Source organism: Nocardia sp. CDC519 (genome assembly GCF_059509835.1).
Window position 1 is genome coordinate 3,276,909 of the sequence record NZ_CM183377.1, and the last position, 55,470, is coordinate 3,332,378.

A 55,470-nucleotide genomic window follows, 5' to 3' on the forward strand; every position below is an offset into this window, starting at 1 on the left:
TTGGCGATCAGCACGATGAGCGGAAGGTGGATGATCAGCTCGACAGCGGCACCGGGGGCCCGGTTGCCGGTACTCGTGAGGCTGCCGTCGTCGCCTACTCGCACACCACGGAACAACGACACGGGGGGTGCGATATCGCGCGGCGTCAAGCCCTGCTTGGCTGCGGCCATGCGCAGGAGGCTCCGGCCGGTGTCCGAGGGCCCGCACAGCGCGTCATGGTGGCCGGAATCGTCGGTCGTGATGGTGGCGAGCACCCGGCCCTGATCCGAGAGCAGCGGATGACCGGGACCGAGGTAGGCCTGCCAGGGCACCTTCATCGTGTCGGCGACATTGAGTCGCTCCCAGGGCGCGCCGGCCCGCAAGAGTGACAGGTGGGCGCAGGCGGCACCGCCAGGGTCGGCCAGCCGCAGGCGGGCACCGCGGCCGAGCACGACGTTGGTGTAGCCGTCGGCCGGAATGCGCTGGGCGAAGGTGAGAGCCTCCAGGTCCAGGCCCGGCGGGAGGTCGGGTCCGGCGATTGTCGCTGTCGCCGCTTGCGCCCGGGCATGGGCTCGGGCGCCGGTGGTGGATGAGGTCGTCTGATTCATCTGTGCTCCTCGATACGGATGGCAGGCGGTTTCGGGGCTCGCGGCCCGATCGGCGGAACGGGCTCGCGGACAGCGGGTTCGGGTTCGAGCCGTTCGCGCGCCCAACGGCCGGGTGAGTTGGCGCGCGGTCCGGCCGCGCGATGGTCGCGGCCGCGGGTATCGCGTCAGCGGACGAGGCGGCGGCTGTCGGGTCAGCCGTCGCGCGTCGGCTCGGGTAGTCGGTTGCGGCGTCGGCTCGAGGTCAGCGGTTCGGCGTCGGGTCGGCAGCCAGTGGTTGAGGCATCGGCTCCGAGGCGGCGGTGCGGCCGACCACCATCCGGTAGACCAGCACACCGACCGCGAGCGTGCCGAGCACGAAGATCGGTGCGGCCCAGCGCATGACCGCCGACCCGCCGTCCGGCGTGTACACCTCGGCCCTCGGCCAGGCCAGATTCACGACCATCGCGATGCCCCAGAACACCGCGAGCACATTCACCGGAATCCCGAAGCGGCCCAGCGAGAACAGCCCGGCCCGGCTGCTCGCCTGCTCCGCGGCGGGCCAGCCCCGGAAACGGCGCACCAGCAACGGCACCGTCACCAGGAGATAGGCGAGATACAGCGTCACGATGCAGACGCTGGCCAGGGTCGCGAAGATGGCGGCATTGCCGAGATTCACCAGCAGCAGCGCGATGGCGAGCACGCCGAACACCACCGCGGGCAGCACGGGTGTGCCGAAGCGGGGGTGCACGACCGCGAGCGCGCGGGCGAAGGGCAGCTTCCCGTCCCGTGCCATCGAGAAGATCAACCGGGACCCGGCGGTCTGGATGGCCAGCGTGCACACCATGATCGCGATCGCGACACAACCGAGCAGCACCTTGCCCGCCGTGCTGTTCAACTTGGCCGTCAGCACATAGGCCAGGCCATCGGCGGACAGGGCGCCGTCGGACAGGCTCGGCGCGGCCATCAGCGCGCCGAGCAACATCAAACCGCCGCCGATCGCCGAGACCGTCAGCGCGGTCAGGATCATCCGTGGCGCGACCCGGCGCGGATCTTTGGTTTCCTCGGAAAGCTCACCGGCCGAATCCAATCCGATCATGACGTAGGCCGCCATCAGCCCGGCCACCAGGAACGCCGCCCAATAGGGGCCGGGCGCGGCGTGCTCGGTCTCGAACACGACGCCGGGGCCGCGTTCGGTATCGGCGAAGAACAGCGCGATGATCGCCAGCACGCCGACGATCTCGATGGTGACCCCGATCGAATTGATCCGCGCCATGAGATCGATGCCGATGACATTGATCAGCGTGGTCAGCGCCATCAATACGGCGCCGAGCAGCACCGCGTTCATCGCACCGGACGACGAGGTGAGTGCGGTCTCGGAGCCGATGATCTGGAATCCGCTCCAGATCGAGGGCAGCACCACCTGCAGCGCGATCGCCGCCGCTGCCGCGGTGACCACCCGCGCGATGATCATCAACCAGCCGGCGAACCAGCCGACGACCGCCCCGCCAAGCCGCCGCGACCACTGGTAGATGCACCCCGACAGCGGATACCGCGCCGCCAGTTCGGCGAAGTTCAACGCAACCATGAGCTGGCCGAGGAACACGATCGGCCAGGTCCAGAAGAACGCGGCCCCGCCGAATGAATAGCCGAAGCCGAAGAACTGGAAGATCGTGGTGAGGATCGAGACGAACGAGAAACCGGCCGCGAACGAGGCATAGCGCCCGAGCTTGCGGTGCAGGACCGGCTGATAGCCGAAATCGGCGAGATCGGCACTGTCGGAGCCGTGATCGGGCGGATCTGCGGGGCGGGTGTCGACTGTGGTGGCCATATGCGGAGGTCCTTCGGCGAGCGCCAATAACTATCAGCCGATAGTTTTGCGGCCGCGATCGCGCTTTCGGTGACCTGCGTGTATCGGTTGGAGGTCGCCCGGTAACTTCTGGGTTTCCTGCTTTTCTATCGAATGACAGAAATCTCACCGCCTGGTGCGGCGCATGGCGAGGCGGGCCGGGTGCCCGCGTGCGGGGCCCGTGATCGGCGCGATGCGAGAATGAGGGCGTGGTCAATCTCGGTCCAGGACGTCCGCGCGTCGAGCAACGCCTGCGCCGCGGCAGCACACCACGCGAGGAGATCCTCGACGCCGCTGCCGAGCTGTTCACCACCAACGGCTACGGCAGCACTTCGACCCGGGGAATCGCCGACGCCGTCGGCATCAGACAGGCCTCGCTGTACCACCATTTCGCCGCCAAGGACGACATCCTCGACGCGTTGCTCGCCGAAACCATCGCCGCGCCTTTGGCTTTGGCCGCGCGGCTGCGCGAGATCGATGACCGGGCGCCGGTACGGCTGTATGCCCTTGCCTGGTCGGACGTGGATCAACTCTGTGCGTCGCGGTGGAATCTCGGCGCGCTGTATCTGCTACCGGAGCTGCGCGGGGAGCGCTTCGCGTCGTTTCGGCTACGGCGTGACGAGCTTCGCACGCAGTACGAGCAGTTGGCCGCGGAGGTGGTGGCCGAGGCGGGGGCAGCCGGTGTGCCGGCCGCGATCACCTTGCCGTTCCGAATGGTCGAAACCGTGATCAGTATCCGATCCGATCATGGCGCGGCGCCTGCCACGGCGCGCTCGGACATCTCCGATGCGGTGCTGCGCGTCCTCGGCTGGCCGGGCCCGCTGGACCCGGTGCGGGCCGAAGCGGGTGCGCTCCTCGGGCGCATCGGCTGAAATTCAGGACTTGCCTTTGGCGGCGACCCAGTCCAGACCCCAGTTGTAGCGTGCGTCGACGACGCTGTTGGTCCAGCCCGGCCGTTCGACCGACGGTGGAACGAAGACGCCTTCGCGACGGACCAGCAACTCCCCGTCGACGTTCTCGATCAGCGCGAGAACCATCGACCGCGAATTATCTGTACAGCCATCGACTTGCATCTCGATCGGTGGCGCACCGGGCGGGTACAGCGTCGCGGTTGCTCGTACGCCTCGCAGGTCGGGGGCACCTTCGTAGAGCGTTGCGTACACCAGCAGGCGTTTGAAGTCGGCGACGTGGTCGAGATTGATGTCGAGATTCTCGCCGTTGACCGCACTACCGGTTCGATCGTCCTTGTCGAGTCGCACGTACGGCTCGGTGTCGAGCGCTCCGAAACTACCGAGCGCCTGGATGATCCCTTTGTTGCCGTTGCCGAGCTCCCACAGGCAGCGGAGATCGAGGTCGATGGCTTTGCCGCGGCGCTTGCCGAACAGGCCCCCACCCCCCGTCGACCAGTTGAGATTCACCCGCATCGTGCCCGCGCTGACGCCGCCCTTGGTCAGGGACACCGACGGCGCTTCCTTGGTCAGGGACAGCTTGGTCATACCGATCGGCGCCGATCCCGCCGGCGCGCGATGCTGCGGCGCCGGCGGGAATGGCTGGGGTGCCGACTGCTGGTAGTGCGGTCCCGGCGCGAACTGCGGCGGCGCCGGCTGCTGGTACTGCGGCTGTGCGGCGAACTGCGGTCGGTGCGGTGCGGGGTTCGGCGGAATCCCTTGGGGCTGCTGGAACTGCGGTGGTTGCGGCGCGGCACTCGGTGCAGGCACCTGCGACGCCGTCGGCTGTGGTGGCGTCGGCGGCGGGTTCGGCTGGACAGGCGCCGGGTCCTCATCGACGGAGATGCCGAAATCGGTAGCGAGCCCGGCGAGCCCGGTGTCGTAGCCCTGCCCGACCGCGCGGAATTTCCACGCGCCCTGCCTGCGGTAGAGCTCGCCGAGCACGAAGGCGGTTTCGCTGGTGGCGCCGGTGCTGTCGAAGCGCGCGAGCTCGGCGCCGTTCGCGGGATCGAGCAGGCGTACATACAGGCCGTGGAGCTGGGCGAAGGTGCCGCCGTCGGCGGAGGCGGCGATGACGATGGTGTCGATCTGGGGTTCGACCTGAGCCAACCGCACGGCGAGCAGATCGATGACCTGCGCCCCCTGCTGCTTCCCCTCGTGCCGCACCGCACCCGACGGATGCGCGGGCTGGTTGTAGAACACGAAATCGTTGTCTGAGCGGACCTTACCCTCGGCGAGCAGCAGGGCGGACGCGTCCGCGTCGGGGACGCCCGGCCCGGATCGCCATCCCACTTCGACACGAACCGCGGCCAGGGGAACAGCGACGTTGGCGCCCTTCGTCATCGACACGACTGCCAACGTATCCGAGGACGGTGCACCCGGCCACCCGGCGCGAATCCGGCCGGGCCGACTCGCCGCTCAGTGCGTCGGTGGCGCGATATTCCAGTGCTCGTGCAGCGCTCCCGCGATCTCCGGCAAGACCATCACCGGAATCTTCTTGCGGCGCAGCATGTTCCGGATCTGATCCACCTGCTCGCGTTTACGCATGTCATAAGCGCTCGACACCGGCCCGCTCACCGGCGGGATCGACAACAACACGAGTTCGCCGTGCTCTTCGTCGCCGCCGACCAGGTCCAGCGCCAGCGACCAGCGGGCGCGCTCGTCGAGGGTGAACCGGCCCGCGACCACCCGGTCCCAGTCGATGCTGGTCTCGGCCCACGGGGTGCGGCGGTAGATGGCGCCTTCGGTGAGCACGACGGCGTCACGGGTGAACAGGGCCACCAGCACCGCAACGCCGGCGATCGCACCGGCGAGCAGCCCGGTGAACACGCGGTTCATCCCGAACGCGGCGATGGTGGCCAGGCACAGCGCGACCGTGACGGCGATGCCGAGCACGCCGTAGATCATCGCGCGCCTGGTGGGCACCACGCCCGCGTGCACCAACGTCATCTCGTCTCCGTCCGCTACCGCAACTGGCTGGTCAGGACCATACTGCCGCGGCGCGGACGTCGCCACCAGAGGACGGCTCAGGCCTGCAGCGCGACGGCCGCCTCGGCGGTGTAGACGAGGAAGGTCAGGCTCTGCTGGAAGTACAGCTGCACCGATTCCGCGTCGTGGCTCAGGTAGCCGATCGAGAGATCCTGGCCGATCTGGAGGTCGAAATCGCCGCCGCGGGTGGTGAGCACGAACGCGCCGTCGATGGCGGGCGCCCAGATGATCTCGCCCTCCGGGATGAGGCGCTCGATGTGGGTGCGGATCGGGTGCCCGTGGTCGGAGGTCTCGCTGACGGCGGTGTAGAGGTCGGCGCTCAGCAGCACCGAGTAGGGGCCGTCCACACCGGCCAGGCGCAGCTCGCTCAGCGCCTGCGCGACGGCCTCTGGTACCAGCCGCGGATCGCTGGGCACCGCGACCGGCTCGTTCGATGCGCTGGCCCGGATGCCGGTGATGTTGGCGGCCGGGTAGCCCTCGAAGATGGCGCGGTCCTCGGCCCAGGCGATGCGCTTGGCGGCGTCCTTGACCGGGTCCAGGTCGGCGTCCTCGGCGCCGCGCTCGATATTGTCGAGCTCCTCGCGCGAGAGGGTGAACGGCACCCGCAGCTCCACCAGCGGGGCCACCAGCCGCTGCCGGGCCTGCACGCCGTCATCGGGGGCGGCGATGGGCGCGGTGCGGCCGAGCCCGACCGCGGAGTAGTCGGTGCCGTGCGGACCGGACAGATCGACGACGCGGCGGCCGGCGATATGCCGCTTGAAGGTGCGGGTGGCCTCTTCCTCGATCGCCGACCAGGCCTCGGAGGTGATCGGCGCGAGTTCACGATGCAGGTTGTTCATGAATTAACTGCTCCTTTTCAACGTGCCGATACCGAGAGAGCCGTCGGCGGCAGGTGCGGCGGGGGTGGCGTCGTCTGCCGGTGCGTCCCCTGGCGGGTCGGGCAGATCGTCGAGGAAGTCTTGGGCGGGAACGAAGAACAGGCTGCCGGTGACGGCGATGGAGAAATCCAGGATCCGGTCGTAGGCCGCCTCGTCGGAGCCGAGGAACATGCGCTCGAGCATGCGTTCGGTGACGCTCGGCGTGGCCGAATAGCCGACGAAGTAGGTGCCCATCTCGTTGTCGCGGATGCTGCCGAAGGGCATATTCGCCCGCAGGATCTGCCGTTCGGTGCCGTCCGGGTCGACGATGGTGTTCACCGCGACATGCGAGTTCGCGGGCTTCACCTCATCGGGCAGCTCGAAATCGTCGAGCTTGGTGCGCCCGATGACCCGTTCCTGCTCCTCGACCGAGGTTGCCGCCCATTCGCTCATCTTGTGCACGTACTTCTGCACGATGACGTAGCTGCCGCAGGTGAAATCGGGGTCCTCGTCGCCGATCAGCGCCACCCGGCCCGCCGGGGACTCGGCGAGCGCGCCCTCGGGGTTCTCGGTGCCGTCCACGAAGCCGAGCAGATCGCGTTGTTCGAAGTACCGGAAGCCGGTGACCTCGTCGACGATGGTGGCCGCCCCATCGAGCCGCTTGCCGATCGCCATGGCCAGCTCGAAGCAGGCGTCGTGCACCTCGGCCTTGATGTGGAACAACAGGTCACCAGGGGTGGCGGGCGCCTGATGGCGCGGGCCGTCGTATCCGGGGAACTCGTGCAGTTCGGCCGGGCGAGGCCCGGAGAACAGCCGGTCCCATGCCGCGGAGCCGATGCCGACGATGCAGGTGAGGTCGGCTCCGGGCAGCCGGAATCCCACCGAACGGCGCAAACCCGCCAGATCGGCGAGCAGATCGCGCACCGTCGCTTCGCCACCCTCGTCGATGGTGGCGACGAGGAAGATCGCGGACGGTGTGAGCGGTTGGAGGATCGGCTGCGGCTCACCCATGATCGACAAGCCTAGTAGCTGCGAGCGTGCTGACCGCAGCGATTGGGCAAGGGCGTGTTAAGGCTCACCCGGATCATGGGGCGCGCGTTGCTGTTTCGTAAGCCTCACCTACGTCGGCGCGCTATTTCGCGACGGTCAGCAGAAAGGCCACGTCGTCGACGGCTTTGACGCTGTGCCGGGCCTTGGGGACCACGAGCAGATCGCCCGCCGAACCCTTCCATTCGTTGGCGCCGCTGATCAGGGTCAGGGTGCCGCTGAGCACCAGCAGGGTGGCATCGCCGAAGTTGTCGTGTTCGGCCAGGCTCTGGCCCGCACTGAGACCGACGACGGTCTGGCGCAGCGTTTGCGCGTGGCCGCCGTAGATCGTTTGCGAGCTACGGCCGCTCGTGGCGGTAGCGGCCAGTTTGAGTTGCTGGCGAGCTACCGCGGTCAGCGATTTCTTGTCCATGGACTGCCTTTCGCAGATCACACCCGGAACAGGGCTGGTGTTCGGGGCCGATATCGCTGAGTATGCCCGACCCGTCACCGGCGCTCGGGCGTTTTGCGTCGGTTGTGCGGTCGGAGCGGGAGTGCAGTGGGAAGGATTCAGCGGCGTCGAGTGAATCTGCGGATCCGGTACCGAGGGCCCGCACTCGACTGCTGCCACGGCGTGTCGTCGTCGGCCCGCCAGTGCGCGTCGATGGGCGGTGCGTAGGCGTCGCCCGCGATATCGAGGTCGATCTCGGTGACCAGCAGCTCGGTGGCGTACTCCATTGCGGCGCGATAGATTTCGCCGCCGCCCATGATCCACACATCGTCGGGTGCGGTCAGTGCGAGCGCGTCCGGGAGTGAGGCGCTGCGTTCGGCGCCCTCGCCCGACCAGTCCGGCTGTCTGGTCACCACGATATTGCGGCGACCGGTCAGCGGGCGGAAACGTGGCGGCAGCGAATCCCAGGTGCGCCTGCCCATCACCACCGGATGACCCAGGGTGACCGCCTTGAAGTTGGCCATGTCCTCGGGCACCCGCCAGGGGATCCGGTTGCCCGCACCGATCACCCCGTCGGGTGTCTGGGCCCAGATCAGGCCGATGACACGGGACGGACTCACACGGCCACCGGGGCCTTGATCGCCGGGTGGTGCCGGTAGTCGGCGATCTCGATGTCGTCGTAGGTGTAGTCGAACAGCGAGGACGCCTTGCGCAGGGTCAGCGTGGGGAACGGGTAGGGCTCGCGGGTCAGCTGTTCGGTGACCTGTTCGACGTGGTTGTCGTAGATGTGGCAGTCACCGCCGGTCCAGATGAAATCACCCGGCTCGAGCCCGGTCTGCTGGGCCACCATATGCGTGAGCAGTGCGTAGCTGGCGATATTGAACGGCACCCCGAGGAACAGGTCGGCGCTGCGCTGATACAGCTGGCAGGACAGCTTTCCGTCGGCCACATAGAACTGGAAGAACGCGTGGCACGGCGCCAGCGCCATCTTGTCCAGTTCGGCCACGTTCCACGCCGACACGATCATCCGCCGCGAATCCGGATCCTCGCGCAGGGTGCGCAGAACCTGGGAGATCTGGTCGATATGACTGCCGTCCGGGGTGGGCCAGGACCGCCACTGCACGCCGTAGACCGGGCCGAGCTCGCCGTCGGGTGCGGCCCATTCGTCCCAGATCGTCACACCGTGCTCGCGCAACCAGCCCACATTGGAATCACCGCGCAGGAACCACAGCAATTCGTAGACGATCGACTTCAGGTGCACGCGCTTGGTGGTGATCAGCGGGAACCCGGCCGATAGGTCGTAGCGCAGTTGATGGCCGAAGACGCTGCGGGTGCCGGTGCCGGTGCGATCGGATTTCGGCGTGCCGGAGGTGAGCACCTGACGGAGCAACTGTTCGTACTGGGTGTCTGGGGTGGTCACGTCCTCGACCTTACTTCCAGCCCGTCGGCTCGGCCGCGACCCCCGGCGGCGTCGGTGCGCTCGATGCCGCCCCATAGGCTCGCCCCATGCGGAAGCTGTACGTGATCGGCATCGGCGCCGGCGATCCGGACCAGGTAACGGTGCAGGCCATCAAGGCCATGCGCGAGGCCGAGGTGTTCTTCGTGATCGGCAAGGGCGCCGAGAAACAGGAACTGGTGGATGTGCGCACCACCATCCTGGCCGAGCACATGGATCATCCGTATCGGATCGTGGAGATCGCCGATCCGCCCCGGGCGCGCACCCCGATGGACGGGGCCGGCTACCGCGAGGTGGTCGACGACTGGCACGAACGCCGCTCACTGTTGCTCGAAGACGAGTTCGCGCGGGTCGACGGGGTCGGCGCGATTCTGGTCTGGGGCGATCCGTCCCTGTACGACAGCACCCTGCGCATGGTCGAACGAGTGCTCGCCCGCGCGACGATCAGCTTCGACTACGCCGTCATCCCCGGCGTGACCAGCGTGCAAGCCCTCGCCGCCAGCCATCGGACGGTGTTGCACCGCGTCGGCGAACCGGTGCACATCACCACCGGACGCCGCCTGCGCGAGGAGGGCCTGGGTCCCGGATCGACGGTCGTCATGCTGGACGGGGACTGCGCGTTCACCGATCTGCCCGGCGATACCAGGATCTGGTGGGGCGCCTACCTCGGCATGCCCGATCAGGTGCTCGTCGAAGGTTCGGTCGCAGAGGTAGGTGCGCAGATCAGCGAACGCAGGCAGCGGCTGCGCGCCGACAAAGGCTGGATCATGGATACCTACCTGCTGCGCACGCCAGAGCCGACCGGCGACGGCGAATAACCGCAGATCTGCCGGCCGGGTCCGTAGAGTGGGCGGTATGACCGAACAGGACATCCTGGGGCGTATCAAGGAATTGGTCGAGCAGGAGCACACGCTGCGGTCGCAGGCCACGAGCGGTGAGCTGGATCCGAAATCGGAACGGCAGCGACTGGCCGAACTCGAGGTGATGCTCGACCAGTGCTGGGACCTGCTGCGCCAGCGCCGCGCCCGCATCGACGCGGGTGAATCACCGGACACGACGCAGGTCAGCTCGCCACGGCAGGTCGAGGGCTACCTCCAGTAGCGCCCCGTGCAGACCACCGAATTCGACGTCATCGTCATCGGCGGCGGACCGGCGGGGGAGAACGCCGCCTCCTACGCCATCGCGGGCAGCGATCGGACCGCCGCGATCGTCGAGCGTGAACTCGTCGGCGGCGAATGCTCCTATTGGGCGTGCATCCCGAGTAAGGCGCTGCTGCGCCCCGGGCATGTGCTCGGCGCCGCCCGCGCCATGCCCGGAGTGCGCGCCGACGGACTCGATGTGGCCGCGGTGCTGCGCCGCCGCGACGAATTCGTGCACAACCACGACGACTCTTCGCAGGCCGATTGGGCGCACGACAACGGCATCGAGGTGGTGCGCGGAGCCGGTCGGCTGGCCGGTGAGCGGCTGGTCGACGTCGGCGGGCACACACTGCGCGCCCGCGAGGCGGTGGTGCTGGCCACCGGCACCAAGGCCAACATCCCCGATGTGCCGGGGCTGCGGGCCGCGCGGCCGTGGACCTCACGCGATGTCACCAATCTGGCCGAGGTGCCGCGCCGGGTGCTGATCGTCGGCGGCGGCGTGGTGGCCTGCGAGGCCGCAACCTGGCTGGCCGCGCTCGGTTCGGTGGTCACGATGGTGGTGCGCGGTGATTCGTTGCTCGGACGGGTCGAGCCGTTCGCTCGGCAGCGGATCGCCGATGCGCTGACCGGGCGCGGCGTCCGGATCCGCTTCGGCGCCGAACCGGTGCGGGTGAGGCGCGCTCAGGTCGGCGATACCGGCGAAGGCCGCGTTCACGGCGGCTCGGTGACGGTGACGGTGCGCGACCGGCACGGCGAGAACGACCTCGAAGCCGACGAGGTCGTGGTGGCGGCCGGACGCGCCCCCGCCACCGAGGACCTCGGCCTGGAATCGGTCGGATTGTCGCCCGGCTACGTCGAGGTCGACGATCAGCTGACGGTGCGAGGGCTGCCCTGGCTCTACGCCGTCGGCGATGTGAACCATCGCGCCGCGCTCACCCACATGGGCAAATATCAGGCCCGTATCTGCGGTGACGTCATCGCCGCCCGCGCCGAGGGCAGGCCACTGACGGGCCAGCGCTACGCCGCCACCGCCGACCACGCGCAGGTACCGCAGGTCGTCTACACGGATCCGGAACTGGCCTCGGTCGGGCTCACCGAAGAGGCGGCACGCACGGCCGGCCACCGGGTCGACACGGTCGAACTCGATATCGCCGTCGCCGGGTCGGCGCTGGCCCGCGACGATTACGCGGGCCGGGCGAAGCTCGTCATCGACACCGACGCCGGGACGCTGCTCGGCGCCACGTTCGTCGGCCCCGAGGTGGGCGAACAGCTCCATGCCGCGACGATCGCGGTCGTCGGCGGTGTTCCGCTGGACACGCTGTGGCATGCGGTGCCGGCGTTTCCCGCGGTGAGCGAGTTCTGGTTGCGCCTGCTGGAGGCATGGCGCGCCTGAGCTGCCGGTAGCTCCGCAACCAGGCGATCGGATCGCATCCGGTGACCGCAGGTCCGGCGAGCCGTGCCCGCCCGCGTCGGACACAGCGCGGCGCGGGCAGGCGCTTCAGGACAGCGGCAGCGCGGCGATCGGGTCCGTGGTCGGGCCAGGTGAGCCGCCGGCGGGTTCGATGGTCATCGCGAGCTGATCGGCGGCCGCGAACTCGGTGACGTACGGCGTCTCGGCCGTGGGCAGATCGCTCAGCACACCGGCCGATCGCGGCACCCCTTCCGGGCCGATCAACCACAGCTGATGGGCCTGGCCGGTCGGCGGTGCGGGCACCGCGTCGAAGGTGATCGCGACGGCATCCAGCTCGTCGGAGATATGCGCGATGAGGGTGCCGCCGGTGCTGACCGGACTCGTCTCGGTGCGGGCATCGGGCTGGCGCAGCACCTGGTCCGCGGTCACCATGCGGGCGGGCGGCTGCTCCTCGGTGCGTTGACCGAGCACGGCGGCGCCGATCGCGACCACGGCGGCAACCGCGGCAGCCGCGGCGGTCCAGCGCATGAACTTGCGGCGCCGCAGCCGCGCGGCGGCGAGTTCGTCGGAGCCGTGCTCGTCGCCGGGGGCGCGGTCGGGTGCGGCGGTGTCGTCGCGTTCGCCGATCGCCTCCAGGATGCGCCCTTCCAATTCTTGCGGAGGGGCCTTCGCATCGAGTATCGACAGGGCGCCCATCGCTTCGCGCACCTCGCGCACGATCGTGTCGAAGGCGCGGCGGATGTCCGGATCGCAGACGCGCAGGCGGTGTTCGATGCTCTCGCGTTCGGCGTCGGAGACCGCGTCGAGGGCGTAGGGGTGGGCGAGATCGAGCAGGTCGTGATCGTCGGGATGCTCGGGTGGGGGCGCGTCGGTCATCAGCGGGTAACTCCGGTCAGGCAGTCCTGGAGGCGCTTCAACCCGTCCCGGATGCGGCTTTTGACGGTCGGCAATGGTGAGGCGAGGTGGTCGGCTACCTCCCGGTAGGTGCGGCCACTGTAGTAGGCCAGGGCGACGGCTTCACGTTGTGTGGATGTCAGCGTGTCGAGGCAGTCGCGCACGGCCTGTTCGTCCAGGCGCTGGCCGACCGTTTCGGCGACGATGTCGTGATCGCGGCCGAGGTGGGTGTGCCCGTAGACGGCGTCGCGGCCCGCGGCGGAGCTCTCGCTGCGCACCCGGTCCACCGCCCGCCGGTGGGTGATCATCATCAGCCAGCCGATCGGGCTCGACATCGCCGGATCGTAGCGATCGGCCGACGACCACACCTGGAGGAAGACCTCCTGGGTGGTCTCTTCGGCCGCCGCTGGGCTGCGCAGGACCCGCAGCGCGAGCCCGAAGACCCGCGGACTGGTCTCGCGATAGAAACGGGTGAAGGCCTCACGGTCACCGGTCGCGGTGGATTTCAGCAGACCGTCGAGCCTGGCGCGGACCTCGCCGTTGCCGTGCCGGACCGGGCAGGCCGCCTGCTCACCGGCCAGGTCATCGGGGGCGATGGGGCCGATGAACGGGATGGGACCCGTATCTCTGGTCATGATCGTCTCCTCGCCCGCATGACAGGAGGTTCGCCGTGGCCGTACGGCGGGATGGGAGCGAATGCGGGAATGTGGCCTGAGCCACGTCCGTGGCTTCGTCGGAGCACGGGTTCAGTCTTGCGCACGGTCGCGGATCCGGTGGGCGATTCGCCTGCGAATTTCGGTTTACTTCTGTTGGCCCCGCGCCAGTTGTCGTTACCATCGGTAAATGGTCGCGTCGACAGATGTCACGACCGCGGACGGCGTCGTTCGCGGTCACCGGGGCCGCCGGGTAATGCGCTGGCGGTCGATTCCCTATGCGGCGGCGCCGGTGGGTGAGCTGCGCTTCCGTGCGCCGCGTCCGGTGCAGCCGTGGACCGGAGTCCGCCAGGCCACCGAATTCGCCAACGCCGCGATGCAGCACCGCACCGGTGCGCAGATCGGGGCCCGGCGCTATCAGCCGACCAGTGAGGACGCGCTGACGCTCAACGTCACCGCGCCGGTCTCGCGTGGCAACACGCCGCTGCCGGTCATGGTCTTCATCCACGGCGGCGGCTACCTCTTCGGCACATCGGCGCTGAGTCTCTACTCGGGTGCGCGGCTGGCGGTGGGCGGCGAGGTGATTGTCGTGTCGCTGAACTACCGGCTCGGCGCGTTCGGCTACGCCGATTTCGGCGAGTTCGGCAGCGCCGCGCGGCCGTTCGACTCCAATCTGGGCCTGCGCGATCAGATCGCCGCGCTGCAGTGGGTGCGCACCAATATCGCGGCCTTCGGCGGCGACCCGGGCAATGTGACGATCTTCGGCGAATCGGCGGGCGCGCACGCGGTACTGAGCCTGCTCGCCACGCCGTCGGCGGCGGGACTGTTCCACCAGGCGATCGCGCAGAGTGCGCCCGCCGACTGGGCGCTGACGGCCGACGACGCACGCTTGGTCGCCCGCCGATGCGTGGAAGCGCTCGGCGCGACGCCGGACACCGCGCTGCGGGTCCTGGCCGAGGCCGACGCCTACGCCATCCATCGCGCGTTCGGCCGGGCGATGCGCGCTTCATTGCAGGAACGGCCCGGGTTCTTCGCGGCCGCGCCCGTCGTCGACGGGACGTTGTTGCCGCAGGCGCCGATCGACGCGATCGCCGACGGCAATGCCCACCGGGTGCCGCTGATCATCGGCACCTGCAACAACGAGGGCACCCTGTTCGCGAAGTTCGCCGACGACGCGTTGCCGACCACGCCGCAACGCCTGCACGCGGCCATCGGTGACGATGCGGCCGAAGCCAGGGTGCGCGCCGCCTACCCCGGCTATCCGGCGCCGAAGGCCGCCATCCGGGCGGGCGGCGATTTCGTGTTCTGGCGGCCGTCGATCGAGGTGATGGCCGGGCACAGCAAATACGCGCCGACCTACGCCTACCGCTACGACTACGCGCCGCGCGCGCTCCGGCTGGCCGGGCTCGGCGCCACGCACGCCACCGATCTCATCCCGGTGTTCGGCGTCGTGGACAGCCCCTTCGGCCGGGCGCTCACCGCGGCCGGTGGGCGGCGCGGTCTGGTGTCGGTGACCAGGCAGTTCCAGGACAACTGGCTGCGTTTCGCGCACACCGGCGCACCGCTGCCGTCCTGGCCGGCCTACACCGAGAGCAGGCGCAGCACCTTGATCATCGACGCGCCGAGCCGGGTCGAACACGATCCGGCGCAGGCGCGCCGGCTGGCGTGGGAGGGCGTGCGGATGCCGAGGCTGGTGGAGCAGCGCGAAGTGGATCTCGGCTGAGCGCTACTTGAGCAGGCGCGACATGCGCCGGTCGGCGAGGATCTTGCCGCCGGTCTGGCAGGTGGGGCAGTACTGGAAGGACCGCTCGGCGAACGACACCTCGCGCACCGTGTCACCGCAGACCGGGCACGGCAGGCCGGTGCGGGCGTGTACCCGCATGCCCGAACGCTTTTCGCCCTTGAGCCGCGCGGCGTCCTGCCCGACGGAGCGTTGCACGGCATCCAGTAACACCGTGCGCATGGCCTCGTACAGCTGCGACACCTTCTCCGGCGAGAGCGATTTCGCGGTGGCGAACGGTGAAATGCGCGCGGTGTGCAGGATCTCGTCGGAGTAGGCGTTGCCGATGCCCGCCAGCAGCGACTGTTCGACCAGCGCGGTCTTGATCCGTTGCGTACTCGCGCCGAGTAGCTGCGCGAACTCGTCCTCGGTGACGTCGAGCGCGTCGGGACCGAGCCTGCTGATGCCCGGCACCTGCTGCGGATCCTCGACGATGTAGACCGCGAGCCGCTTCTTCGTGCCGGCCTCGGTGAGGTCGAAGGCCGGGGTGGCGCCCTCGGGGGTGAAGAAATGCACCCGCAGCGCGAGCGGGCCCTTGCCGGGCTTGGGCGGGGTGGCGCTGGGGTTATCGGTCCAGCGCAGCCATCCGCCGCGGGAGAGGTGGGTGATCAGCCAGATCCCGCTGCAGTCGAGGCCGAGGAATTTGCCCCACCGGCCCGCACCGGTGACGTCGCGACCGGACAGTGCCGTCACGGGTGGGTCGAAGGTCTTGACCGCGCTCAGCGCCGCGACGTCCACGCGTCCGACCACCGCGCCGACGGCATGCTCTCGCAGGAACTGCGCCAGCGCCTCCACTTCCGGTAGTTCGGGCACGCGATTCAGGTTACCTGCGGCCACCGACAGATTCGGGCTGCAGCGGGCTGGTGGTTCGCGGGTGGACATGCGCGCCGCTTGGTGGAACTTTGTTCCGATTCTTGCCTCGCGTGGGCTTCGGGAAGGTTCGGCCACGCCGCTCCGAAAGGCGCAGGACGGCCGCTGTCCGCGCCTCGAAGGGTCGAGCGACTAGCCGCACCGCAGCCCGGCGATGAGCAGCCCGACCAGCCTGCGCGCGTCGTAGCGCGGATTGTTGCCCGCGCCGATGCACAGGTTGCCCACGCCGCGCATCAGTTCGTAGGCCTCGACATCGCCGGCGATCTCGCCTGCGGCGGTGGCGGCGTCGAGCAGTTGGGCGCACACGGGAACCAGGCGATCGAGGAAGTAGGCGTGCAGGGCCTCGAAGGCGGCGTCGTCGGACTGTAGGGCCTCGGCCAAACCGTGTTTGGTGACCAGGAAGTCCACGAACAAATTGATCCAGCGCCCCAGCGCCGCGTGTGGTGAGGCGACGGCCGCCAGGAGGGCCGGGCCCGCCTCCGCGCAGGCCTCGACCTGATGACGGTAGACCGCGACGATCAGGTCGGCGCGGGTGGGGAAGTGGCGGTAGATCGTGCCGACACCGACACCGGCCCGTGCCGCGATATCGCGCACGGGGACGTCGACGCCCGAGGCGACGAAGGCGGCGGCGGCAGCGTCGAGCAGGGTCTGCTCGTTGCGCCGGGCGTCCGCGCGCTTGCGCGGGGTCGGTGATTCGCTGCCGTCAGCGGGCACGGAGCCGCTCCCTTCGTACTTCCGGTTGGCAACCGGAACATTGTTCCGTATGGTGTTTATCGGAACATTGTTCCGCTTGTTCAGGATGCCAGAGCGGGCGAGTCGGCTCCACCCACGCACCGGGTCGCGGTGCATTTCGAGAGGACTGGGCATGCAGTACCGCAGTGTGGGACGCACCGGCGTACAGGTCAGCACGCTGGCGCTGGGCGCAATGAACTTCGGCAGTATCGGCCGCACCGGCCAGGACGAGGCGACCGCGATGGTCGACGCCGCCCTCGACGCCGGGATCAACCTCATCGACACCGCGGACATGTACGGCCGCGGCGAATCAGAGGAAATGGTCGGCCGCGCCATCGCGGGCCGCCGCGACGACATCGTGCTGGCCACCAAGGCATGCATGCCGATGTCCGACGAGCGCAACCACCGCGGAAGCTCACGTCGATGGCTGGTCCGAGCGCTGGACGACAGCCTGCGCAGGCTCGGCGTCGAGCACGTCGACCTCTACCAGGTCCACCGCTGGGACCCGAGCACGAGCGATGAGGAAACCCTCTCGGCGCTGACCGATCTCCAGCGCGCCGGAAAGATCCGCTACTTCGGCTCCTCCACCTTCCCCGCCTACCGCATCGTCGAGGCGCAGTGGGCGGCCCGCGAACATCGGCTCGGCCGCTACGTCACCGAGCAGCCGGGCTATTCGATCCTGCAACGCGGCGCCGAGGCCCATGTGCTGCCGGTGACCGAGCAGTACGGGCTCGGCGTACTGGTGTGGAGCCCGCTGGCCTCGGGCTGGCTGTCCGGTGCGATCCGGGCCGGACGCGAGATCACCACTAGCCGCTCGACTCTCATGCCGGATCGCTACGACCTCACGGTGCCGGCCAACAAGGCCAAGATGGACGCCGTCGAACAGCTGGCCGCCGTCGCCGACGACGCCGGCCTGACCATGATTCAGCTGGCACTCGGCTTCGTCACCGCACACCCGGCGGTGACCACGGCGCTGATCGGGCCGCGCACCATGGACCACCTGCGCTCCCAGCTCGCCGCCGCGGACACGGTGCTCACCGCCGAGGTGCTCGACGCCATCGATGCGATCGTCGCGCCGGGCCTCGATCTGGCCCCGCACGAAAAGCACGACGCCACCCCTGCCCTGCTCGAGCCCGGGCTGCGACGCCGCTGAGCGTGACGGTGACGGATTCGCGCCGCACGGGTGGACGCGCATGGTGAGGTCGTCGCGGGTCAAGGTCGGTCGAGGAGCGCAGGACGGCGCCCGTCCGCCGCGACGTCTGATCGCGGTGTGGCCGATCGTCGGCGGCGTTCACGAGCCGGCGTCGGCGAGGCATTCGGCGGCGATCGGGATCGCGGTGGCGAGTTCATCGTCGGCCAGTGCTGAGTAGCCCAATGCCACACCGAAGGTGCGGCGCTGCCCGATGTGGTGCCGGGCCAGGCCGTCCAGGGCGACTCCGCGGCGTGCTGCCTCGGTGACGGCGCGTTGCTCGGCGTCGGCGCTCATCAGCGGGATGACGAGGTGCGAACCGGCATCGTCGCCGCGGATGGCCAGCCCGCGGCGGGTGAGTTCGTCCACGACGAATGCCCGCCGCGGTGGCATCGTGCGGCGGAGCCTGCGCAGGTGGCGGGCCAGGTCGCCGTGTGCGGCCAGTTCGGCCAGGACCAGCTGGCCGGCCGGGCTCGGTGCGCTGCCGATCTGTTCCCGGTAGGCGAGCACGGCGTCGGTGATCTCGGGTGTGGCGACCAGCCAGCCCGCGCCGAGAGTGGGGGAGAGGATCTTGCTGGTCGTGCCGAGATGAATGACCACATCCGGCGCCATCGCCGCCAGCAAAGGCAACGGAGCTGTGTCGTAACGCAATTCGCCGTCGTAATCGTCCTCGATGAGCAGAACATCGTTGGCCCGCGCGTAGTCGACCAGCTGCACGCGGCGGCGCGCGGCCATTCGTTCGCCGAGTGGGAACTGATGTGCCGGAGTGCAATAGACAGCCTTGACGTCACGAGGTAGCTCCGCGACGCGCAGGCCCTCGTCGTCCACCGGGACCGGCAGGACCCGCACTCCCGCCGCCCGAAACGCTCCGACCGCCCGCTGATAGCCGGGATCTTCCATCGCGACGCTGTCACCGGGGCGCAAGACGGCGCAAGCGATTTCGTTCACCGCCGCACTCGCCCCTGCGGTCGCGAGGATCGCGGTTCCGGCTGCGGCGCTCAGCCCGCGATGGCGCAGCAGATGATCGGTGACCGTCGCGAGATACCGCGGCTCACCCGCGCGATCCTTGCGGACCACCGGTTCGCGGTCCGCGGCCGCCCGCCAGGCCCGGCGCCATGCGGGGCGGTCGATAGCGGGGACACAGGGCGCGCCGGGGCGTAGATCGAGCAGTGTGGACGTGCCGGAGACCGCGGCCGGCTCGGCGGTGTCGTGGCGTGCGGGTGCCGGTGCGGCGGTGAGATACGTGCCCGAGCCGCGCCGGCCGGTGAGCCAGCCTTCGGCATGCAGCTGATCGTAGGCGGCGGCGACCACGGTCCGGCTCACGGCGAGCTGAGCGGCCAGCGACCGAGACGACGGCAGCCGGTCACCGCCGCGTAGCACGCCGGAGGTCGCCGCCTGCCGCAGCCCGTCGGCCAGCTGCACCGACAGCGGCGCGGCGCCGCGGCGATCGAGGTCGAGCAGCTCGGCGATCACCTCGGACATCAAGTGGCCTTTCGAACTCGATCAGAATTGGCTATTCAAGGATGCCACTGTACCCGGCACGGTAGAGCCATGACCGAACACGCACCGCTCCGGCCACCGCTTTCGCCGACCCCGCGCAGTACACCCACGCGGCTGAAGGATCGCGCAGGCAAGGATCGCGCCGAGCTGGACGCCGTGCTCGACGCAGGCCTCGTCTGCCATCTCGGAGTGCTGCTCGGCGGCACTCCCGTGGTGCTGCCCACCGCGTACGGCCGGGACGGAAACCTGCTCTACCTGCACGGATCCACCGGAGCGGGCAACTTGCGGGCCGCGCTGGAACACGATGTCTCAGTGGCCGTCACCCTGGTGGACGGGGTCGTCTACGCCCGCTCGGCCATGCATTTCTCGATGAACTACCGGTCCGCGGTGGTGCTCGGCCGCGCCGTCGAGGTCACCGATCCGCGGCAGCGGCTGCACGGGCTGCGGGTGATCGTCGAACATGCGGCGCCGGGCTCCTGGGACCGGGTGCGGCCGCCGAACAAGAAGGAGCTCGCCGCGACCGCTGTGCTCGCGCTCGAACTCACCGAGGCGTCGGTGAAGACGCGGGCGGGCGGGCCGAAGGACGACGCGGACGATATCGCCCTCGGCGGTGTCTGGGCGGGGGTGCTGCCGACCCGTCAGGGGTGGGGCCCGCCGGTGTCCGCGCCCGACCTCGAGCCCGGTGTCGCGATTCCGTCCTCGGTGTCCCAGCGCACGGCCCGCCAATCCGGCTGATCGAAGGTGAGTCCGGCCAATGCCGCGCTGACTTCTTCCGGTGCGGCGGGCGCGACACCGTGCGCGCTCACCGCCGCGATCTGTTCGTATTCGGCGGAATCCGGCATGGCACCAGGTTAATTCGTGTCGCGGTCCGCGGGCTTCCGTGCCTCCAGCCGGTGGGTGATGCTCGTCGTCAGTACCGCCACCACGGTTCCGATGACGACCAGGTCGAACAGCATCTGCACGGTGCTGGCGATGCGGGCCACCTGGCCGACGGCGTGCACGTCGCCGTAGCCGACGGTGGCCAGCGTGGACACGGTGTAGTACAGCGCATCGGTACGGGTGTCGAGGCCGTCGAACTGTTCCGGATCGCGTTGCTCCAGCACGAAGTAGAAGATCGCGAAGAACACCACGACCACCGACACCAGCAGCAGCAGGCCGTCGATGCGCCGGGTGGTGTCTTCCATGGCGGCGACGTACTGGGTGATGCGCCGGTACCCGAGCCAGCACAACCCGATCACGCCGGCGGCGAAGGCGAGCAGGGTGAGGATCCGGCCGGGCCAGTCGTCGGCGAAGTCGTAGCCGACGGGGACGAAGTAGAACAGCAGCAGCGCGCACACCACCGTGGCGACATTGCGTAAGGCGTGTGCGCTCTTGGAGGGCCGTGCGGTCGCCGTCATCGGTCAATGATCGGCCGAGGGAGTGCGCCCGGTGGTGATACACGCCAAGCGTTGGCGAATTGCGACCGGTTGCGTGCGCGGTCCACAGTGCTGTGCCGTGATGCTGTTCCTGCGGCCGGCAGCCGGTGACGGATGTCGCCGCGCCGGTCGGCCGAGCTCACTCAGCCGATGAAGTAGTGCGAGTCGCGTTCGTGCAGTACAAGGTCGGCTCGGTGCGCGGTGCCTGCCACCAGGTCGGCATTGGCCATATCGCTGTCGTGCACTTTGGCCCGCGCGGCGGTGTCGTCGCGGCCGCCGCGCAGGTGGCGGTGCAGCAGCCGTTCGACGCGGGTGTTCCGGTCGGCGGTCAGATACCAGCATTCGTCCAGCAGTGGCCGCACCTTCGACCAGGGGCCGTCGTCGAGCAGCAGATAGTTGCCCTCGGCGATGACGATGCGCTGGTGGGTGACGACGATGCCAGCGGGTGTCGGCTCGTCGGTGGCGCGGTCGAACGTCGGCCACGGTACCGGTGCGCCGATCGGGGTATGCCGCAACCGGTTCAGGCCGTCGACGAACCCGGTGACGTCGAAGGTATCGGGTTCGCCCTTGCCTGCCAGCCGCCCGATGGCCCGCAGTTGTGCATTGCGCAGGTGGTAGCCGTCCATCGGCGCGAGTTCGGCGACATTCGACCCGGCCGCGGCGTCGACGGCTGCCCGCAGCGCCGCGGCCAGCGTCGACTTACCGGCCCCGGGCGGGCCTGCGATGCCGAGCAGGTACCGGCCCCGGCAGCCTCCGGCCCGATCCAGCACCCGCTCGGCCAGTGCATCGACCGTCGTCTCGAGCTCGTCCGTCACCGCCGTGACAGTACTCGCGCGATCGGCCGTCACCGGCTCCGTCGAGCCGGCGGCGGCCGTTGCACCGCGGTGAGCGCAGGCGTGTCAGGCGACGAACGCCCGCTCGATGATGGCGGCGGTATCGACTCCGGTGGGCAGGGTGCCGAATGCGATGCCCCAGTCGTCGCCGAGCCGGGTGGCGCAGAAGGCGTCGGCGACCGCGGAGTGGCCGTGCCGCACCAATTGCGCGCCCTGCAGGACCAACGCCATCAGCTCGACCACGCGGCGGGCCCGGTACTCGATATCGCTGAGGTCGGACAGTTCCTTGCCGACGCGGTCGATGGCGTCGTCCAGGCGCGGGTTTCCGCCACGGGCCAGGTTCACCTCGTTGAAATAGGCCTCGACCGTCTCCGGCTGGCGCCCCATCGCGCGCAGGGCATCGAGCGCGGCGACATTGCCCGAACCTTCCCAGATCGACATCAGCGGCGCCTCCCGGTACAACCGTGGCATCCCGGATTCCTCGGCATATCCGTTGCCGCCGAAGCATTCCAGCGCCTCCGCGGCATGCGACGGCGCGCGCTTGCACACCCAGTACTTGGTGACGGCCAGCGCGATCCGGCGCAGCGCCGCTTCGGCCGGATCACTGCCCGCGCGGTCGGTGGCGCCGGCCAGCCGCATCATGACCGTGGTGGCCGCATCGGATTCGATCACCAGATCGGCCAGCACGTTCGCCATCGCGGGCTGGTCGATCAGCTTGGCGCCGAAGGCTTCCCGATGACGCGCGTGATGTACCGCGGAGACCGCGCCCACCCGCATCCCGGTGGCCGAACCGATCACGCAGTCGAGCCTGGTCATGTTCACCATCTCGATGATGGTCTTGACGCCCGCGCCCTCCGGGCCGACCAGCCAGCCGGAGGCGTTCTCGTATTCGATTTCGGAGGAGGCGTTGGACTTGTTGCCCAGCTTGTCCTTGAGCCGCTGGATGCGGATCGGATTGCGGGTGCCGTCCGGCAGCACGCGCGGCAGCAGGAAACACGAGAGTCCGCCCGGGGCCTGCGCCAAGGTGAGGAACATGTCCGACATGGGGGCGGAGGTGAACCACTTGTGCCCGACGATCCGGTACGAGCCGTCCGGCCGCGGGGTGGCGGTAGTGGTGTTCGCGCGGACGTCGGAGCCGCCCTGCTTCTCCGTCATCGACATGCCCGCGATCAGACCGGCCTTGGTCGACGGCTCGCGCAGGCCGAAATCGTACGTGCGCGAACCGAGTAGCGGTTCGTACCGCGCGGACAGCTCCGGATTGTTGCGCAGCGCGGGGATCACGGCGTACGTCATCGAGATCGGGCACATGTGGCCGGCCTCGGCCGAGCCCCAGGTGAAGAACTTCGCCGCGCGCGCGGTGTGCGCGCCGGGACGTTCGTCGAGCCACGGCGCGCCGTGCAGGCCGTGCGAGACCGCGACGTTCATCAGCTCGTGCCAGTACGGGTGGAACTCGACCTCGTCGATGCGGTGTCCGTAGCGGTCGTGGGTGTGCAGCACCGGTGGGTTCTCGTTGGCCAGCCTGCCCCACTCCTGGGCGCGCGCTCCACCCGCGAGCACCCCCAGCTCGCGCACCTCGGCCTCGGCCCACCCAGCGCCCTCCCGGTGCAGGCCTTCGATCAGCGCCGGATTGCGGGAGAAGTCGAACGGGACGATCGGCGGGACCTGGTTGACAACGTCATGCGTCTGCATCGTGCGCTCCTGGGAGGTTGACCACGGGCATCGGCATGGTCGCCGTGCCATCGGTGCGGGCGGGATCGGGGACGGACGGGGGCGCGCCGGGCGCGGTGCCGAAGACGGGCAGCTCGGCGGTGGGTGCCGTGGTGGAGACGGCTGCGGACGGCCAGCTGATATCCGGGTGCGGACCGCGGCGCACACCGAGCGCGCGCAGGGCGAAGGACACCAACTCCGGCACGACCGATTCGGTATGCGGTGCGTGGGCCAGCGGCCCGACCAGTACCTCACCGATGGCGCCGACCATGGCGGCGGAGCTGATGCGGGCGTCCTGGGGCGGCAGCTCGCCGCGGGCCACGCCGTCGGCCACTGCGGATTCGAAGGTCTCGGCGAAGGCGCGCCGGAAGCGCAGGCGTTCGGCGTCGACCGCCGCGTCGACGGGTTCGGCGAGCAGGACGTAGGCGAGTTTCGGATTCTTGAGCGCGCGCACGGCGAACGTCTCGACCGCCGCGCTGACCCGCTGCGCGGCATCGCCGCCGGAACCGGCCGCCGCGACGGCCTCCACCTCACGGGTGACCACCTTGCGGAACACCCCCGTGACGAGATCGGCCTTGCCCTCGAAGTGTTTGTACACCGTTCCGGTGGCCACGCCGGCCTCGGCGGCGACGGCGGCCATGGACAGCCCGGCGAAACCATCACGGGACAGCACCCTGGTCGCGGCCTGCACGATCAGTGCGGCCTGCGCGTCGAGCCGGGCCTGTACGGCGGGGGTTCTGCGGTACACCACGCAAGAAGTGAAGCACGAATTCACTTCTTCACACAAGGGGGTATCAGGCCGTATGGTCGGTCAGATGAGCGTCAGAGTCGAACACGCCGGCCCGGTCACCACGGTGATCCTGCACCGGCCGCAGGCACGTAATGCCGTCGATGGGCCGACCGCGCGGGCGCTGGCGGAGGCCTTCCGGGCCTTCGATGCCGATCCCGACGCCGCGGTCGCGGTGCTGTGGGGCGATGGCGGCACGTTCTGCGCCGGCGCGGACCTCAAGGCGATGGGCGGGGAGAACTCCAACCAGGTCACCGAGGACGGCGACGGCCCCATGGGGCCCACCCGGATGCGCTTGTCCAAACCGGTGATCGCCGCGGTCTCCGGCTATGCCGTGGCGGGCGGGCTCGAGCTCGCGCTGTGGTGCGATCTGCGGATCGCCGAGCAGGACAGCACCTTCGGCGTGTTCTGCCGCCGCTGGGGCGTTCCGCTGATCGACGGCGGCACCGTCCGGCTGCCGCGGATCGTCGGCACCGGCCGCGCCATGGACATGGTGCTCACCGGCCGCCCGGTCAGCGCACCGGAAGCCTTGGAGATGGGCCTGGTCAGCCGTGTCGTGCCCACCGGCGATGCCCGCAGGGCAGCCGAGGAGATCGCGGCACAACTCGCGGCGCTACCGCAGACGTGTCTGCGCTCGGACCGGATGTCACTGCTGGAGCAGGACGGGCTCGACGAAGACGCCGCCCTGCGCAACGAATTCCGGCACGGTATGCGCGCGCTGATGGACGGCGCCCTCGACGGTGCGGCCCGGTTCGCCGCTGGTGCCGGCCGCCACGGCGAATTCGGATGACGCGATGACCGGGCGCGGGAGCGATCCGACCCGACTCACCGTTGTCGACGAGATCTTCCTGCGCACCCACCGTGGCCTCGGCACACCCATCGCCCTGCAAGGGTTGTGGCGCACCGGCGACCGAGTCGAGCCCCGGTTGCTGCGGGACCTGCACGCGCGCCTGCGCCGTGGCCCGCTCGGCCGGCGGGTCGTCCGTGCGCGAGTGCCGGGAGCGCGCCGGTCCTGGCACGCGACCGTCCGGGCGCATCCACTGGACCTGCACGATGAGGTCGCAACCAGCGAGGTGCTCGGCTGGGCCGACACCCTCGGCGGCGACCTGGACCCCGAGTACGCGCCGGGCTGGCGGCTGTCCTCGGCCCCCGTGCACGACGGCGGCACCGTCATCGCCTTGACCTGCTCCCACGTCCTGGCCGACGCCCGAGGCCTGATCATCGCCGTCGACGCGGCCCTGACCGGGCAGACCTGCGAGCCGGCCACCGAACCGCACTCCGACTGGGCCGACGCATGGGCGCAGCTCGCGACGGTGCTCGGCGGCACCACCGCGGTACTGGGATCCGTGCTGAGGCGGTGGACCTCCCCGGCCGCTCACACGAGCGCGGCCGGTCGCGCTCCGGGGTCCGGCGCTGCTCGACCACCTGCCATCACCGGCCGCGATCACGCGCGCGCCGAGGGGATGCGGCAGTCGATCGGCACCGCGAACACCGCAGACGACCCCTGCGCCACCCCGCTGCCGGCCATCGGCGCCATCCTGTGCCTCGATGCCGAGCAATGGGACCGCATCGCCGCCACCTCCGGGGGCACCGCCAACAGCTTGTTCATCTGGTGTGTCGCGAACACGCTGTGGGCCGGTGGTTTTCCCGCATCGACGATCGACGCCGCGCTGCCCGTCGACACCAGGGACGAACCCCGGGTGGACAACGATCTCGCCATGACCGCGATCACCGTCACCCGGGCCGACTCACCCGGCGTGATTCGCGCGAAGGCCCGCACGGCCTACGAGCACCGGATGACCAGCCCGGCCGGTCTACCCGAGGAAACTTTGCAGCTGGTCCCGGACCGCCTGGCCTACACCATGTCTCGTGGCGCGGGCGAACGCGACATCCTCTGCTCCAATATCGGCACCCTCCCCCCGAGCCTGCACAGCTTCGGCCCGCACGAGTGCACCGCCATCGCCGCCCGCGCCATCCACCCCGGCCTCACCTTCGCCCGACGCCCACGCACCCGTCTGTCGGGCTACCTGTCCCGCGACCGAGATACCTACACGCTGGCGTTGGTGAGTCTCGCCCCCGAACTCGTTCCGAATTCGGCGGCGCTGCACCGGCTTGCCGAGGAGACGGTGCGCAGCGTCGGTCTCTCGCCGCGCGGGTGGTAGCGAATACGCGGCAGCTGCCGCCGTGACGGCGCCCGGTGTCCGCGCGCTCGATTCGACGGAAAACCAGTCGCACAACCTCGACGCACCTTGCTAGCGTCTCCGCCGTGATGTCCCCGGAGGCCTCCAGACGATAGCCATCTGGCCGATCTGCCAGGTGGCGTTGTGGTGTAGCGATACGCGGTGACGATTCGATCGTCACCGCCGGCGCATGCGCCCACGATGCCGCGTCGTGCCGCATTCGCGGCCCAGATCTGGCCGGGCTCGAGGTACCGCGCATCGTGCGCGCATTCCGCTCTCGTCGTCGAGCCATCCCCGGCCGACGGCGGATTCGTCTCATCACACCTCTCGGAGTCCTATCGTGCCAATGGTGGTATTCGTCCTGGCCGCAGCAGTATTCGCCCAGGGCACTTCGGAATTCATGCTGTCGGGCCTGCTGGAACCCATGGCCGCCGATCTCGGCGTGCCGATCGGCTCGGCCGGCCTGCTGACCTCGATGTTCGCGGTCGGGATGATCATCGGTGCGCCGGTGATGGCGGTAACCGCGAGCCGCTGGCCCGTGCGGCATTCGCTCACCGGGTTCCTGGCCTTGTTCGTCGCCGCTCACATCGTCGGCGCCCTCACCTCGACGTTCGGTCTGCTGCTAGCGACGCGAGTGGTGGCGGCGGTCGCCAATGCCGGATTCCTGGCTGTCGCACTGGCCGCTCTGCCTGCGCTGGTGGGTGCGGAGCGGGTCGGCAGGGCGACCTCGATCATCCTGTCCGGCGTCACCGTGGCTTGTATCGCGGGCGTTCCGGCGGGCGCGGCCCTCGGACACGTGCTCGGCTGGCAGTCGGCCTTCTGGGCGGTGGTGCTGGTCGGTGTGCCCGCGCTCGCCGCGACGTGGCTGCTGGTGCCCGCTCGGGATCATCGCGCCCACCCGCCCGCCGAGCACCTGTCATTGCGCAGTGAGCTGTGGGTCGCGGGGAGGCCACGAGTGTGGGTCGTCATGGTGGTGGGTGCCCTGGTGAACGCGGCGACCTTCGCAGGCTTCACCTACCTCGCCGTCGTCGCCACGGAGGTCGGCGGCGCCGGCGAGGCCTGGGTGCCGGTGGTGCTGGCCTTGTTCGGCGTCGGATCGTTCGCCGGGGTGAGTGGTGCGGCCCGATGCACCGACCGGCAGGCCGCGCTCGTGGTCGCGGCGGGCGTCGTCGTTCTTCCGCTCGTCTGGGCCGTCACGGCACTGGCCGCGGCGCTGCTGCCCGTCCTGTTGCTGATGGTGGTAGTCGGCGGCGCCGTGTCATTCGCGGTCGGATCCATTCTGATCGGTCGTATCGTCAGCGCCGCGGCGCCGACCGCACCCAGGCTCAGCGGGGCTTTCGCCACCACCGCATTCAATGCTGGGGCCGCCGCTGGGCCCGCGGTCGCCGGCGTCGCCATCGGTATCCATGGTTCGGTCTCGGCGGCATTGTGGGTGAGTGCTGCGCTGGCCGCCGCGGCAACGGCCATCACCGCGGCCGGGCGCGGGCTGATGACACCACCCGTGTCTCCTGCGGAGGAACCCGCGCCCGAGCGCACGCCGACAAATTGAGCGTGGTGTACCGGCGTCCGAGCTCGCCCGGGTCCTGGACCGAACGGTGTCCCCAGCGGCACCGGCGGTCGCCCGGGTCTACGTTCCGATGCGACGCAGCCGGCTCATCGGGACAACGCCCGTGCCGGGACCCCGTCAGCGATGGTCTCGATACCAGCGGATCAGCTCGTCGGTGGACGAATCTCCCTGCGACTGTGGTGGTTCGGACGAGGTGAGCAGCGGAGCCAGTGCCAGGGCCTGCTGTTTGCCGAGCTCCACACCCCACTGGTCGAAGCTGTCGATGCCCCAGATGGTGCCTTCGACGAACACCTGGTGCTCGTAGAGCGCGATCAGCTGACCCAGCACCGACGGCGTGAGCTGCGGCGCGAGGATGGTGGTGCTCGGCCGGTTGCCGGGCATCACCTTGTGCGGCACCAGCTTCGGATCGGTGCCGTCGGCGGCGACCTCTTCGGCGGTCTTGCCGAAGGCCAGGACCTTGGTCTGGGCGAACAGATTGCTCATCAGGATGTCGTGCATGCTGCCGGTGCCGTCGCGGGTCGGCAGATCGTCGGTGGGGCGGGCGAATCCGATGAAGTCGGCGGGGATGAGCCGGGTGCCCTGGTGCAGCAGCTGATAGAAGGCGTGCTGACCGTTGGTGCCCGGTTCACCCCAGAAGATCTCGCCGGTCGAGGTGGTGACCGGGGTGCCATCGGCGCGCACCGACTTGCCATTGGATTCCATCGTCAGCTGCTGCAGATAGGCGGGAAAGCGCGCGAGATCATTCGAATACGGCAGCACCGCACGCGATTCCGCGCCGAAGAAGTTCGCGTACCAGACCCCGAGCAGGCCGAGCAGCACCGGCGCGTTGTGCTCCAGCGGCGCGGAGGCGAAATGCTGGTCGATGCTGTGCATGCCGTCGAGGAACTCGGCGAAGCGCTGCTTGCCGATGGTGATCATCACCGACAGCCCGATCGCCGAATCCACCGAATAGCGTCCACCGACCCAGTCCCAGAAACCGAACATGTTGGCGGTGTCGATCCCGAACTCGGCCACCCGCTCGGCATTGGTGGACACCGCGACGAAATGCTTGGCCACCGCGCCCTCGCCCAGCGCGTCGACCAGCCAGCGTCGAGCCGCGGTGGCATTGGTGAGCGTCTCCAGCGTGGAGAACGTCTTCGACGCGACGACGAACAGCGTGCTGGCCGGATCGAGGCCGTCCAGCGTCGAGACCAGGTCGGTGGGGTCGACGTTGGAGACGAAACGGGCGCCGATGGTCGTCTCGGGCGTCTCGCCCACGGCGTAATGGCGCAGCGCTTGATGCACCATGACCGGACCGAGATCCGAGCCACCGATGCCGATGTTCACCACGGTCGCGATGCGCTCGCCGGTGGCCCCGCGCCACTGCCCGGACCGCACCTGATCGGCGAACGCGCCCATCCGGGTGAGCACCTCGTGTACCTCGGCGCCCGCGTCGGCGCCATCGAGGATCAGCGATCGGCCCGCGGGCAGACGCAGCGCGATATGGCCGACGGCGCGGTCCTCGGAGGTATTGATGTGCTCGCCGCGGTACATCCGGTCGCGGCGCTCTTCCACGCCCGCCTCGCGAGCCAATTCGACCAGCAGTTGCAGGGTTTCCCGGGTGATCCGGTGTTTGCTGTAGTCGATGTGCAGATCGCCCGCGGTCACCGTCAGCTCACGTCCGCGGGCGGGATCCTCGGCGAAGAATTCACGTAGCGTCCGGCCGGAAACAGCGCTGTGGTGGTCGTGCAGTTTCTGCCAGGCCGCCGATGCGGTGATGTCGCTGCTCACGTCCGCCGAGCGTAGTAGCCGCCCCGTTCGCGTGCACGCGAACGGCACCGAACGCCGACGGCGCGGGCCTAACCTTGGCTCATGGCCTCCGAACGCGAAGTACTCGAATCCGTACCCACCCAGCTGTGGATCGGCACAGGAGCCGACGCCACCGGCGGCGCGACCTTCCCGGTCTACAACCCGGCCGACGGGCAGGTGCTGACCCACGTCGCCGACGCCACCCCCGAGGACGCGATGCGCGCGCTCGACGCCGCTGTCGCGGCGCAGGCCGATTGGGCGGCCACCCCCGCCCGTGAACGCGGCGAGATCCTGCGCACCGTCTTCGAACAACTCACCGCGCGGGCCGAGGAGTTCGCGCTGCTGATGTCCCTGGAAATGGGTAAGGCGCTGCCCGAAAGCCGCAACGAGGTGCGCTACGGCGCCGAATTCTTCCGCTGGTTCAGCGAGGAAGCGGTGCGGGTGCACGGCCGCTACCTGCACGCACCGTCGGGCACCGGCCGGATCATGGTGCACAAGCAGCCCGTCGGGCCGTGCCTGGCGATCACGCCGTGGAATTTCCCGCTGGCCATGGGCACCCGCAAGATCGGGCCCGCGCTCGCCGCGGGCTGCACCATGATCGTCAAACCGGCGTCGGAAACACCGCTGACGATGCTGCTGCTGGCCAAACTGTGCAGCGAGGTCGGCCTGCCCGACGGTGTGCTCTCGGTGATCACCACCAAGCGGTCCGGTGCCGTCACCGGCCCGCTGCTCCAGGATCCGCGGCTGCGCAAGCTCACCTTCACCGGCTCCACCGAGGTCGGCCGCAAGCTGGTCGAGCAGTCCGCGCACGGCCTGCTGCGCACCTCGATGGAACTGGGTGGCAACGCACCGTTCGTCGTGTTCGACGACGCCGACGTCGACGCCGCCGTACAGGGCGCGATGCTGGCGAAGCTGCGCAATGGCGGCGAGGCGTGCACCGCGGCCAACCGCTTCCACGTTCAGCGCGGCGTCGCCGCGGAGTTCACCACCAAGCTGATCGAGGCGATGACCGAGTCGGTGGTGCTCGGCCGCGGCACCGATCCGGACACCACTCTCGGCCCGTTGATCAACCAGGACCAGCGCGATACCGTGCGCGAACTCGTCGACGACGCGGTGCGGGCCGGCGCGACCGTGCGGCTCGGCGGTAAGGAACCGGACGGGCCCGGCTGGTTCTATCCGGCCACCGTCCTGACCGATATCCCCGCCGAGGCCAGGATCCTGCGCGAAGAGGTGTTCGGCCCGGTCGCGCCGATCGTCACCTTCGATACCGAGGACGAAGGTCTTGCCGCGGCAAACGACACCGAGTTCGGCCTGGTCAGCTACGTGTACACGCGAGATCTGGACCGGGCGTTGCGGGTGGCCGAGGGCCTGGAGAGCGGCATGGTCGGGATCAACCGGGGCGTGATCTCGGATCCCGCGGCGCCCTTCGGCGGCGTGAAGGCGTCCGGCTTCGGGCGCGAGGGCGGCACCGAGGGCATCGAGGAGTACCTGTCCACCAAATACATCGCGCTCACCTAGGCCCGAACGACGGCAGAGACGAGACGACCGCCCCGGGGTGTGAACACCCGGGGCGGCCATGGGGGAGGCGACGATCTCGCGACCGTCGCGAAGTGTGGGACGCCCGCCTACCCGGCGCGTGCGCGCCGGTGCTCGGGGCGAGGGCTCAGTGGCCGAGGCGACCGCGGCCGAGCCGCAGCAACAGCATCGCGAGGGTGTGGCCTTCCTGGCCCAGTTCGCTGAAGCGCTCCAGCACCTTCATCTCACGGCTGTGCACAAGGCGGGGCCCGCCGGACGCCATTCGGGTTCGGCCGATGATCCGCGAGATCTCGGTCCTGCGTTTGATCGCGGCGAGGATCTCGGCATCGAGCCGGTCGATCTCCTTGCGGAGTTTCTCGATCTCGGCCTCGGTATGAGGCAGAGCCGATTCGGACCCGGTCGTCGTGGCAGGGGTGCTCATCATTCATCTCCTCGTGTCAGAACGTGGATCGGTCGACGCGGGCAGCTCGTTACCGATCGGTTCTTTCACCGTGAAACAGACCTGGTGGGCCTTGCATTGTCCCCCCAGCATTGTCTCCCCAGTGGGGGCGCTCAGGTGCAAAGTCCGCGATACCCATATGCGGGGGACATCCGTTGCGGACGTCTCGCGGGAGCCCTGACCATGTGGCCAGTCTGCCACGGGTCGAAAGGTATGCAAAACGGTTACGTTTGTGAATCTGCTGAGAACGCGTTCACAGCTTTCCGGCCGCGACGACCTGGGCCGGTTCACCGGTCGTTGACACGATGCTCACTCCGAGGTCGCCGGGCGGGCCCAGGAGTTCAACTCTGTCGGTGTGCGCCGGTAGCGTGGACAGACGATGGACAGCACCTTGGCTCCCGAGACGCATGGCGGTCACCGGCCCGAACCCGAACCGCGATCCGACACCTCATCGCAGGCCCAGCCCGCCTCCGAGGCTGCTCGAGCACCGCAGCCGCCGGAGAGTGCGGCGGCTGCTCCCGCGGCGGCTCAGGGCGGCCTACGGGCCCAGCAAGTTCGCCTCACGGCCGAGCAGCAGCAGCGGCGCAGCGAAGCGAGTCAGCGCCGCGCCGAGGAGGAGCAGCGGCGGGCCGAGGAGACCGAGCGGCTGCTCGAAGGCCTCAATCCGCAGCAGCGCGCCGCGGTGGTGCACACCGGCGCGCCACTGCTGATCGTCGCGGGCGCGGGCTCCGGTAAGACGGCGGTGCTCACCCGGCGCATCGCGTACCTGCTGGCCGCCAGGGGCGCCACCCCGGGCCAGATCCTGGCGATCACCTTCACCAACAAGGCCGCCGCGGAGATGCGGGAACGGGTGATCGGGCTGGTCGGCCCCCGCGCGAACAACATGTGGGTCTCGACCTTCCACTCCAGCTGCGTGCGGATCCTGCGCATGCAGTCGGCGCTGCTGCCCGGGCTGAACTCGAACTTCTCCATCTACGACGCCGACGATTCCCGTCGCCTGCTCACCATGATCAGCCGCGATCTGGACATCGACACCAAGAAGTACTCCGCCCGCCTACTGGCCACCGCCATCTCGAACCTGAAGAACGAGCTCATCGATCCGGCCAAGGCCACCGCCGACGCCGAATCCGACGATGCCGAACTGCCCGGCCTGGTCGCGCGGGTATACACCGAGTACCAGCGCAGGCTGCGCGCGGCCAACGCGCTGGATTTCGACGATCTGATCGGCGAGACGGTCGCGCTGCTGCAGAATCATCCGCAGGTCGCCGAGTACTACCGCCGGCGCTTCCGGCACGTGCTGGTCGACGAGTACCAGGACACCAACCACGCCCAGTACATCCTGGTCCGTGAGCTGGTCGGCCATCACGCGAGCCGCCAACCCGCCGACGCGGCCGGTGACGCTGACGCCGCCGCGGGCGCGGCCGCTGCTGCCGGAACCGAGGAGGAGTGGACCGACGACGATCAGCACCGGGTCCCGCCGAGTGAGCTGTGTGTCGTCGGCGACGCCGACCAGTCCATCTATGCCTTCCGCGGCGCGACCATTCGCAATATCGAGGAGTTCGAACGCGACTTCCCCGACGCCGAAACCATCCTGCTGGAACAGAATTACCGCTCCACCCAGCACATCCTGTCCGCCGCGAACGCGGTCATCGCCCGTAACGAGGGCAGGCGGGAGAAGCGGCTGTGGACCGATTCCGGTGAGGGCGATCTGATCACCGGCTACGTCGCCGACAACGAACACGACGAAGCCTCGTTCGTGGCCCGCGAGATCGACCGGCTGGTCGACGCGGGCGAGGCCACCTATGGCGATGTGGCGGTGTTCTATCGCACCAACAACAATTCGCGTGCGCTGGAAGAGATCTTCATCCGCATGGGCCTGCCCTACAAGGTGGTCGGCGGCGTGCGGTTCTACGAGCGCAAGGAAGTCCGCGATGTCGTCGCCTACCTGCGGGTGCTGGAAAACCCCGACGACGCGGTGAGCTTGCGCCGCATCCTCAACACTCCGCGACGCGGGATCGGCGATCGCGCCGAAGCGTGCGTGGCGGTCCACGCCGAACAGCGTGATATCGGTTTCGCCGCCGCTCTGCGCGATGCCGCCGAGGGCAAGGTCGCGCTGCTGAACACGCGCGCCCAGCGCGCCATCTCGGGTTTCCTCGACCTGCTCGAGGAGATCAGGGCCGCAGGGCAGCGCCCGGACGCCGATTTCCCCGATGTCGGCAATGTGGTCGAGGCGGTGCTCGACCGCACCGGCTACCGTGCCGAACTGGAAGCCTCCGATGATCCGCAGGACGGTGCCCGGCTCGACAACCTCAACGAGTTGGTCAGCGTCGCACGGGAATTCAGCTCCGAGGCGCACAACAATGCCGAGGCGGCCCGTGCCGAGGGGCTGCTGCCGGAGGCGGCCGACGGCGAACCCGAACCCGGCTCGCTGGCGGCCTTCCTGGAGCGGGTATCGCTGGTCGCCGATACCGATCAGATCCCGGACGAGGGCGCGGGAGTGGTCACCATGATGACCCTGCACACCGCCAAGGGCCTGGAATTCCCGGTCGTCTTCGTCACCGGCTGGGAGGACGGTCAGTTCCCGCATATGCGGGCTCTCGGCGATCCGGCCGAACTGGCCGAGGAACGCCGTCTCGCCTACGTCGGCATCACCAGGGCAAGGCGCAGGCTGTATCTGAGTCGCGCGGTGGTGCGTTCGGGCTGGGGGCAACCGGTGTCCAATCCGGAATCGCGCTTCCTCCAGGAGATCCCGGGCCATCTTATCGATTGGAAACGGCTGGAGCCCAAGAACTCCGGTATGCGCGGCGGGCGTCGTCGCGGGGATGACGCCGGCGAACGCGACTGGACCGAAGGCTGGTCGGAACCACGCCCCGGCGTGCGCGATCGCCGGCCCGCCCCGCGCAGCGCCGGCGTGAAACGCAACAATGTCGACCTGGTGCTCGCCGTGGGCGACAGGGTCAGCGACGACAAGTACGGGCTCGGCCGGGTGGTGGCCGCCGACGGAGTCGGTCCGCTGGCCACGGTGACCATCGATTTCGGTACCGCGGGCAAGATCCGGCTGATCCCGCAGTTCAGCCGGACGCTGGTCAAACTCTGAACGCCTGCTGACCGATCAGTTCGGCAGCAGGTCGGTCAGTGCGTCGTCGAGTGTCGGGTAGCGGAACCGGAAACCCGTGTCGCGCAGCACCGCTGACGTGGCGTGGCGGCCGGTGAGCCCGAGCGCCGGATCGGAGCGCAGCACCACGGCGCCGAGGGCCAGTAGCGGTTTCGGTGTCGGCGGCGCGGGCGGCCGGTGCAGGTGCCTGCGCAGAGTCGTCATCAGGTCTCGATTGCGCACCGGGAAATCGGTGGCCGCCACCAGGATGCCGTCCGGCAGCCGTAGCTCGGGGTCGAGCCCGAGCGCGGCGCGGACGATCGCGAGCCAATCCTCGATGTGGATCCAGCTGAACCATTGCTTGCCATCGCCGATCCGGCCGCCGAGGCCGGCCCGGGTCAGCTGACACAGGCGTTTCAGCGCCGGTGCCTGCGGATCCAGCACGATGGAGGTGCGCAGGACGGTGTGGTGGCGGGCTTTCGCGCCGTCGAACGCGTCTTCCCACGCGGCGGCCACGCCCGTCATCTGTGGCAGGGCCGCGGCACCGGTCGGCAGCGGTGTGGTTTCGGTGCACCGGGTTTCGCCCGCATCGGACCAAATGGCGGTGGTACTGGCTTGAATCCAGTAGTCGATCGGGGCGTCGAGTGCGCCCGCGGCGGCGACCAGTGCGCGGGTCGGTTCGACTCGGCTGCGCCGGAGTTCGTCGATGTTGTCGGCGGTCGGCCGGCAGTCGACCAGCTTGCCCGCCAGATTGACGACGGCGGTCGGGCCGGGATTCACCAGGGAGTCGGCCCAGTCGCCGACCGTTCTGCCGTCCCATTCCCGTTGCGGGAAGGGGAGTTCCGGGTCGCGTCGGCGGGTGAGGATGACAACGTGCTTGCCCCGGCAGACCAGGTCGGCGGCGATGTGACGGCCGAGCGCTCCGGATCCGCCTGCGATGACGGCGGTGAGTGCGTCGGCGGCGGGGGAGATTCCGGCGAGTGTCGCCAGCCGGGCGAAGCAGACTCGGGCGTCGGTCTCCACCAGCGTGCCGATGATCGCGCGAACCGCGCCTGCCGACGGGCCGGTGAAGGTGAGCCGTTGGGCGAGTTCGGTTCCGCCGGCCACGGAGGTGAGGGTCCAGGTGAGGTACATCCGGCCCATCGGGGTGTCCTGCTCGAGGGTCAGTTCGCGTTCGGGTTCGACCGTGGTGAGCACGAACGGGTCGGCGCTGCGCTGATGCACGGGGCCGAGCAGACGTCCACGCGGGACGATGTCGCCGGTGGTTCCGGCGGCGACGGGGCCGTGCATGACGACGGAGGTGACTGCCGGATTCCATTCGGGCAACCGCTGTGGGTCGCCGAGTACGCGCCAGATGTCGGCGGCGGGCAGTGCGAGGACTTGGGTGTACGTCGTTGTACGAGCCATGGCCTGACGCTATGTGGCGCGCCCGTGCTGCGGAAGCGTGCTCTTGCTCACCGTGGGTGTGCCACAGCGTCGCTCACGATGCACCGAGCGGTCCTCGCGCGGTGTGAAACGCGTTGATCAGTCGCGCATCTGGCCGAGGCTGATGCCGCGGGTGGCCAGCCAGGGCAGCGGATCGACCTTGTCGGTGCCGTTGAGCCAGACCTCGAAATGCACGTGTGGACCGGTGGAGAATCCGCGGTTGCCCATGGTGGCGATCTGGTCGCCCGCGAGCACCCGCTGACCCTGCGACACGGTGGCGGTATCGATGTGGCCGTAGATGGTGACGGTGCCGTCGTCGTGCAGCAGCCGCACCCACATGCCGAATCCGGCGGCGGGGCCCGCCTCGATGACGGTGCCGTCGGCGACGGCGTAGATGGGCGTGCCGATCGGGCCCGCCACGTCGATGCCGAGATGCTGTACGCCCCAGCGGGCGCCGAAGCCGGAGGTGAAGTTGCCCGCGGCGAACCGGGCGAACAGCGGCCGCAGTTTGGCGGCTTCCTGGGCGGCCAGATCTTCGGCGTACTTCTGGCCCTTTTCCAGGATGTCGGTGAACTGGCTCAGATCGACCGGCGCGCCGACGGTGAGCACCTGCGGTGAATCGGGCGAGGTGGCCGCGGCGGCGGTCTGATCGTCCGCGTTCATCGGCGAGTGCGAGGCGATCTCGTAGATCTGGTCGGCCTCGTAATCGGCCGCCATGGTGGTCTGTTCTTCGGGGCCGGCGAAGGCGCACTGGCCCGCGGCGACGAACGCGCCCGCGGCGACAGCGGCGACCGCTGCCCGGCCCTTGAGGGCCGTGGGTGGCGCGGGTAGTCGGTGTGCGCCGCCGCTGCGCGAGCGACTCTCGCGTGCGGGGATGACCTTCGGCGCGGCCGGCTCGTCGGGTTCCTCGGCGGGCTCGTCGGCCTCGCGCCAGGTCTCGCCGCCGCCGCTCCACGCACCGCCGTCGGACCAGGTCTCGCCTTCGGTCCAGCTCTGTTCGGACCACTCCGGGGTCCAGCCGTTGTCGCTTTCGGACCAGGCGTCGCCCTCGGTCCAGGAGGCGTTGTCGTTCCAGGCGTTGTCGGCGGACCACGAGTTCCCGGCCTCGCCGGCATGCTGGGCGTTGTGCGCGCCGGGGGCGGTGTGGAAGCCGTAGCCGTGGTGCCCGCTGTGCGCGGGTGCGGCCGCTGCGCCGTCTTCGTGGCGGTATCGGTGACCCGACCGGTTGCGACTGGGGTCGAGGGTCGTGTGGTGGTTCATCGGCGAGCCCGCATCGCCATGCGGAAGGATCTCGCGCGCATGCCCGGCCCGGACGGGGGCGGCATCGACGGGTCGATCATGGAACGGCTCTCCACCGACGGAGTGCTGTGGTGCGTCAAGCTTGCCGTCCTCCTCATCACCTGGAACAACGGAGTCGTGACCGGGTTGTGATATCGACCGCATCGACGGTAACGAAACGATTGCGCGCTGCGCAAGCGGTGTGCACATTCCGGCCACACTTGTGAGATGGATCACGATATCAGCTCGATTCAACTCACGCGTTTCTGGGCACCGGAGTGAGGTTGCCTGGTCGTGACGGGTCCGTGATCCGCGGCCGGGATGCCCCGCGAGCAGGCGTCGGGTGACTCGTCAACACGCTACTCGCGAGTAGCGTTGGCCAGCGGTTTTGCCCGTCCCGGGGGTTCGGCCGTGACCTGCGCCACTTAGGATGTACGTGGCCGATTGGCCTTCCATGTGACTGGTTAGAGTCCGACCCGACCCGCTTCCGACGTCGGGCCGCCAACAAAGACGTTGTCATAGCAACGCAGACGAGACGGTGAATACATGGATCTCTTCGAATATCAGGCGAAGGAGCTCTTCGTTAAGCACGGAGTGCCTTCGTCGGAGGGCCGCGTGACGGACACGGCCGAGGATGCCCGCGCCATCGCGCAGGAAATCGGCAAGCCGGTGATGATCAAGTCCCAGGTGAAGGTCGGCGGCCGTGGCAAGGCAGGCGGCGTGAAGTACGCGGCCACCCCGGAAGACGCCTTCACGCACGCGTCGAACATTCTCGGCCTGGACATCAAGGGCCACATCACCAAGAAGATCCTTGTCGCCGAAGCCAAGGACATCGCGGAGGAGTACTACATCTCCTTCCTGCTGGATCGTTCCAACCGCACCTACCTGGCCATGTGCTCGGTCGAGGGCGGCATGGAGATCGAAGAGGTCGCGGAGAAGACCCCCGAGCGCCTGGCCAAGGTGCCCGTCGACGCCGTCAAGGGCGTCGACCTGGCGTTCGCGCGCTCCATCGCCGAGCAGGGCCACCTGCCCGCCGAGGTGCTCGACGCCGCGGCCGTGACCATCCAGAAGCTGTGGGAGGTCTTCGTCGCCGAGGACGCCACCCTGGTCGAGGTCAACCCGCTGGTGCGCACCCCGCAGGACGAGATCCTCGCCCTCGACGGCAAGGTCACCCTGGACGAGAACGCCTCCTTCCGGCAGCCGGGCCACGCGGAGTTCGCCGACATCGACGCGACCGACCCGCTCGAGCTCAAGGCCAAGGAGAACGACCTCAACTACGTCAAGCTCGACGGCGAGGTCGGCATCATCGGCAACGGCGCCGGTCTGGTCATGTCGACCCTCGACGTGGTCGCTTACGCGGGCGAGAAGCACAACGGGGTCAAGCCGGCCAACTTCCTCGATATCGGTGGCGGCGCCTCGGCCGAGGTGATGGCCGCAGGGCTGGACGTCATCCTGAACGACGCGCAGGTCAAGAGCGTGTTCGTGAACGTCTTCGGCGGCATCACCGCGTGTGACGCGGTGGCCAACGGCATCGTCAAGGCGCTGGAGATCCTCGGCGACGAGGCGAACAAGCCGCTGGTCGTGCGGCTGGACGGCAACCGAGTGGAGGAGGGTCGCAAGATCCTCGCCGACGCCGCGCACCCGCTGGTGACGCTGGCGCAGACAATGGACGAAGGCGCCGACAAGGCCGCCGAACTGGCTGCCGCCAAATAACGACGGCCGAGTAAGGACAACAACATGTCTATCTTCCTCAACAAGGATTCCAAGGTCATCGTCCAGGGCATCACCGGCGGCGAGGGCACCAAGCACACCGCCCTGATGCTGAAGGCTGGCACCCAGATCGTCGGTGGCGTCAACGCGCGCAAGGCGGGCACCACCGTCTCGCACACCGACAAGGACGGCAACGCCGTCGAGCTGCCGGTCTTCGGTGGCGTGGCCGAGGCCATGAAGGAGACCGGCGCCGACGTCTCGATCGCGTTCGTGCCGCCGAAGTTCGCCAAGGACGCCATCATCGAGGCCATCGACGCGGAGATCCCGCTGCTGGTGGTCATCACCGAGGGCATCCCGGTGCAGGACACCGCCTACGCGTGGGCCTACAACGTGGAGAAGGGCAACAAGACCCGGATCATCGGCCCGAACTGCCCCGGCATCATCACTCCCGGCGAGGCGCTGGTCGGCATCACCCCGGCCAACATCACCGGCAAGGGCCCGATCGGTCTGGTGTCCAAGTCCGGCACGCTGACCTACCAGATGATGTACGAGCTGCGTGATTTCGGCTTCTCGACCTCCATCGGCATCGGCGGCGACCCGGTCATCGGCACCACCCATATCGACGCCATCGAGGCGTTCGAGAAGGACCCGGAGACCGAGCTGATCGTGATGATCGGCGAGATCGGCGGCGACGCCGAGGAGCGGGCCGCGGCCTACATCAAGGCCAACGTCACCAAGCCGGTCGTCGGCTACGTCGCGGGCTTCACCGCCCCCGAGGGCAAGACCATGGGCCACGCGGGCGCCATCGTCTCGGGTTCCTCGGGCACCGCCCAGGCGAAGAAGGACGCACTCGAGGCCGCGGGCGTGAAGGTCGGCAAGACGCCGTCCGAGACCGCCGCGCTGGCGCGGGAGATCCTGGAGAAGGCAAGCGTCACCGCCTGATTCGGTCAAGGGCCCGGAGGCGGTAGCGCAGCGTCACCACGTAGGGCCGAATCGGGCAAGTCGAATTCAGCCTGATTCCCGATTCCATCCGATGGGTCTTCGAAGGCCGCTTCCGGTTCGCCGGCGGCGGCCTTCGTCGTTATCCACAGGCGCCGATTCTCTCCACAGGGGAATCGCTCGGTGATGACCTCCGCGCCACAGTGCAGTAGCGTCAGGAGGGAATCAGTCGTGAACACACATGTATGACTCGACCTAGGAGACGACGACATGTCATACCCGACCGGGGGCTCCGGGTACAACGCGCCCGCGCCGACGCCCTCCGCTTCCCCCAACCCCGGCCAGTCGCCGGCCGGCGCAGGCACCGAATCCGGTGCCGCCGCCAAGGGGCTGCCGTTCTTCCTGACGATCGGCGTGGCTGCGCTGGGTGTGATCACCTTCCTCCTCGGCTTCCTGCCCTTCATGGGCCCGGATATCGAAGGCCTCGGTAGCGACGCGGATTCGCTGAACGCCTTCGTCTCCGGCTCCACCGCCCTGCTCGCGCTGGCGCTGCTCGGCGGGGCGCTCGCGGGTCTGTCGCTGCTGCCCAAGCAGAACTGGATCGGCGCCGCCGCGGCGGTGTCGGTCACCGCGTTCTTCGGCGTGCTGTTCCAGTCGTTCAGCTTCCCCGAGAGCACCAAGGCCGAGTTCGGTGTCTGGGTTCTGCTGTTCTTCGTGTTCGTCCAGGCGGCCATCGCCGTCGCGGTCCTGCTGTTCGAGGCGGGCATCATCAAACTGCCCGAACCGCGCCCGGCCGCGCAGCAGGCGCAGGCAGGCTACGGCCAGCAGCCGGGTTACGGTCAGCAGCAGTACGGCCAGCAGCAGGGTGGCTACGGCCAGCAGCAGTTCGGTCAGAGCCAGCCGGGCCAGGGCGGTTTCGGTGGCGGGCAGTACCCGTCGCAGCCGTCCTACAGCCAGCCCGGTCAGCAGCCCTCCTACGGCCAGCAGCCCGGTCAGCAGCAGTACGGTCAGCAGCAGCCGTCCTACGGTCAGCAGCCCGGTTACGGTGCGGGACAGCAGCAGTCGCCGTATGCCGGTGGCCAGCAGCAGTCGCCGTCGGAAGGCGCCACCCAGCAGTTCGGTCAGCAGCAGCAGTACGGCCAGCAGCAGTACGGTCAGCAGCAGCCGCCGCAGCAGGGCCAGCAGGGCCAGCCGTTCGGAGGCGAGCAGAACGCCGATCCGGCCGCTGATCCGACGCGGGCGTTCCGTCCCTCGGACGACAACAAGTAATCCGGCAGCCACACGGTTGTCATCGGTGCTCTCCCGGCGCCCGGCGCGCCTGCCCCGCTCGCGCCGGGAGAGCTGCCAACCTGAATCTTCATGAGCTCCCCGCGGAATTCGCTTGTCCGACGGACCGCACCGGTCCGATCCGAGCCGGAGCCGCCGGTCGATGAGCCCGGCTTTCTGTCACTCACCCCCGAACGGGCGCGGGTGTTGTCGCTCGTCGCCGCCCGCCCCGCCGCATTCGGGCTCGCGGCAATCGTCGTCGCGATGTTCGCCACCCTGCTGGCCTCCGGCAGCGGCCTTTCCGGTATTTCCGGTGCCATCGCGGGTAGTTGGCTCGCGGTGCACCAGGTTCCTGTCGTCATCGGCGCCACCACGCTCGGTGTACTACCGCTGCTGCCCACCGCACTGATGATGTGGGCGTGCGCGCGGGAATGCGCGCACGCCGTCGAAGCCGATCCCTCTCGCGCCGATCTGGCCTGGTTGATCGCGGCCGCCGCGGGTGGGCCCCTGCTGGTCACCGCGGTCTGCCTGGCCGTCACCGAGGACGCCGCCGGGGTACTGCCCATGCAGCCGCCGAATCCGCTGTCCGCCTTCGCCTGGGTGGGCGGGCTGCACCTGGTGGCCGCCGGATGCGGTATCGCCGCCGGGCTCTGGCCCGCTTCGGCCGATCGGCTGCCGTACTGGGTGGTGGCCGCCGGTTACGTCGCCGCGCACACCGTGCTGCGGATGCTCGGCGCCGCCGCGGTGGTCACCGTCGTCTCGCTGCTGGCGCACTGGTCCCGGATCGGTGACAGCTTTTCCGGCGCGGGCAATGCCGGCGGCGTCATCGGGCTGACGGTGCTCTCGCTGCTGTATCTGCCCAACGTGGTGATCGGCGCGGTGGCCGTGCTGGTCGGTGCCGGCGTCGAATTCGGTGAAGCCTCGGTGGGTGTGTTCTCGGTGGTCGGTGGCCCCGTGCCGGCGATGCCGGTGCTGGCCGCGCTGCCGACCGGTCCCGCGGCGGGCTGGTGGCCGGTGCTGCTGCTGATCCCCGCGGTCATCGGTGTGATCGGTGGTCTCGACACCGCCCGCACCTCGCCCGACCGCATCGTCGCCCCGTGGTCCACGCTCGCGGGCGCGGCGCTGGCGACGCTGGTGTTGGTGCTGCTCGGCGCGGTGGCAGGCGGTGAACTGGGCACCTTCGGCCGGATCGGCCCCGACCTGCCGATCTTCGCCGTGGTCACCTTCGTCTTCCTTGCCGTCACCGGGTACGCGGGGCTGGTCTTCGCACGCCTGTTCATCACTCCGGTCGGTAGCCCGATCCCCGGATTCGGCCTCGACGATCACGACGAGGACTATCCCGACGAGTACGACGAAGACGACTACCCCGACGATGCCTACGACGAATACGACGACTACGAATTCGGCGACTACGACGACGGCCCGGAACTGACGCTGGAACTGGACGCCGAAGTCGTCGACGAGCAGCCCGCGCTCGACCACCACACCGAACGTCCGGGCGAGCCGCCCGCCGAGATCGTCGACGCCGAGGTGGTAGAGGCGGACCTGCCGGAAAGTGGCCGAACCGAGGATCGTTAGGCTCTACGGCGGTGGCAACGATCCGGCCACCGCCCGACCCGACTCCAGGAGTAGAGCGCTGACCTCCCCGGCCCCATCCGAAAAGGCCCCGGCCACCGTCGTCGTACTCGCCTCGGGCACCGGATCGCTGCTGCGCGCGCTCATCGAGGCCACCGCGACGCCGGGCTATCCCGCCCGGATCGTCGCCGTCGGTGTCGATCGGACCTGCGCCGCCACCGAGCACGCCGCCGCCGCCGGCATCCCGCATTTCCGCATCGCGCTCGCCGACTTCCCCGATCGCAGCGCCTGGGATACCGCGCTGACCGACGCGGTCGCGGCCCATGAACCCGATCTGGTGGTCTCCGCCGGTTTCATGAAGATCCTCGGCCCGATGTTCCTGAAGCGGTTCGGCGGACGCATCATCAACACCCATCCCGCGCTGCTTCCGGCCTTCCCCGGCGCCCACGGCGTCCGCGACGCGCTCGCCTACGGCGTCCGGGTCACCGGGTCGACGGTGCACCTGGTGGACGAGGGCATCGACACCGGCCCGATCCTGGCGCAGGAAGCGGTCGAGGTGCTGCCCGATGACGACGAGGCCACCCTGCACGAGCGCATCAAGGTTGTCGAGCGACGGTTGCTGGCGGAGGTTGTCGCCGCCGTCGCCACCCGAGGCATTGTCTCCGACGGACGAAAGGCAGTTATTCCAGATGAGCGAGTTTCCCGGTGAGTGAATCCAGCGACCGCAAGCCGATCAGCCGGGCGCTGGTGAGCGTCTACGACAAGACCGGGCTCGTGGAGCTCGCGACCGGCCTGCACGAGGCCGGGGTCGAACTGGTCTCGACCGGGTCGACCGCCGCCCGCATCGCCGACGCCGGAATCCCGGTGACCAAGGTCGAAGACCTCACCGGATTCCCGGAAACCCTGGACGGCCGGGTCAAGACGCTGCATCCGCGGGTGCACGCGGGCATCCTCGCCGACACCCGCAAGAGCGAGCACGTCGATCAGCTGGTCGAGCTGGGCGTGGAGGCCTTCCAGCTGGTGGTGGTGAACCTCTACCCGTTCACCGAGACCGTGGCCAGTGGCGCGTCGCCCGACGAATGTGTGGAGCAGATCGATATCGGCGGTCCGTCGATGGTGCGTGCCGCGGCCAAGAACCATCCGTCGGTGGGTGTGGTCGTCGACAGCGGCGATTACGGGAAGGTGCTCGACGCCGTGCGCGCGGGCGGTTTCACCCTCGCGGAGCGGACGGCGCTGGCGGCCAAGGCCTTCCAGCACACCGCGAACTACGATGTCGCGGTGGCCAGCTGGATGACCAGTGTGCTCGCACCCGGCACCGAACGCTTCCCGGACTGGATCGGTGGCAGCTGGGATCGTGCCGCGGTGTTGCGCTACGGCGAGAACCCGCATCAGGAAGCCGCGCTCTACACCGCCAACGACGGGGCCCCCGGCCTGGCGCAGGCGCGGCAGTTGCACGGCAAGGAGATGTCGTACAACAACTACGTCGACGCCGACGCCGCGTGGCGTGCCGCCTATGACCACACCGATCCCGCGGTGGCGATCATCAAGCATGCCAACCCCTGTGGCATCGCGTTGGGCGCCGATATCGCCGAGGCGCATCGCAAGGCGCACGCCTGCGATCCGGTGAGCGCCTACGGCGGCGTGATCGCGGCCAACCGCGAGGTCACCGTGGAGATGGCCCAGCAGGTCGCCGAGATCTTCACCGAGGTGATCGTCGCGCCGTCCTACGCCGACGGCGCGGTGGAGGTGCTGCAGCGCAAGAAGAACGTGCGCATCCTGGTGGCCGAGCCGCCTCGCCGGGCCGGTGTCGAGCTGCGGCCGATCAGCGGCGGCGCACTGCTGCAACAGCGCGACATCCTCGACGCCGAAGGCGACGATCCCGCCAACTGGACGCTGGTGGCCGGCGAACCGGCCGACGCCGCGACCCTCGCCGATCTCGCCTTCGCCTGGCGTGCCTGCCGCGCGGTGAAGTCGAACGCCATCCTGCTCGCGCACGACGGTGCCTCCGTCGGCGTCGGCATGGGCCAGGTGAACCGGGTCGACGCGGTCGGGCTGGCCGTGCAGCGCGCCGGTGACCGCGTCAAGGGTTCGGTGGCCGCGTCGGATGCCTTCTTCCCGTTCCCCGACGGGCCGGAAGCGCTCATCCAGGCCGGTGTGCGGGCCATTGTGCATCCGGGCGGTTCGGTGCGGGATCAGGAGACCATCGACGTCGCGCGCGCGGCGGGGGTCACCGTGTATCTGACGGGCTCGCGGCACTTCGCGCACTGAGCGTGCGAGCATACGACGCCGCGTCAGGGCTCAGGCCCGGCGCGGCGTCGGTCGTTTCCAGGGTGGTCGGGGCCGCGTGGCGAGCGTTGTCGTTCGGCCTACGCCGCGCTGCGGACTTCCCGATCACCCACCGGTGCCTGCAACGGCAGCTCCAGCGTCCCGAACACCGCGATCATCACGCACATCTTGCCCACCGCGTCGGCCCGTGTGCCCGAACGCAATTCGATGGTGACGGCCTCGTCGGTCTCGGTGACGGTCGCGTCGACGCCGTAGCACTCCGGGGCGCCGGTCTCGAAGCTGATCGCGATCCGGTTGCCTGGCAGGGCGGTCCATGAGGTGAACGGGATCGGGTGGGCGCCGACGATGGTGGGGTCGGCGGTGAACGGTTCACCGGTGGCGGCGGCCGGGTTCTCGGTAGGAGTGTTCGGCGCGGTGCTGGTCACCGAACTCGTAACCTCTTGTGCGGCACCGTCATCGGTATCGCCGCAGGCGGCGAGGGGCAAGGCGGTGACGGCAACGGCGAGCAGGGTGGCACAGCCACGGCGCAGCGACATGGGCACACCTTAACGCAGGCGCCCGCCGTGTCTGCTGCGCGTTCGCCCGGCAGACGACAAGGCCCCCGATGGCGCATCGGGGGCCTTGGTCGTGGTGGGACGTCGGTGCCGTGAGTATCGCGGTGCCGCGAGCTGGTGGACGCGGCGGCGCGGATCAGCGGCTGGTGAACGGGAGCAGCGCCATCTCCCTGGCGTTCTTGACCGCCACTGCCACCTGGCGCTGCTGTTGCGGGGTGAGGCCGGTGACGCGGCGGCTACGGATCTTGCCGCGGTCGGAGATGAAGGTTCGCAGCAGGTTGACGTCTTTGTAGTCGACGGTCTCGATACCGGCGGCGATCAGCGGGTTCTTCTTCGGCTTGCGGGCCTGTTCGGCTCGGACCTTCTTCGACGGTGCTCGCTTGACTGCCATTAGTCGGGTTCCTTACTCACGAGATCAGGGGTTCTACCAGCTCGATTTGTGCACACCGGGCAACTCTCCCCGATGGGCCAGCTCGCGTACACGTACCCGAGAGAGCCCGAACTTCCGGAGATGTCCGCGCGGTCGTCCGTCGGCGGCGTCCCGATTGCGCAATCGTACCGGACTGGCATCGCGGGGCAGGCGCTGTAGGGCCGACTGGGCGGCGGCCCGGTCGGCGTCGGCGGTTGCCGGGTTGCGGATCAGTTCCTTGAGCTCGGCTCGCCGCGCGGCATAGCGGGCGACGATCTGCTTGCGCTGTTCGTTGCGCGCGATCTTGGATTTCTTCGCCATCAGCGTTCCTCGCGGAAGTCGACATGCTTGCGCACGACGGGGTCGTATTTGCGCAGCACCATGCGGTCGGGGTCGTTGCGCCGGTTCTTCCGGGTGACGTAGGTGTAGCCGGTGCCCGCGGTGGACTTCAGCTTGATCACCGGACGGATCTCGGTCGATTTCGATGCCATCGTGGTTCTCCGCTCAGATCTTGTCGCCGCGCGCTCGGATGCGGGCCACCACGGCCTCGATCCCGTCGCGGTCGATGGTCTTGATGCCCTTGGCCGAGACGGTGAGCGTGATGCGGCGGTCCTCGCTGGGCAGGTAGTAGGTCTTGCGCTGGATGTTCGGGTTCCAGCGGCGGTTGGTCCGTTTGTGTGAATGCGAGACGGATTTGCCGAAACCGGGCCGGCGGCCGGTGACCTGGCAGTGGGCCGACATGGCGGGCTCCCTCCAATAGGTGATGACAATCGTTTTCGACAACGACCGCTCGGCACTGTACCGTGTGGCGAGCTGTTAATGAAAACCGTTACCGAAAGGGGTTGCTGTGATTCCCGATCGCAGAACACCGGTCGTGGTGGTCGCCGGGTCCTCCGGGCGCACCACCGAGGGCGTCGACCAGGTGGCCCGTGCGTTGGGCGCCGCCCCCGGCACCGTCGTCGTCCGCCACGATCTGGCCGAACTGCGGGAGGGTATCGTCCGCCGGACGGTGCGTGACGGCGGCCGGGAGAGCGTCGAGGTGCTCGAGCTGGCCCACGGGTGCGTCTCCTGCACGCTGCGCGCGGATCTGCTCCCGCTGCTGTGCACCCTGGCCGCCCGAGATTCGGTGACGCGTATCGTGCTCGCGCTCGACCCTGCCTTCGAAGCGGAAGCGGTATGTCACGCCATCGACGACGTCGTCGTCGCCGGTGTGATCGGACGGGTGGACGGCCCCGCGCGCCGTGACGTGCGCATCGAGGCCGTGCTGACCTGCGCCGATGCGCGGGTCTGGCTGGCGGACGCCACCGGCGAGGAGACCCTCGCGGAATGTGGCCTCGCCACCGCCGACGACGACCGCACGGTGGCGCAGGTGGCCGTCGGCCAGGTCGATTTCGCCGACGCGCTGATCGTGACCGGCGCCGACCAGGTCGACGCGCTGGACCGGGAACGGCTGGGCGCCGTCCTCACCCGGCTCGTCCCACAGGCCCCGGTGCACTGGTGCGCGGCCGAGGCGATCGGCCCGGCCGAGGTGGAGGCGCTGCTCATGCGGATCCCGGCGGACTCGCGGCGCGGCCGGATCTTCGACGCCCACGCGCCGCTGCTGCGCGGTCAGCCACCGCTGGGTACCGAGCACGGGGTGACGCTGGTCGAATTCGCCGCCGGCCGCCCGTTCCATCCCGCACGTCTGCACGAGGCACTGGACGTGTTGTTCGAGGGTGTGGTCACCGCGCGCGGCCGGCTGTGGCTGGCCACCCAGCCGGACGAGGTGGTGTGGCTGGAATCGGCCGGTGGCGGTTTGCGGGTCGGCGGCGCCGGCCGCTGGCTGGCCGCGATGACGCCGGACGAGCTCGCCGAGGCCGACCCGGACCGCCGGGCCATGTCCGCGCTGCGCTGGGACGACCGCTTCGGCGACCGCGATGTCTCACTGGTGATCCTGGTGCACGACGCCGACCCGGCCGATATCCGGCAGGCCCTGCACTGGGCGCTGGTCGAGGACGACGAATTGCGGTTGGTGGAGCGCGCACCCGAGCGGGTGGCGCAGTGGGACGACCCGTTCGGCGAGTGGCATGCCGACCCGTGCGAATCCTCCGAGTCGACCGGGCTACCCATCGTGGGCGATCAGCGCGGCGCCGAGTGAACCGCGGGCCCGATTCCCGAATCCGGTCGCGCCGTGAGCTTCCCGCGGCACCTCGACCGCACGACAGAAAGGACGATTGATGAAGGCAGGGATACATCCGGACTACCACCCGGTGGTGTTCGAGGATTCGAGCACCGGCAAACAGTTTCTGACCAGATCCACCGCGAGCAGCGACCGGACCGTGGTCTGGACCGACGGGCAGACCTACCCCTTGCTGGTGGTCGATGTCACCGCGGATTCGCACCCGTTCTGGACGGGTGCGCACCGGGTGCTCGACACTCAGGGCCGGGTGGAGAAGTTCGAGCGGAAGTACGGCAAGCGGGCGCGCGGCGCACAGCCCCAGCCCGGACGAGGGGAGGGCTGACATGGCGGTTCCGAAGCGCAGGATGTCGCGGTCCAACACCCGCAGCCGTCGCTCGAACTGGAAGGCGACACCGCCGGACCTCGTGCCGGTGACGGTCGGTGGTGTCGTGCATCGGGTTCCGCGCCGAATTGTCCAAGCGGTGCGGCGCGGGCTGATCGACCCGGAACGGATCTGAGGGATCCGTTCGCCCGCAGTGCACAGGGCGGCGTCGCGCAATCGCGACGCCGCCCCGCGCATCTCATCGGCGTGATCAGCCCTCTTGTTCTTTGAGCCGAACCAGAGCGGCGGCGAGCTGGAAGAACTTGTTGTTGCCCAGATCCGCGATGGTCTTGATCTTCAGGGCGTCCAGCAGCTGCTTGTCGTGAGCCTCGGTGAGGCCGGCGAGCGCCGACGGGGGCGCGGCGAGGATTTCCGCGAGCGACTTGTTCTCGTACTCCTTGTCGAGCACCTTGTCGAGCACAACGTTGACGGCCATACGAAACTCCTTCGGACGAACCTGCATGTGCGTTGCGACGATAGCGCGCGGGATGGCGTCAGGGGGTCTGAACTCGAGAGGAAGTCGGCTACCGGCGCGCCACTATTTCCCGGCCGTTCACCCGGCGTGCGCTCTTGGAGTCCGCCGGTCGATGGCAATCGACTGGTTATCGTTGCTGGTGAGGCGACTTGGCGATACAGTCGAAGGGTCGATTGCGAGCAGATTGCCAACTCTCGAATTTCGTACTGAGAGTTGGTTTTTGGCCTGAGTAAAAGTCCTGCCGCACTGATGATTTCGGGATAGCCCGCCGGTACCCTCGTTCGAGAGGGCGGGTTCTCCCGAAAGGGAGAACCCGCTCATCGCCAAGTCTCTCCGGCCCTCGCCGAAACGAACTCACTCACCGCACTTCTCGCGCCGTGCCGTGTCGATTCCCCACCGCGATGCAGCCGAGGAGTCGACGGCTATCAGCGACCGGCGGGAAACCGGGACCGGCGCGTATGGAACGCGAGGATCACCGGTCCTCCGGAGCGGCGGAGCCGCCGTCCGAATCCGCGACCCCCGCCGCAGAATCCGCCGCGCCCCCACACGGCAGCCCCAGCACAGCGCTGACCCGGCCGAGCACCTCGCCGAGCAACGCCGCGGGCAACGTCAACAGCCACCACAGCGACGGCCCGGCCAACTGCTCGACCCGCTGCACCAGCTCGGCGACCGTCGCCTCCAAGTCGCTGATCTCGGTGCGCAATTCCCCGACCTGCGCCCGCAACTCACGCAGCAACGCCTCCTGCTCGGCCGTCACCGGAACCCCGCCCAGGCCTCAGTGCGCCGGCTCGAGCACCGGGCGCGGCGTCGGATCCACCGCCGCCAGCTCCCGCCGATCCGGCGCCACCAGCACCGCGGTGATCGGCAATGCCAACGCCAGCGAACCCAGCACGAACATCGGGAAGACGAAGTCGAACAACTGCATCCCCGCCGGGGATTCGGCGGCATCGTCGAGGGTGAACCCGAGCGCCGCCACACCGGTGTAATACACGCCTGCCACACCGGCAGCGAACAAGACGATGGTGCCGATCCGCGCCGCGAGCACCTGCATCGACTGGAACACCCACAGGCATCCCGTCGCGACGATCACCGCGATCAGCGCGGCCACCACCAGCAGCCACACCGTCAGCTCGACCGAACCCTGCACATCCACCGAGGACAACTGAAGGTACTGCATCAGCCCGGCGCCGAGCCCCATCACCAGCCCGCCGGTCAACAGCCGCGGCAACCGCAGCTCACGCCCGACGATCACCAGCCCCGCGAACACCGCGATGACGATCACCGCCAGCGAAACACCCAGCGTGGCCGCGTCATAACGCAGCACCGACCCAGGTACCGCCACCCCGAGCAGCGGCACCGCCGTCGCCAGCCAGATACCAACCCCACCGATCGAGATCGCCGCCGCGCCCAGCCAGACCGGACGGAACCGGGCCGAACGCCTGCCGTGCACCACACACGCGAGGCCCACCAGCGCGCCGAGCGCGGACACCCCTAGTGACAGCCCGATGAGCCAGTAGCCCATGGCGAACCACTCCATATCGGCGTCCGCCCCGGCCGCGAGCAGACCCGTCGCCGAAGCCAGCGTGTCAGCCATGCCTGGCGGCCCCTTCCAGTTCCATGGCCTGCAACTCCGAGATCGCGTACTCGGTCACCGCGGCCAGTGCCTGCCGCACCTCGACGGCATTGCGGGCATCGATATCCACGATCGGCACGCCGGGCCGCACCGACAACGCCTCGCGCAGTTCCGCGATCGGGAAGCGCGGCGCGTCCGGGAACCGGTTGACCGCGATCAGGAAGGGCAGCTTGCGCGCCTCGAAGAAGTCGACCGCCGCGAAACTGTCCTCCAGCCTGCGGGTATCGATGAGCACGACGGCGCCGATGGCGCCGCGGATCAGGTCGTCCCACATGAACCAGAAACGCCGCTGGCCGGGCGTGCCGAACAGGTAGAGCACCAGATTGCCCGGCAGGATGATCCGGCCGAAATCCATGGCGACGGTGGTCGTCTCCTTCTCCGGAGTATCGGCGAGATCGTCGATACCGTCGGAGAACCGGGTGACCATCGCCTCGGTGCGCAGCGGAACGATCTCCGAGACCGCACCGACGAAAGTGGTCTTGCCCGCACCGAAACCACCGGCGACGACGATCTTGGTCGACGCGGTGCGATTGTCGGTGTCCTCGGGCGCGGAGCCCCGATCCGGTCTCCTATAAGGCACGGAGTCCACGCAATGTCCTCTCCATCAGGGAACGGCGTTCGTCATAGCTCGCCTGTTCGGTCAGAGTCGAATGCACTCGCAGGTTCCCGTCCACGACGAGATCGCCGATAACGACCCGGACCATACCGAGCGGACGATCCAGGTGTGCGGCGATTTCGGCAACTGAGAGCAGGTGCGCACCGAGACGCAGGATCTCGATGCGGATATCACCGGAGGGCCAATCACCGCGCGGGGTATAGGAGATGGTCTCGATGACCGCCTCCAGCGGCAGGTCCACCGCGGGCTCGGTGCGCCCCGACGTCAGGGCATAGGGTCTGACGCGAGTGGTCGGCCGGTTGTACGGCCCGGAGCCGAATGAGGACATGGATCACTCAGACGGCAGTGCGGGCGGTGGCGGAAACCACCGAGCCCACTCGATCGACCAGCAGCGCCATCTCGTAGCCGATGCGGCCGATATCGTGCGACTTGTTCGCCAGCACCGCCAGATGCGAGCCGTTGCCGACGCTCATCACCAGCAGATAGCCGCGCTGCATCTCCACGATCGACTGCATCACCTTGCCGCCGTCGAAAAGCTGTGCGGCACCGGTGGACAGGCTCGCCAGGCCGGCGGTCACCGCGGCCAGCTGTTCGGCGCGGTCGGCGGGCAGATGCGGGCTGGTGGCCTGCAACAGGCCGTCCGCCGACACCAGGACCGCGTGGGAGACACCGGGTACGTCCCGGGTGAACCGGGCCACCAGCCAATTCAGGTTCTCGTCCGTGGTGCTGTTCGGGTTCGGGTTGGTCATGCAAGCCCTCCGTCGTTGTGCTGCGCTTCGGCCCGCCCGCTGCGGACCCCACTGAGATGCCTGGTCAGGTTGTTCCGGATCTCCTCCGGGTCACGAGCGCCCGCTTCTTCCGCCGGGGCCAGGCCACCCGGCACCAACTGCGCACCCGGCCTGCGGATCGGCAGGCCGCCGACGGTCCGGCCGCTGGTGGTCGGCTTCGCGGCATCCTCGGCCGCCGTCCAGCCCGCGTCCGCGGGGGAGGACCAGGTGCCGCTCGACGGCTGCGCGGTGGCGGGCTCGACCAGCCACTCCGACACCATGCGCTGATAGATCGGGGTCGGCGAATCGCCACCCACCGGCTGCAGGCGCGTCGAGGTCGTGGTCGTCACCGCGGATTCGGCGGTGACGGTGACGGTCTCGGGCTGCTGCTGCGCCGGCTGTGGTGCGGGCGCCTGCTGTGGCTCGTCGCGCACCGCGGCCGGGCGCCGGATCGGCAGACCGGAGCCGGCGGTGGTGGCCCGCGGTTGCGGCTCCGGGGTCTCGGTCTGCGGCGCCGGGGCCGCGGTCTGCGGCGCCATGGTCTCCGCCTGCGCGGTCACGATCGGGTGCTCGGTGGTCTCGGCCCACAGGCCCGTCGGCTCTTCCTCCGGTTCGGCGGAGACGATCCGGTTCGGGCCGGTCGCGGCGTCGCCCGGATGCGGCTCCGGCGTCGGCGGTCCGAACGGCGCATGGCCGGAACGGTCCTCGGCACCCGAACGCTGCGCGCCGGAATCGGTGCGCGCGCTCGCCGGAACCGAGACGGACGGCTGCTCCGGCGGCTCCGCCACCCGGATGGACGGGCGACGCTGCGGCAGGCCGTTACTCGTGGTGCCCCACGACGACAGCGGCACCGGCTCCGATTCGGGTGCGGGGGAGGGAGCTTCCGGCAGGCTCGGCACCGACACCAGGGTGCGCTGCGGCGGCGTACCCGGCGGCAGCGCCGCGAACGGATCGGTCGGCGGCTTGCCGTCGGCGTCGTCCATCGCCGGTGCGACGAGAGCGCCGGGCAGATGCACGCTCGCGGTGATACCGGGCTGCTGGGCCATGGTCGAGGTGCGGCGCAGGCTGACAGTGATGTTGTGCCGCTTGGCCAGCCGGCCCACCACGAACAGGCCCATCCGGCGGGCGGTTTCGATGGTGACCTCACCACCGGAGGCGAGGCGCTCATTGGTGGCCTGGAGGTCTTCGGCCGACATGCCGAGGCCGCGGTCGGTGATCTCGATGAGGTAGCCGCCGTCGACCGCGCGCGCGACCGTCACCGCGACCGGCGTCGTCGGCGGCGAGTAGCGCAGCGCGTTGTCGATGAGCTCGGCGAGCAGATGCTCGATGTCGACCGCTGGCTCACCGGCGACGACTCCCTCGGGCACGGTGCCGATCTCGACCCGCTGATAGTCCTCGACCTGCGAGACCGCACTCCACAGCATGTCCGACAGCGGCACCGGCTGCAGCTGGCCGCGGCGCAACGCCGTACCGGCCAGCACCAGCAGGTTGTCGCCGTTGCGGCGCATGCGGGTGGCGAGGTGGTCGAGGCGGAACAGGCTCTGCAACCGTTCGCTGTTGTCCTCGTCGTGTTCCAGATCCTCGATCAGCGCCAGCTGCTGTTCCACCAGCGACTGGCTGCGCCGCGACAGGGTCTCGAACATGTTGCCGATCTGCACCCGCAGGCGGGCCTGCTCGGCGGCGAGATTGAGCGCCTGTTCGTGCATTTCGTCGACGGCCCTGGCCAGCTGGCCGATCTCGTCGGTGGTGTGCACGGCGACCGGGGTGATCTTCGGGGTGGTGCCACCGGCACGCACCACCGACAGCTCGTCGGGCAGCTTGACGTGCGCGACCTCGAGCGCGTCGCGACGCAGCCTGCGCACCGGGACCACCAGGGTCCGCGCGACGGCGAGCGCCAGCGCCAGGCCGGCCAGCAGCACCGCCATCACGATCGTGGTTTCGCGCAGGGCGCTGTTCTGCGCGGTGGTGGTGCGGTCGAGCAGGGCGGCGTCGATGATGTCGGTCAGCTGCGCGGTGGTGGCGTCATAGGTGTCGGCACTGACCTGCAGCGAGTCGAGCACCGCCGGATTGCTCGCCGGGTCGGCGGTGTTCTGGCTGAAGGTCGCCAGGCGCGTCTGCACCGCGTCGAGCAGCGGGCGCATGTTGCCGGCCAGCTCCGGCAGAATCTGGCCGTACTGATAGATCATGGTCAGCTCGGCACCGGCGGAGGTGAGCACCCGTGCCCGCATGCTCGGGTTGCGGGCGGCATCGGGCGAGCTGATCAGCATGCGCTGCTCGGTGAGCACGCGGCGGGCGGTCTGAATCGTGGTCAGCTGGAGAAAGTATCGCTGGATGACGAGGTCTTCCACCGAGGGCGAGAGCGCGAGCGCGTTACCGATGCGCATGCCGATCTCGTCGGCCTGATCGCCGACCATGGCCGGGGACCCGCTGCGCAGGCTGTTGCGCATGGTGGTGCCGATGGCGACCGCCGAGGACAGCTCGGCGGTCACCTTGCCGCTGACCCCGGTGTCCTGGAGCGCGGTTTCCATATCCGCCAAGGCCTGATCGAAACGGGTCAGCGCGGCGTCGGTGCGCGGGTCGGCGGGGTTGCCCCAGCTCGACGTCGCGGTCACCGCCAGATGTTCGGTGGCGGTGCCGAATCTCACGATGGGCCGGATGATGATGGCCTGTTCGGTGGCGGCGTCCAACTGGTCCATGGTCTGGAGCTCGTTGTTGATCCGCAGCACCGCGAACGCGGTGGCCAGTACCACCGGCAGCACGAGCACGATGCCGACCTTGCGGGTAACCGACCAGTTGGGCAGGCTGAATTGCCAGGGTCGCGGTGCAGCTTCCATCCGCTTGTGTCGCCTCCGCATCACGAGTGACCCCGGCCGTGCGTGGGGAGTTCTGGATTCGATGTGAACCGCGCCAGAACCAACCTGAGGTCTTCTTTTTACCGCAGGGAACATACCCCGCAGAGGGAGCATCGGCAATCTGGACGTTCCCCACGTTAAACCTCGAATATGGCCGAGCAGAACAAGATTCGCGAACGAATGATCGCGTGCGAGAGCCGCGGCCGTGCAATCCGGTAAATGTGCAGGTCAAGATCACTTATCGGACAGCGGGCAAACATTTCGGTCGCGGAACGCGCTGGTGGCGGCGTGTCGGAGCAGCCCTCTCAGTCCGCTCTCAGTCGATGCGGTCAAACTGGTGACATGCGCATTCTGGTAGTCGACGACGATCGCGCCGTCCGGGAATCGCTGCGGCGGTCGCTGACCTTCAACGGCTACACCGTCGACCTCGCGGTCGACGGTGTCGACGCATTGGACAAAGTCACCGCGCAGCGACCGGACGCGCTCGTCCTCG

57 protein-coding genes (2 of these 57 running past the window's edge) are annotated in these 55,470 nt (G+C 69.1%); 23 read left to right on the plus strand and 34 right to left on the minus strand.

Annotation, left to right across the window (positions count from 1 at the left end; all coding sequences use genetic code 11):
- Together AC5W7N_RS14500 and AC5W7N_RS14505 are read right to left on the minus strand one after the other, a co-directional pair.
- Positions 1-587 carry the 5' portion of a DUF1989 domain-containing protein gene (locus AC5W7N_RS14500; protein WP_495924005.1) on the minus strand. 169 nt of this gene lie to the left of the window's left edge, so 587 of the gene's 756 nt are visible here — the first part of the coding sequence; the start codon lies at positions 585-587; its stop codon lies beyond the left edge, outside the window.
- A gap of 241 nt (positions 588-828) precedes the next feature.
- Entirely contained in the window at positions 829-2,394 is a 1,566-nt protein-coding gene (locus tag AC5W7N_RS14505; protein WP_495924007.1) for an amino acid permease, read from the minus strand.
- A gap of 227 nt (positions 2,395-2,621) precedes the next feature.
- Here AC5W7N_RS14505 and AC5W7N_RS14510 point away from each other — a divergent pair, with 227 nt between their 5' ends.
- Complete coding sequence (locus AC5W7N_RS14510; RefSeq protein WP_163811192.1) at positions 2,622-3,284, plus strand: TetR/AcrR family transcriptional regulator; 663 nt, start codon at positions 2,622-2,624, stop codon at positions 3,282-3,284.
- 3 nt (positions 3,285-3,287) lie between these two features.
- Here the strand turns inward: AC5W7N_RS14510 and AC5W7N_RS14515 are convergent, their stop codons facing one another.
- The 7 genes from AC5W7N_RS14515 to AC5W7N_RS14545 form a co-directional block, all read right to left on the minus strand.
- Positions 3,288-4,703: a TerD family protein gene (locus AC5W7N_RS14515; RefSeq protein ID WP_495924124.1), complete on the minus strand. Its 1,416-nt coding sequence runs from the start codon at positions 4,701-4,703 to the stop codon at positions 3,288-3,290.
- Between the two features lie 75 nt (positions 4,704-4,778).
- On the minus strand, positions 4,779-5,309 hold the full coding sequence (locus AC5W7N_RS14520) for a hypothetical protein (RefSeq protein ID WP_163811196.1): 531 nt from the start codon (positions 5,307-5,309) through the stop codon (positions 4,779-4,781).
- A gap of 77 nt (positions 5,310-5,386) precedes the next feature.
- A complete protein-coding gene (locus AC5W7N_RS14525; protein WP_163811198.1) occupies positions 5,387-6,187 on the minus strand; it encodes a family 1 encapsulin nanocompartment shell protein in 801 nt (266 codons plus the stop codon).
- Positions 6,188-6,190: 3 nt separating this feature from the next.
- Positions 6,191-7,216 carry a Dyp-type peroxidase gene (locus AC5W7N_RS14530; RefSeq protein ID WP_163811200.1) on the minus strand — a complete coding sequence of 342 codons (1,026 nt, stop codon included), beginning with the start codon at positions 7,214-7,216 and terminating at the stop codon, positions 6,191-6,193.
- 121 nt (positions 7,217-7,337) lie between these two features.
- Positions 7,338-7,664 (minus strand): cupin domain-containing protein, encoded by a 327-nt coding sequence (locus AC5W7N_RS14535; protein ID WP_036540261.1) that lies wholly within the window; start codon positions 7,662-7,664, stop codon positions 7,338-7,340.
- Between the two features lie 137 nt (positions 7,665-7,801).
- On the minus strand, positions 7,802-8,302 hold the full coding sequence (locus AC5W7N_RS14540) for a dihydrofolate reductase (RefSeq protein ID WP_495924010.1): 501 nt from the start codon (positions 8,300-8,302) through the stop codon (positions 7,802-7,804).
- Positions 8,299-9,102 carry a thymidylate synthase gene (locus AC5W7N_RS14545; protein WP_163811204.1) on the minus strand — a complete coding sequence of 268 codons (804 nt, stop codon included), beginning with the start codon at positions 9,100-9,102 and terminating at the stop codon, positions 8,299-8,301. The genes AC5W7N_RS14540 and AC5W7N_RS14545 overlap by 4 nt, the downstream gene beginning before the upstream one ends.
- Before the next feature lie 86 nt (positions 9,103-9,188).
- Between AC5W7N_RS14545 and cobF the strand changes: the two genes are divergently transcribed.
- From cobF to AC5W7N_RS14560, 3 genes are read left to right on the plus strand one after another with little or no spacing between them, the layout of a single operon-like run.
- Positions 9,189-9,956, plus strand: a complete 768-nt coding sequence (gene cobF, locus AC5W7N_RS14550; protein WP_495924012.1) for a precorrin-6A synthase (deacetylating) — start codon at positions 9,189-9,191, stop codon at positions 9,954-9,956.
- A gap of 37 nt (positions 9,957-9,993) precedes the next feature.
- Positions 9,994-10,239, plus strand: a complete 246-nt coding sequence (locus tag AC5W7N_RS14555) for a DUF2630 family protein (protein ID WP_163811208.1) — start codon at positions 9,994-9,996, stop codon at positions 10,237-10,239.
- A 6-nt stretch (positions 10,240-10,245) separates the two neighbouring features.
- Positions 10,246-11,670, plus strand: a complete 1,425-nt coding sequence (locus tag AC5W7N_RS14560; protein ID WP_495924015.1) for a dihydrolipoyl dehydrogenase family protein — start codon at positions 10,246-10,248, stop codon at positions 11,668-11,670.
- A 105-nt stretch (positions 11,671-11,775) separates the two neighbouring features.
- On the opposite strand, the gene AC5W7N_RS14565 is transcribed toward AC5W7N_RS14560, so the two are convergent.
- Both AC5W7N_RS14565 and sigK read right to left on the minus strand, forming a co-directional pair.
- Positions 11,776-12,564 carry an anti-sigma factor gene (locus AC5W7N_RS14565; RefSeq protein WP_495924016.1) on the minus strand — a complete coding sequence of 263 codons (789 nt, stop codon included), beginning with the start codon at positions 12,562-12,564 and terminating at the stop codon, positions 11,776-11,778.
- Positions 12,564-13,217 (minus strand): ECF RNA polymerase sigma factor SigK, encoded by a 654-nt coding sequence (sigK, locus tag AC5W7N_RS14570; protein WP_163811214.1) that lies wholly within the window; start codon positions 13,215-13,217, stop codon positions 12,564-12,566. The genes AC5W7N_RS14565 and sigK overlap by 1 nt, the downstream gene beginning before the upstream one ends.
- A gap of 208 nt (positions 13,218-13,425) precedes the next feature.
- Between sigK and AC5W7N_RS14575 the strand changes: the two genes are divergently transcribed.
- Positions 13,426-14,958 carry a carboxylesterase/lipase family protein gene (locus AC5W7N_RS14575; protein WP_495924018.1) on the plus strand — a complete coding sequence of 511 codons (1,533 nt, stop codon included), beginning with the start codon at positions 13,426-13,428 and terminating at the stop codon, positions 14,956-14,958.
- A 3-nt stretch (positions 14,959-14,961) separates the two neighbouring features.
- Here AC5W7N_RS14575 and AC5W7N_RS14580 read toward each other — a convergent pair whose 3' ends face one another.
- Positions 14,962-15,828, minus strand: a complete 867-nt coding sequence (locus AC5W7N_RS14580) for an Fpg/Nei family DNA glycosylase (protein WP_194991451.1) — start codon at positions 15,826-15,828, stop codon at positions 14,962-14,964.
- A 189-nt stretch (positions 15,829-16,017) separates the two neighbouring features.
- Positions 16,018-16,599 carry a TetR/AcrR family transcriptional regulator gene (locus tag AC5W7N_RS14585; protein ID WP_495924020.1) on the minus strand — a complete coding sequence of 194 codons (582 nt, stop codon included), beginning with the start codon at positions 16,597-16,599 and terminating at the stop codon, positions 16,018-16,020.
- Between the two features lie 151 nt (positions 16,600-16,750).
- On the opposite strand from AC5W7N_RS14585, the gene AC5W7N_RS14590 reads away from it, so the two are divergent.
- Positions 16,751-17,770 (plus strand): aldo/keto reductase, encoded by a 1,020-nt coding sequence (locus AC5W7N_RS14590; RefSeq protein WP_495924021.1) that lies wholly within the window; start codon positions 16,751-16,753, stop codon positions 17,768-17,770.
- A 138-nt stretch (positions 17,771-17,908) separates the two neighbouring features.
- On the opposite strand, the gene pdxR is transcribed toward AC5W7N_RS14590, so the two are convergent.
- Entirely contained in the window at positions 17,909-19,288 is a 1,380-nt protein-coding gene (gene pdxR, locus AC5W7N_RS14595; RefSeq protein ID WP_163811224.1) for a MocR-like pyridoxine biosynthesis transcription factor PdxR, read from the minus strand.
- Between the two features lie 69 nt (positions 19,289-19,357).
- On the opposite strand from pdxR, the gene AC5W7N_RS14600 reads away from it, so the two are divergent.
- Positions 19,358-20,041 (plus strand): pyridoxamine 5'-phosphate oxidase family protein, encoded by a 684-nt coding sequence (locus AC5W7N_RS14600; protein ID WP_163811226.1) that lies wholly within the window; start codon positions 19,358-19,360, stop codon positions 20,039-20,041.
- 116 nt (positions 20,042-20,157) lie between these two features.
- Here AC5W7N_RS14600 and AC5W7N_RS14605 read toward each other — a convergent pair whose 3' ends face one another.
- The 4 genes from AC5W7N_RS14605 to AC5W7N_RS14620 all read right to left on the minus strand — a co-directional run bounded on the left by AC5W7N_RS14605 (position 20,158) and on the right by AC5W7N_RS14620 (position 24,012).
- The gene (locus AC5W7N_RS14605; protein WP_495924023.1) at positions 20,158-20,703 is read right to left on the minus strand and encodes a potassium channel family protein; all 546 of its coding nucleotides are present in this window, start codon (positions 20,701-20,703) and stop codon (positions 20,158-20,160) included.
- 161 nt (positions 20,704-20,864) lie between these two features.
- Positions 20,865-21,536, minus strand: coding sequence for a nucleoside/nucleotide kinase family protein (locus AC5W7N_RS14610; RefSeq protein ID WP_163811230.1), 672 nt, complete (start codon positions 21,534-21,536; stop codon positions 20,865-20,867).
- 84 nt (positions 21,537-21,620) lie between these two features.
- Positions 21,621-23,243 carry an acyl-CoA dehydrogenase family protein gene (locus AC5W7N_RS14615; RefSeq protein WP_495924024.1) on the minus strand — a complete coding sequence of 541 codons (1,623 nt, stop codon included), beginning with the start codon at positions 23,241-23,243 and terminating at the stop codon, positions 21,621-21,623.
- Entirely contained in the window at positions 23,230-24,012 is a 783-nt protein-coding gene (locus AC5W7N_RS14620) for a TetR/AcrR family transcriptional regulator (protein ID WP_495921725.1), read from the minus strand. The genes AC5W7N_RS14615 and AC5W7N_RS14620 overlap by 14 nt, the downstream gene beginning before the upstream one ends.
- 64 nt (positions 24,013-24,076) lie before the next feature.
- On the opposite strand from AC5W7N_RS14620, the gene AC5W7N_RS14625 reads away from it, so the two are divergent.
- From AC5W7N_RS14625 to AC5W7N_RS14635, 3 genes are all read left to right on the plus strand, one after another.
- Positions 24,077-24,838: a crotonase/enoyl-CoA hydratase family protein gene (locus AC5W7N_RS14625; protein ID WP_163811236.1), complete on the plus strand. Its 762-nt coding sequence runs from the start codon at positions 24,077-24,079 to the stop codon at positions 24,836-24,838.
- A 4-nt stretch (positions 24,839-24,842) separates the two neighbouring features.
- Positions 24,843-26,210 (plus strand): hypothetical protein, encoded by a 1,368-nt coding sequence (locus AC5W7N_RS14630; RefSeq protein WP_163811239.1) that lies wholly within the window; start codon positions 24,843-24,845, stop codon positions 26,208-26,210.
- 358 nt (positions 26,211-26,568) lie between these two features.
- Entirely contained in the window at positions 26,569-27,777 is a 1,209-nt protein-coding gene (locus AC5W7N_RS14635) for a Cmx/CmrA family chloramphenicol efflux MFS transporter (protein WP_495921726.1), read from the plus strand.
- Positions 27,778-27,912: 135 nt separating this feature from the next.
- Here AC5W7N_RS14635 and pgi read toward each other — a convergent pair whose 3' ends face one another.
- Complete coding sequence (gene pgi / locus AC5W7N_RS14640; RefSeq protein WP_495921727.1) at positions 27,913-29,565, minus strand: glucose-6-phosphate isomerase; 1,653 nt, start codon at positions 29,563-29,565, stop codon at positions 27,913-27,915.
- A gap of 81 nt (positions 29,566-29,646) precedes the next feature.
- Between pgi and AC5W7N_RS14645 the strand changes: the two genes are divergently transcribed.
- Entirely contained in the window at positions 29,647-31,101 is a 1,455-nt protein-coding gene (locus AC5W7N_RS14645; RefSeq protein ID WP_495921728.1) for an NAD-dependent succinate-semialdehyde dehydrogenase, read from the plus strand.
- A gap of 145 nt (positions 31,102-31,246) precedes the next feature.
- On the opposite strand, the gene AC5W7N_RS14650 is transcribed toward AC5W7N_RS14645, so the two are convergent.
- Positions 31,247-31,540 carry a chorismate mutase gene (locus tag AC5W7N_RS14650; RefSeq protein WP_081505625.1) on the minus strand — a complete coding sequence of 98 codons (294 nt, stop codon included), beginning with the start codon at positions 31,538-31,540 and terminating at the stop codon, positions 31,247-31,249.
- Positions 31,541-31,937: 397 nt separating this feature from the next.
- Here AC5W7N_RS14650 and AC5W7N_RS14655 point away from each other — a divergent pair, with 397 nt between their 5' ends.
- On the plus strand, positions 31,938-34,655 hold the full coding sequence (locus AC5W7N_RS14655) for a UvrD-helicase domain-containing protein (protein ID WP_495921729.1): 2,718 nt from the start codon (positions 31,938-31,940) through the stop codon (positions 34,653-34,655).
- A gap of 15 nt (positions 34,656-34,670) precedes the next feature.
- Here the strand turns inward: AC5W7N_RS14655 and AC5W7N_RS14660 are convergent, their stop codons facing one another.
- Positions 34,671-36,059, minus strand: a complete 1,389-nt coding sequence (locus AC5W7N_RS14660; protein WP_495921730.1) for a DUF1731 domain-containing protein — start codon at positions 36,057-36,059, stop codon at positions 34,671-34,673.
- Positions 36,060-36,176: 117 nt separating this feature from the next.
- Positions 36,177-37,337 carry a M23 family metallopeptidase gene (locus tag AC5W7N_RS14665; RefSeq protein ID WP_163811248.1) on the minus strand — a complete coding sequence of 387 codons (1,161 nt, stop codon included), beginning with the start codon at positions 37,335-37,337 and terminating at the stop codon, positions 36,177-36,179.
- On the opposite strand from AC5W7N_RS14665, the gene AC5W7N_RS14670 reads away from it, so the two are divergent.
- The 7 genes from AC5W7N_RS14670 (at position 37,329) to purH (ending at position 45,113) form a co-directional block, all read left to right on the plus strand.
- Positions 37,329-37,508 carry a hypothetical protein gene (locus AC5W7N_RS14670; RefSeq protein ID WP_163811250.1) on the plus strand — a complete coding sequence of 60 codons (180 nt, stop codon included), beginning with the start codon at positions 37,329-37,331 and terminating at the stop codon, positions 37,506-37,508. The genes AC5W7N_RS14665 and AC5W7N_RS14670 overlap by 9 nt on opposite strands.
- A gap of 393 nt (positions 37,509-37,901) precedes the next feature.
- Positions 37,902-39,068 (plus strand): ADP-forming succinate--CoA ligase subunit beta, encoded by a 1,167-nt coding sequence (gene sucC / locus AC5W7N_RS14675; RefSeq protein WP_163811251.1) that lies wholly within the window; start codon positions 37,902-37,904, stop codon positions 39,066-39,068.
- Positions 39,069-39,092: 24 nt separating this feature from the next.
- A complete protein-coding gene (gene sucD, locus AC5W7N_RS14680; RefSeq protein WP_036540074.1) occupies positions 39,093-40,007 on the plus strand; it encodes a succinate--CoA ligase subunit alpha in 915 nt (304 codons plus the stop codon).
- Between the two features lie 267 nt (positions 40,008-40,274).
- Positions 40,275-41,273 (plus strand): DUF5336 domain-containing protein, encoded by a 999-nt coding sequence (locus tag AC5W7N_RS14685; protein WP_163811253.1) that lies wholly within the window; start codon positions 40,275-40,277, stop codon positions 41,271-41,273.
- A gap of 90 nt (positions 41,274-41,363) precedes the next feature.
- The gene (locus AC5W7N_RS14690) at positions 41,364-42,848 is read left to right on the plus strand and encodes a cell division protein PerM (protein ID WP_495921731.1); all 1,485 of its coding nucleotides are present in this window, start codon (positions 41,364-41,366) and stop codon (positions 42,846-42,848) included.
- Between the two features lie 58 nt (positions 42,849-42,906).
- Positions 42,907-43,554, plus strand: coding sequence for a phosphoribosylglycinamide formyltransferase (gene purN / locus AC5W7N_RS14695; protein WP_163811496.1), 648 nt, complete (start codon positions 42,907-42,909; stop codon positions 43,552-43,554).
- The gene (purH, locus tag AC5W7N_RS14700; RefSeq protein WP_163811257.1) at positions 43,551-45,113 is read left to right on the plus strand and encodes a bifunctional phosphoribosylaminoimidazolecarboxamide formyltransferase/IMP cyclohydrolase; all 1,563 of its coding nucleotides are present in this window, start codon (positions 43,551-43,553) and stop codon (positions 45,111-45,113) included. The genes purN and purH overlap by 4 nt, the downstream gene beginning before the upstream one ends.
- Positions 45,114-45,211: 98 nt before the next feature.
- Here purH and AC5W7N_RS14705 read toward each other — a convergent pair whose 3' ends face one another.
- The 5 genes from AC5W7N_RS14705 to rpmB form a co-directional block, all read right to left on the minus strand.
- Positions 45,212-45,667 (minus strand): hypothetical protein, encoded by a 456-nt coding sequence (locus AC5W7N_RS14705; protein ID WP_194989645.1) that lies wholly within the window; start codon positions 45,665-45,667, stop codon positions 45,212-45,214.
- 154 nt (positions 45,668-45,821) lie between these two features.
- The gene (rpsR, locus tag AC5W7N_RS14710; protein WP_036540059.1) at positions 45,822-46,076 is read right to left on the minus strand and encodes a 30S ribosomal protein S18; all 255 of its coding nucleotides are present in this window, start codon (positions 46,074-46,076) and stop codon (positions 45,822-45,824) included.
- A 33-nt stretch (positions 46,077-46,109) separates the two neighbouring features.
- Positions 46,110-46,415, minus strand: a complete 306-nt coding sequence (gene rpsN / locus AC5W7N_RS14715; RefSeq protein WP_163811261.1) for a 30S ribosomal protein S14 — start codon at positions 46,413-46,415, stop codon at positions 46,110-46,112.
- Positions 46,415-46,585, minus strand: a complete 171-nt coding sequence (gene rpmG, locus AC5W7N_RS14720) for a 50S ribosomal protein L33 (protein ID WP_163811263.1) — start codon at positions 46,583-46,585, stop codon at positions 46,415-46,417. The genes rpsN and rpmG overlap by 1 nt, the downstream gene beginning before the upstream one ends.
- Before the next feature lie 13 nt (positions 46,586-46,598).
- On the minus strand, positions 46,599-46,835 hold the full coding sequence (gene rpmB, locus AC5W7N_RS14725) for a 50S ribosomal protein L28 (RefSeq protein ID WP_014352957.1): 237 nt from the start codon (positions 46,833-46,835) through the stop codon (positions 46,599-46,601).
- A gap of 106 nt (positions 46,836-46,941) precedes the next feature.
- On the opposite strand from rpmB, the gene mrf reads away from it, so the two are divergent.
- The 3 genes from mrf (at position 46,942) to rpmF (ending at position 48,770) form a co-directional block, all read left to right on the plus strand.
- Positions 46,942-48,231, plus strand: a complete 1,290-nt coding sequence (gene mrf, locus AC5W7N_RS14730; protein ID WP_194989643.1) for a ribosome hibernation factor-recruiting GTPase MRF — start codon at positions 46,942-46,944, stop codon at positions 48,229-48,231.
- Between the two features lie 79 nt (positions 48,232-48,310).
- Positions 48,311-48,595 carry a type B 50S ribosomal protein L31 gene (locus AC5W7N_RS14735; protein ID WP_163811267.1) on the plus strand — a complete coding sequence of 95 codons (285 nt, stop codon included), beginning with the start codon at positions 48,311-48,313 and terminating at the stop codon, positions 48,593-48,595.
- Between the two features lies 1 nt (position 48,596).
- Positions 48,597-48,770: a 50S ribosomal protein L32 gene (gene rpmF, locus AC5W7N_RS14740; protein ID WP_163811269.1), complete on the plus strand. Its 174-nt coding sequence runs from the start codon at positions 48,597-48,599 to the stop codon at positions 48,768-48,770.
- A gap of 75 nt (positions 48,771-48,845) precedes the next feature.
- Here rpmF and AC5W7N_RS14745 read toward each other — a convergent pair whose 3' ends face one another.
- The 7 genes from AC5W7N_RS14745 to AC5W7N_RS14775 all read right to left on the minus strand — a co-directional run bounded on the left by AC5W7N_RS14745 (position 48,846) and on the right by AC5W7N_RS14775 (position 54,959).
- The gene (locus AC5W7N_RS14745) at positions 48,846-49,070 is read right to left on the minus strand and encodes a hypothetical protein (protein ID WP_163811271.1); all 225 of its coding nucleotides are present in this window, start codon (positions 49,068-49,070) and stop codon (positions 48,846-48,848) included.
- 511 nt (positions 49,071-49,581) lie between these two features.
- Positions 49,582-49,866, minus strand: a complete 285-nt coding sequence (locus AC5W7N_RS14750; protein ID WP_194989642.1) for a DUF4200 domain-containing protein — start codon at positions 49,864-49,866, stop codon at positions 49,582-49,584.
- An 18-nt stretch (positions 49,867-49,884) separates the two neighbouring features.
- Complete coding sequence (locus AC5W7N_RS14755; protein ID WP_163811275.1) at positions 49,885-50,703, minus strand: MHYT domain-containing protein; 819 nt, start codon at positions 50,701-50,703, stop codon at positions 49,885-49,887.
- Positions 50,696-51,322 carry a GTP-binding protein gene (locus tag AC5W7N_RS14760; protein WP_014352951.1) on the minus strand — a complete coding sequence of 209 codons (627 nt, stop codon included), beginning with the start codon at positions 51,320-51,322 and terminating at the stop codon, positions 50,696-50,698. The genes AC5W7N_RS14755 and AC5W7N_RS14760 overlap by 8 nt, the downstream gene beginning before the upstream one ends.
- On the minus strand, positions 51,312-51,686 hold the full coding sequence (locus AC5W7N_RS14765) for a DUF742 domain-containing protein (RefSeq protein WP_036540042.1): 375 nt from the start codon (positions 51,684-51,686) through the stop codon (positions 51,312-51,314). The genes AC5W7N_RS14760 and AC5W7N_RS14765 overlap by 11 nt, the downstream gene beginning before the upstream one ends.
- A gap of 7 nt (positions 51,687-51,693) precedes the next feature.
- Entirely contained in the window at positions 51,694-52,107 is a 414-nt protein-coding gene (locus AC5W7N_RS14770) for a roadblock/LC7 domain-containing protein (RefSeq protein WP_014352949.1), read from the minus strand.
- The gene (locus AC5W7N_RS14775; protein ID WP_195020032.1) at positions 52,104-54,959 is read right to left on the minus strand and encodes a sensor histidine kinase; all 2,856 of its coding nucleotides are present in this window, start codon (positions 54,957-54,959) and stop codon (positions 52,104-52,106) included. The genes AC5W7N_RS14770 and AC5W7N_RS14775 overlap by 4 nt, the downstream gene beginning before the upstream one ends.
- A 360-nt stretch (positions 54,960-55,319) precedes the next feature.
- Here AC5W7N_RS14775 and AC5W7N_RS14780 point away from each other — a divergent pair, with 360 nt between their 5' ends.
- Positions 55,320-55,470, plus strand: partial view of a response regulator transcription factor gene (locus AC5W7N_RS14780; RefSeq protein WP_163811279.1) — the beginning only. It continues 536 nt past the right edge of the window; only the first 151 of its 687 coding nucleotides appear in the window; it begins with the start codon at positions 55,320-55,322; its stop codon lies off the right edge, out of view.

Excerpts from the sequence above, each read along its gene's own strand:
- AC5W7N_RS14530 (WP_163811200.1), bottom strand. The coding sequence starts at position 7,216 with ATGGGTGAGCCGCAGCCGATCCTCCAACCGCTCACACCGTCCGCGATC.
- AC5W7N_RS14605 (WP_495924023.1), bottom strand. The coding sequence starts at position 20,703 with ATGACGGCGACCGCACGGCCCTCCAAGAGCGCACACGCCTTACGCAAT.
- AC5W7N_RS14565 (WP_495924016.1), bottom strand. The coding sequence starts at position 12,564 with ATGACCGACGCGCCCCCACCCGAGCATCCCGACGATCACGACCTGCTC.
- AC5W7N_RS14705 (WP_194989645.1), bottom strand. The coding sequence starts at position 45,667 with ATGTCGCTGCGCCGTGGCTGTGCCACCCTGCTCGCCGTTGCCGTCACC.
- AC5W7N_RS14575 (WP_495924018.1), top strand. The coding sequence starts at position 13,426 with ATGGTCGCGTCGACAGATGTCACGACCGCGGACGGCGTCGTTCGCGGT.
- AC5W7N_RS14685 (WP_163811253.1), top strand. The coding sequence starts at position 40,275 with ATGTCATACCCGACCGGGGGCTCCGGGTACAACGCGCCCGCGCCGACG.
- AC5W7N_RS14625 (WP_163811236.1), top strand. The coding sequence starts at position 24,077 with ATGAGCGTCAGAGTCGAACACGCCGGCCCGGTCACCACGGTGATCCTG.
- rpmG (WP_163811263.1), bottom strand. The coding sequence starts at position 46,585 with ATGGCATCGAAATCGACCGAGATCCGTCCGGTGATCAAGCTGAAGTCC.
- AC5W7N_RS14665 (WP_163811248.1), bottom strand. The coding sequence starts at position 37,337 with ATGAACCACCACACGACCCTCGACCCCAGTCGCAACCGGTCGGGTCAC.
- sucD (WP_036540074.1), top strand. The coding sequence starts at position 39,093 with ATGTCTATCTTCCTCAACAAGGATTCCAAGGTCATCGTCCAGGGCATC.
- AC5W7N_RS14630 (WP_163811239.1), top strand. The coding sequence starts at position 24,843 with ATGACCGGGCGCGGGAGCGATCCGACCCGACTCACCGTTGTCGACGAG.
- pdxR (WP_163811224.1), bottom strand. The coding sequence starts at position 19,288 with ATGTCCGAGGTGATCGCCGAGCTGCTCGACCTCGATCGCCGCGGCGCC.
- rpsR (WP_036540059.1), bottom strand. The coding sequence starts at position 46,076 with ATGGCAGTCAAGCGAGCACCGTCGAAGAAGGTCCGAGCCGAACAGGCC.
- AC5W7N_RS14770 (WP_014352949.1), bottom strand. The coding sequence starts at position 52,107 with ATGACCAACCCGAACCCGAACAGCACCACGGACGAGAACCTGAATTGG.
- AC5W7N_RS14745 (WP_163811271.1), bottom strand. The coding sequence starts at position 49,070 with ATGGCCGTCAACGTTGTGCTCGACAAGGTGCTCGACAAGGAGTACGAG.
- AC5W7N_RS14645 (WP_495921728.1), top strand. The coding sequence starts at position 29,647 with ATGGCCTCCGAACGCGAAGTACTCGAATCCGTACCCACCCAGCTGTGG.
- sigK (WP_163811214.1), bottom strand. The coding sequence starts at position 13,217 with ATGACCAGAGATACGGGTCCCATCCCGTTCATCGGCCCCATCGCCCCC.
- AC5W7N_RS14505 (WP_495924007.1), bottom strand. The coding sequence starts at position 2,394 with ATGGCCACCACAGTCGACACCCGCCCCGCAGATCCGCCCGATCACGGC.
- AC5W7N_RS14520 (WP_163811196.1), bottom strand. The coding sequence starts at position 5,309 with ATGACGTTGGTGCACGCGGGCGTGGTGCCCACCAGGCGCGCGATGATC.
- AC5W7N_RS14650 (WP_081505625.1), bottom strand. The coding sequence starts at position 31,540 with ATGAGCACCCCTGCCACGACGACCGGGTCCGAATCGGCTCTGCCTCAT.
- AC5W7N_RS14590 (WP_495924021.1), top strand. The coding sequence starts at position 16,751 with ATGCAGTACCGCAGTGTGGGACGCACCGGCGTACAGGTCAGCACGCTG.
- AC5W7N_RS14655 (WP_495921729.1), top strand. The coding sequence starts at position 31,938 with ATGGACAGCACCTTGGCTCCCGAGACGCATGGCGGTCACCGGCCCGAA.
- AC5W7N_RS14600 (WP_163811226.1), top strand. The coding sequence starts at position 19,358 with ATGACCGAACACGCACCGCTCCGGCCACCGCTTTCGCCGACCCCGCGC.
- AC5W7N_RS14765 (WP_036540042.1), bottom strand. The coding sequence starts at position 51,686 with ATGTCCTCATTCGGCTCCGGGCCGTACAACCGGCCGACCACTCGCGTC.
- AC5W7N_RS14755 (WP_163811275.1), bottom strand. The coding sequence starts at position 50,703 with ATGGCTGACACGCTGGCTTCGGCGACGGGTCTGCTCGCGGCCGGGGCG.
- AC5W7N_RS14735 (WP_163811267.1), top strand. The coding sequence starts at position 48,311 with ATGAAGGCAGGGATACATCCGGACTACCACCCGGTGGTGTTCGAGGAT.
- rpmB (WP_014352957.1), bottom strand. The coding sequence starts at position 46,835 with ATGTCGGCCCACTGCCAGGTCACCGGCCGCCGGCCCGGTTTCGGCAAA.
- cobF (WP_495924012.1), top strand. The coding sequence starts at position 9,189 with ATGCGGAAGCTGTACGTGATCGGCATCGGCGCCGGCGATCCGGACCAG.
- AC5W7N_RS14525 (WP_163811198.1), bottom strand. The coding sequence starts at position 6,187 with ATGAACAACCTGCATCGTGAACTCGCGCCGATCACCTCCGAGGCCTGG.
- rpsN (WP_163811261.1), bottom strand. The coding sequence starts at position 46,415 with ATGGCGAAGAAATCCAAGATCGCGCGCAACGAACAGCGCAAGCAGATC.
- AC5W7N_RS14555 (WP_163811208.1), top strand. The coding sequence starts at position 9,994 with ATGACCGAACAGGACATCCTGGGGCGTATCAAGGAATTGGTCGAGCAG.
- AC5W7N_RS14515 (WP_495924124.1), bottom strand. The coding sequence starts at position 4,703 with ATGACGAAGGGCGCCAACGTCGCTGTTCCCCTGGCCGCGGTTCGTGTC.
- sucC (WP_163811251.1), top strand. The coding sequence starts at position 37,902 with ATGGATCTCTTCGAATATCAGGCGAAGGAGCTCTTCGTTAAGCACGGA.
- AC5W7N_RS14775 (WP_195020032.1), bottom strand. The coding sequence starts at position 54,959 with ATGGAAGCTGCACCGCGACCCTGGCAATTCAGCCTGCCCAACTGGTCG.
- AC5W7N_RS14535 (WP_036540261.1), bottom strand. The coding sequence starts at position 7,664 with ATGGACAAGAAATCGCTGACCGCGGTAGCTCGCCAGCAACTCAAACTG.
- AC5W7N_RS14690 (WP_495921731.1), top strand. The coding sequence starts at position 41,364 with ATGAGCTCCCCGCGGAATTCGCTTGTCCGACGGACCGCACCGGTCCGA.
- rpmF (WP_163811269.1), top strand. The coding sequence starts at position 48,597 with ATGGCGGTTCCGAAGCGCAGGATGTCGCGGTCCAACACCCGCAGCCGT.
- AC5W7N_RS14615 (WP_495924024.1), bottom strand. The coding sequence starts at position 23,243 with ATGCAGACGCATGACGTTGTCAACCAGGTCCCGCCGATCGTCCCGTTC.
- AC5W7N_RS14660 (WP_495921730.1), bottom strand. The coding sequence starts at position 36,059 with ATGGCTCGTACAACGACGTACACCCAAGTCCTCGCACTGCCCGCCGCC.